At 31.2% G+C, this 57,671-nt stretch carries 56 protein-coding genes (2 of these 56 cut by a window edge); 31 read left to right on the top strand and 25 right to left on the bottom strand.

Going from position 1 to position 57,671, the window contains the following annotated elements:
* Positions 1-1,710: the 3' portion of a metallophosphoesterase gene (locus tag DU428_RS06250; RefSeq protein WP_113966130.1), read on the top strand. It extends 1,953 nt beyond the left edge of the window; 1,710 of the gene's 3,663 nt are visible here — the last part of the coding sequence; its start codon lies off the left edge, out of view; the stop codon is at positions 1,708-1,710.
* Positions 1,711-1,720: 10 nt separating this feature from the next.
* Here DU428_RS06250 and DU428_RS06255 read toward each other — a convergent pair whose 3' ends face one another.
* The 4 genes from DU428_RS06255 to DU428_RS06270 all read right to left on the bottom strand — a co-directional run bounded on the left by DU428_RS06255 (position 1,721) and on the right by DU428_RS06270 (position 5,236).
* On the bottom strand, positions 1,721-2,287 hold the full coding sequence (locus tag DU428_RS06255) for a GNAT family N-acetyltransferase (protein ID WP_072349087.1): 567 nt from the start codon (positions 2,285-2,287) through the stop codon (positions 1,721-1,723).
* A 34-nt stretch (positions 2,288-2,321) separates the two neighbouring features.
* Positions 2,322-2,789, bottom strand: coding sequence for a hypothetical protein (locus tag DU428_RS06260; protein ID WP_113966129.1), 468 nt, complete (start codon positions 2,787-2,789; stop codon positions 2,322-2,324).
* 17 nt (positions 2,790-2,806) lie between these two features.
* Positions 2,807-3,925, bottom strand: a complete 1,119-nt coding sequence (locus DU428_RS06265; protein WP_072349090.1) for a DEAD/DEAH box helicase — start codon at positions 3,923-3,925, stop codon at positions 2,807-2,809.
* A gap of 87 nt (positions 3,926-4,012) precedes the next feature.
* Positions 4,013-5,236 carry a class I SAM-dependent rRNA methyltransferase gene (locus tag DU428_RS06270; RefSeq protein ID WP_072349092.1) on the bottom strand — a complete coding sequence of 408 codons (1,224 nt, stop codon included), beginning with the start codon at positions 5,234-5,236 and terminating at the stop codon, positions 4,013-4,015.
* Between the two features lie 153 nt (positions 5,237-5,389).
* On the opposite strand from DU428_RS06270, the gene DU428_RS06275 reads away from it, so the two are divergent.
* From DU428_RS06275 to DU428_RS06295, 5 genes are all read left to right on the top strand, one after another.
* Entirely contained in the window at positions 5,390-5,692 is a 303-nt protein-coding gene (locus tag DU428_RS06275) for a hypothetical protein (protein ID WP_072349094.1), read from the top strand.
* A 135-nt stretch (positions 5,693-5,827) separates the two neighbouring features.
* Positions 5,828-6,682, top strand: coding sequence for an OmpA/MotB family protein (locus tag DU428_RS06280; protein WP_072349096.1), 855 nt, complete (start codon positions 5,828-5,830; stop codon positions 6,680-6,682).
* Between the two features lie 156 nt (positions 6,683-6,838).
* Complete coding sequence (locus DU428_RS06285; RefSeq protein ID WP_072349098.1) at positions 6,839-7,126, top strand: DUF3817 domain-containing protein; 288 nt, start codon at positions 6,839-6,841, stop codon at positions 7,124-7,126.
* Positions 7,127-7,128: 2 nt separating this feature from the next.
* Positions 7,129-7,545 carry a DUF4369 domain-containing protein gene (locus tag DU428_RS06290; protein ID WP_113966128.1) on the top strand — a complete coding sequence of 139 codons (417 nt, stop codon included), beginning with the start codon at positions 7,129-7,131 and terminating at the stop codon, positions 7,543-7,545.
* Positions 7,546-7,554: 9 nt separating this feature from the next.
* Positions 7,555-7,869: a hypothetical protein gene (locus DU428_RS06295; protein ID WP_113966127.1), complete on the top strand. Its 315-nt coding sequence runs from the start codon at positions 7,555-7,557 to the stop codon at positions 7,867-7,869.
* Positions 7,870-7,871: 2 nt separating this feature from the next.
* On the opposite strand, the gene DU428_RS06300 is transcribed toward DU428_RS06295, so the two are convergent.
* From DU428_RS06300 to DU428_RS06380, 18 genes are all read right to left on the bottom strand, one after another.
* On the bottom strand, positions 7,872-9,236 hold the full coding sequence (locus DU428_RS06300) for a T9SS type A sorting domain-containing protein (RefSeq protein ID WP_113966126.1): 1,365 nt from the start codon (positions 9,234-9,236) through the stop codon (positions 7,872-7,874).
* A 109-nt stretch (positions 9,237-9,345) separates the two neighbouring features.
* The gene (locus DU428_RS06305) at positions 9,346-9,735 is read right to left on the bottom strand and encodes an acyl-CoA thioesterase (protein WP_072349104.1); all 390 of its coding nucleotides are present in this window, start codon (positions 9,733-9,735) and stop codon (positions 9,346-9,348) included.
* 25 nt (positions 9,736-9,760) lie between these two features.
* Positions 9,761-10,438, bottom strand: coding sequence for a DUF2461 domain-containing protein (locus DU428_RS06310; RefSeq protein WP_072349106.1), 678 nt, complete (start codon positions 10,436-10,438; stop codon positions 9,761-9,763).
* Between the two features lie 82 nt (positions 10,439-10,520).
* On the bottom strand, positions 10,521-10,688 hold the full coding sequence (locus DU428_RS13375; protein WP_165839146.1) for a hypothetical protein: 168 nt from the start codon (positions 10,686-10,688) through the stop codon (positions 10,521-10,523).
* 54 nt (positions 10,689-10,742) lie between these two features.
* Complete coding sequence (locus DU428_RS06315) at positions 10,743-10,907, bottom strand: DUF1328 family protein (RefSeq protein WP_072349108.1); 165 nt, start codon at positions 10,905-10,907, stop codon at positions 10,743-10,745.
* Between the two features lie 236 nt (positions 10,908-11,143).
* Positions 11,144-12,229 (bottom strand): magnesium/cobalt transporter CorA, encoded by a 1,086-nt coding sequence (gene corA / locus DU428_RS06320; RefSeq protein WP_072349110.1) that lies wholly within the window; start codon positions 12,227-12,229, stop codon positions 11,144-11,146.
* 32 nt (positions 12,230-12,261) lie between these two features.
* Positions 12,262-13,044, bottom strand: coding sequence for a tRNA pseudouridine synthase A (locus tag DU428_RS06325; protein WP_072349112.1), 783 nt, complete (start codon positions 13,042-13,044; stop codon positions 12,262-12,264).
* A 162-nt stretch (positions 13,045-13,206) separates the two neighbouring features.
* Positions 13,207-14,022, bottom strand: a complete 816-nt coding sequence (locus tag DU428_RS06330) for a prohibitin family protein (RefSeq protein WP_072349114.1) — start codon at positions 14,020-14,022, stop codon at positions 13,207-13,209.
* A 19-nt stretch (positions 14,023-14,041) separates the two neighbouring features.
* Positions 14,042-16,069 carry a VWA domain-containing protein gene (locus DU428_RS06335; protein WP_113966125.1) on the bottom strand — a complete coding sequence of 676 codons (2,028 nt, stop codon included), beginning with the start codon at positions 16,067-16,069 and terminating at the stop codon, positions 14,042-14,044.
* A gap of 17 nt (positions 16,070-16,086) precedes the next feature.
* The gene (fabG, locus tag DU428_RS06340) at positions 16,087-16,833 is read right to left on the bottom strand and encodes a 3-oxoacyl-[acyl-carrier-protein] reductase (protein ID WP_113966124.1); all 747 of its coding nucleotides are present in this window, start codon (positions 16,831-16,833) and stop codon (positions 16,087-16,089) included.
* A 160-nt stretch (positions 16,834-16,993) separates the two neighbouring features.
* Positions 16,994-17,866: a succinate--CoA ligase subunit alpha gene (gene sucD / locus DU428_RS06345; protein ID WP_072349120.1), complete on the bottom strand. Its 873-nt coding sequence runs from the start codon at positions 17,864-17,866 to the stop codon at positions 16,994-16,996.
* A 152-nt stretch (positions 17,867-18,018) separates the two neighbouring features.
* A complete protein-coding gene (locus DU428_RS06350; RefSeq protein WP_072349122.1) occupies positions 18,019-18,411 on the bottom strand; it encodes a nuclear transport factor 2 family protein in 393 nt (130 codons plus the stop codon).
* Positions 18,412-19,347: a UDP-3-O-(3-hydroxymyristoyl)glucosamine N-acyltransferase gene (locus DU428_RS06355; protein ID WP_113966123.1), complete on the bottom strand. Its 936-nt coding sequence runs from the start codon at positions 19,345-19,347 to the stop codon at positions 18,412-18,414.
* Positions 19,348-19,414: 67 nt separating this feature from the next.
* Entirely contained in the window at positions 19,415-19,981 is a 567-nt protein-coding gene (efp, locus tag DU428_RS06360) for an elongation factor P (protein ID WP_072349126.1), read from the bottom strand.
* Between the two features lie 60 nt (positions 19,982-20,041).
* A complete protein-coding gene (lpxA, locus tag DU428_RS06365) occupies positions 20,042-20,827 on the bottom strand; it encodes an acyl-ACP--UDP-N-acetylglucosamine O-acyltransferase (protein ID WP_113966122.1) in 786 nt (261 codons plus the stop codon).
* A 3-nt stretch (positions 20,828-20,830) separates the two neighbouring features.
* Positions 20,831-22,237: a bifunctional UDP-3-O-[3-hydroxymyristoyl] N-acetylglucosamine deacetylase/3-hydroxyacyl-ACP dehydratase gene (locus tag DU428_RS06370; protein ID WP_072349130.1), complete on the bottom strand. Its 1,407-nt coding sequence runs from the start codon at positions 22,235-22,237 to the stop codon at positions 20,831-20,833.
* Positions 22,224-23,252 (bottom strand): UDP-3-O-(3-hydroxymyristoyl)glucosamine N-acyltransferase, encoded by a 1,029-nt coding sequence (gene lpxD, locus DU428_RS06375; RefSeq protein WP_072349132.1) that lies wholly within the window; start codon positions 23,250-23,252, stop codon positions 22,224-22,226. Before lpxD ends, DU428_RS06370 begins: the two co-directional genes overlap by 14 nt.
* A gap of 61 nt (positions 23,253-23,313) precedes the next feature.
* Positions 23,314-24,543, bottom strand: a complete 1,230-nt coding sequence (locus DU428_RS06380) for an HD domain-containing protein (RefSeq protein ID WP_072349133.1) — start codon at positions 24,541-24,543, stop codon at positions 23,314-23,316.
* 35 nt (positions 24,544-24,578) lie between these two features.
* On the opposite strand from DU428_RS06380, the gene porX reads away from it, so the two are divergent.
* From porX to DU428_RS06405, 6 genes are all read left to right on the top strand, one after another.
* Positions 24,579-26,132 carry a T9SS response regulator signal transducer PorX gene (gene porX / locus DU428_RS06385; RefSeq protein WP_072349135.1) on the top strand — a complete coding sequence of 518 codons (1,554 nt, stop codon included), beginning with the start codon at positions 24,579-24,581 and terminating at the stop codon, positions 26,130-26,132.
* An 89-nt stretch (positions 26,133-26,221) separates the two neighbouring features.
* Positions 26,222-26,632, top strand: coding sequence for a tRNA (adenosine(37)-N6)-threonylcarbamoyltransferase complex ATPase subunit type 1 TsaE (gene tsaE / locus DU428_RS06390; RefSeq protein ID WP_072349137.1), 411 nt, complete (start codon positions 26,222-26,224; stop codon positions 26,630-26,632).
* Positions 26,633-26,770: 138 nt separating this feature from the next.
* The gene (locus DU428_RS13380; protein ID WP_165839147.1) at positions 26,771-26,914 is read left to right on the top strand and encodes a hypothetical protein; all 144 of its coding nucleotides are present in this window, start codon (positions 26,771-26,773) and stop codon (positions 26,912-26,914) included.
* Positions 26,915-27,065: 151 nt separating this feature from the next.
* Positions 27,066-27,398 (top strand): hypothetical protein, encoded by a 333-nt coding sequence (locus tag DU428_RS13520; protein WP_243633456.1) that lies wholly within the window; start codon positions 27,066-27,068, stop codon positions 27,396-27,398.
* A 65-nt stretch (positions 27,399-27,463) separates the two neighbouring features.
* Entirely contained in the window at positions 27,464-28,663 is a 1,200-nt protein-coding gene (locus DU428_RS06400; RefSeq protein WP_072349141.1) for an alanine dehydrogenase, read from the top strand.
* A 3-nt stretch (positions 28,664-28,666) separates the two neighbouring features.
* Positions 28,667-29,035, top strand: a complete 369-nt coding sequence (locus DU428_RS06405) for a DUF4258 domain-containing protein (protein WP_113966121.1) — start codon at positions 28,667-28,669, stop codon at positions 29,033-29,035.
* 59 nt (positions 29,036-29,094) lie between these two features.
* On the opposite strand, the gene DU428_RS06410 is transcribed toward DU428_RS06405, so the two are convergent.
* Positions 29,095-30,618 carry a T9SS type A sorting domain-containing protein gene (locus DU428_RS06410; protein ID WP_072349145.1) on the bottom strand — a complete coding sequence of 508 codons (1,524 nt, stop codon included), beginning with the start codon at positions 30,616-30,618 and terminating at the stop codon, positions 29,095-29,097.
* Positions 30,619-31,054: 436 nt separating this feature from the next.
* On the opposite strand from DU428_RS06410, the gene DU428_RS06415 reads away from it, so the two are divergent.
* The 10 genes from DU428_RS06415 to asnB (DU428_RS06460) are packed head-to-tail and all read left to right on the top strand — an operon-like array spanning position 31,055 to position 43,850.
* Positions 31,055-32,149, top strand: coding sequence for a glycosyltransferase family 4 protein (locus tag DU428_RS06415; protein ID WP_113966120.1), 1,095 nt, complete (start codon positions 31,055-31,057; stop codon positions 32,147-32,149).
* Positions 32,140-33,087 carry a glycosyltransferase family 2 protein gene (locus DU428_RS06420; RefSeq protein WP_113966187.1) on the top strand — a complete coding sequence of 316 codons (948 nt, stop codon included), beginning with the start codon at positions 32,140-32,142 and terminating at the stop codon, positions 33,085-33,087. Before DU428_RS06415 ends, DU428_RS06420 begins: the two co-directional genes overlap by 10 nt.
* A gap of 4 nt (positions 33,088-33,091) precedes the next feature.
* Positions 33,092-34,429 (top strand): murein biosynthesis integral membrane protein MurJ, encoded by a 1,338-nt coding sequence (gene murJ / locus DU428_RS06425; protein WP_243633457.1) that lies wholly within the window; start codon positions 33,092-33,094, stop codon positions 34,427-34,429.
* The gene (locus DU428_RS06430) at positions 34,426-35,544 is read left to right on the top strand and encodes an O-antigen ligase family protein (RefSeq protein ID WP_072349151.1); all 1,119 of its coding nucleotides are present in this window, start codon (positions 34,426-34,428) and stop codon (positions 35,542-35,544) included. Before murJ ends, DU428_RS06430 begins: the two co-directional genes overlap by 4 nt.
* 3 nt (positions 35,545-35,547) lie before the next feature.
* Entirely contained in the window at positions 35,548-37,392 is a 1,845-nt protein-coding gene (asnB, locus tag DU428_RS06435; protein WP_072349153.1) for an asparagine synthase (glutamine-hydrolyzing), read from the top strand.
* Complete coding sequence (locus tag DU428_RS06440) at positions 37,392-38,486, top strand: glycosyltransferase (protein ID WP_072349155.1); 1,095 nt, start codon at positions 37,392-37,394, stop codon at positions 38,484-38,486. Before asnB (DU428_RS06435) ends, DU428_RS06440 begins: the two co-directional genes overlap by 1 nt.
* A complete protein-coding gene (locus DU428_RS06445; RefSeq protein WP_113966119.1) occupies positions 38,476-39,885 on the top strand; it encodes an MBOAT family O-acyltransferase in 1,410 nt (469 codons plus the stop codon). Before DU428_RS06440 ends, DU428_RS06445 begins: the two co-directional genes overlap by 11 nt.
* 5 nt (positions 39,886-39,890) lie before the next feature.
* Positions 39,891-40,835: an SGNH/GDSL hydrolase family protein gene (locus DU428_RS06450; RefSeq protein ID WP_113966118.1), complete on the top strand. Its 945-nt coding sequence runs from the start codon at positions 39,891-39,893 to the stop codon at positions 40,833-40,835.
* Positions 40,825-41,976, top strand: a complete 1,152-nt coding sequence (locus DU428_RS06455; RefSeq protein WP_072349162.1) for a glycosyltransferase — start codon at positions 40,825-40,827, stop codon at positions 41,974-41,976. The genes DU428_RS06450 and DU428_RS06455 overlap by 11 nt, the downstream gene beginning before the upstream one ends.
* Complete coding sequence (asnB, locus tag DU428_RS06460; protein ID WP_072349164.1) at positions 41,964-43,850, top strand: asparagine synthase (glutamine-hydrolyzing); 1,887 nt, start codon at positions 41,964-41,966, stop codon at positions 43,848-43,850. Before DU428_RS06455 ends, asnB (DU428_RS06460) begins: the two co-directional genes overlap by 13 nt.
* Here asnB (DU428_RS06460) and DU428_RS06465 read toward each other — a convergent pair.
* Entirely contained in the window at positions 43,845-44,777 is a 933-nt protein-coding gene (locus DU428_RS06465) for an ATP-grasp fold amidoligase family protein (RefSeq protein ID WP_113966117.1), read from the bottom strand. The two genes, asnB (DU428_RS06460) and DU428_RS06465, sit on opposite strands and share 6 nt — an antisense overlap.
* 80 nt (positions 44,778-44,857) lie before the next feature.
* Here DU428_RS06465 and DU428_RS06470 point away from each other — a divergent pair, with 80 nt between their 5' ends.
* The 8 genes from DU428_RS06470 (at position 44,858) to DU428_RS06505 (ending at position 55,368) form a co-directional block, all read left to right on the top strand.
* Positions 44,858-45,988, top strand: coding sequence for a glycosyltransferase (locus tag DU428_RS06470; protein WP_113966116.1), 1,131 nt, complete (start codon positions 44,858-44,860; stop codon positions 45,986-45,988).
* The gene (locus tag DU428_RS06475; RefSeq protein ID WP_072349170.1) at positions 45,957-47,162 is read left to right on the top strand and encodes a DegT/DnrJ/EryC1/StrS family aminotransferase; all 1,206 of its coding nucleotides are present in this window, start codon (positions 45,957-45,959) and stop codon (positions 47,160-47,162) included. The genes DU428_RS06470 and DU428_RS06475 overlap by 32 nt, the downstream gene beginning before the upstream one ends.
* Positions 47,159-47,749, top strand: a complete 591-nt coding sequence (locus DU428_RS06480) for a sugar transferase (RefSeq protein WP_072349172.1) — start codon at positions 47,159-47,161, stop codon at positions 47,747-47,749. The genes DU428_RS06475 and DU428_RS06480 overlap by 4 nt, the downstream gene beginning before the upstream one ends.
* Positions 47,746-48,738 (top strand): polysaccharide deacetylase family protein, encoded by a 993-nt coding sequence (locus tag DU428_RS06485; protein WP_072349173.1) that lies wholly within the window; start codon positions 47,746-47,748, stop codon positions 48,736-48,738. Before DU428_RS06480 ends, DU428_RS06485 begins: the two co-directional genes overlap by 4 nt.
* A 413-nt stretch (positions 48,739-49,151) precedes the next feature.
* Positions 49,152-50,294, top strand: a complete 1,143-nt coding sequence (locus DU428_RS06490) for a DegT/DnrJ/EryC1/StrS family aminotransferase (protein ID WP_072349175.1) — start codon at positions 49,152-49,154, stop codon at positions 50,292-50,294.
* Positions 50,287-52,185, top strand: coding sequence for a polysaccharide biosynthesis protein (locus DU428_RS06495; RefSeq protein WP_113966115.1), 1,899 nt, complete (start codon positions 50,287-50,289; stop codon positions 52,183-52,185). Before DU428_RS06490 ends, DU428_RS06495 begins: the two co-directional genes overlap by 8 nt.
* A gap of 20 nt (positions 52,186-52,205) precedes the next feature.
* Complete coding sequence (locus tag DU428_RS06500) at positions 52,206-52,994, top strand: polysaccharide biosynthesis/export family protein (protein WP_072349177.1); 789 nt, start codon at positions 52,206-52,208, stop codon at positions 52,992-52,994.
* Positions 52,995-53,004: 10 nt separating this feature from the next.
* A complete protein-coding gene (locus tag DU428_RS06505) occupies positions 53,005-55,368 on the top strand; it encodes a GumC family protein (protein WP_072349179.1) in 2,364 nt (787 codons plus the stop codon).
* Here the strand turns inward: DU428_RS06505 and DU428_RS06510 are convergent.
* The gene (locus tag DU428_RS06510) at positions 55,365-56,543 is read right to left on the bottom strand and encodes a proline dehydrogenase family protein (RefSeq protein WP_113966114.1); all 1,179 of its coding nucleotides are present in this window, start codon (positions 56,541-56,543) and stop codon (positions 55,365-55,367) included. The genes DU428_RS06505 and DU428_RS06510 overlap by 4 nt on opposite strands.
* Before the next feature lie 90 nt (positions 56,544-56,633).
* Here DU428_RS06510 and aroB point away from each other — a divergent pair, with 90 nt between their 5' ends.
* Positions 56,634-57,671, top strand: partial view of a 3-dehydroquinate synthase gene (gene aroB / locus DU428_RS06515; protein WP_113966113.1) — the 5' portion only. The gene runs 30 nt beyond the window's last position; only the first 1,038 of its 1,068 coding nucleotides appear in the window; its start codon is at positions 56,634-56,636; its stop codon lies beyond the right edge, outside the window.

The following is a 57,671-nucleotide window of genomic DNA, read 5'->3' on the forward strand; positions in this document are numbered from 1 at the left end:
AGAAAATACGAATCCGATTTAAAGAATGTGAATGGGTTTAATGCTTCCGGTTTTCCTTTAGATATCGCTTTTATTACAGAATCTGTTAAAGAAGATTGGGATGAGCAAGTGAAACTTATTCAAACGCAAATAACAGATGTTATTATTGATGAGGCTTTTAAAAATATGCCAAAAGAAGAAGATGCAAAAACTGTAGCAAAAATTAAAAACACATTAAAAGATCGAAGAAAGAATCTGCAACGTATTTCCGACAGGTATCTAAAATCTATTAATAAACATGCAGTTGTAACCGCTACAAATAAAGACGACTATATACTTGTAAAAGCATTAGATGAAGGAGCTGTTGAGGTTTCTTTATATAGAAAAAAAGATGATACTATAAAAGATCGTTTTCATCATAAAACATACTACCCTAAAGCAACTAAAGAAATTTGGATTTATGGTTTAGATGATGATGATAGCTTTGAAATTCAAGGGAAAATTTCAAAAATTAAAGTTCGATTAATTGGCGGACAAAACAATGATGATTATAAAGTAGAACATGGTAAAAACGTTGTTATTTACGATTATAAGTCGAAAAAGAATGATTTATCTGAAGCTAAAAACGCAAAGATTAAATTAACAGACGATTATAACACCAATGTTTATAATTACAGAAAATCTAAAAACAACACTAACCAAATTCTTCCTTTAATTGGCGGAAACCCTGATGACGGATTAAAACTAGGAGTCAGCAATACTTATACAACTTATGGTTTTGAGCGAAACCCTTTTACATCACAACATCAAATTAAAGCTGCTTATTATTTTGCAACCGATGGTTATGAGCTAAACTATAATGGTGAATTTGCAAATGTATTTGGAAACTTCAATTTTGGTTTAGAATCTCATTTTCAAAGTCCGAATTATAGCGTGAACTTTTTTGGCTATGGAAATGAAACGAAAAACTTTGATGAGGATTTAGGTAAAGATTATAACAGAGTTAAAACAAGAATTTTACGTTTTACACCAAAATTAATTTGGAATTCTAAACGTGGAAGTATCATACATGTTGGTGCAAGTTATGAAATTAACGAGATTCACAATACGGAAAATCGCTTTGTAGCGAACAATAGCATTTTACCAGAACACCTTTTTGACGAAGAGTTTTTTGTTGGTATCCATACTAAATATGAATATATTAATTACAACAACGAAGCATATCCAACTAATGGAATGAATATTTCAATTGAAGCCGGTTATAAAGACAATTTAGAAAGTAAAAGAAACTTTGGTTACCTTATTTCTGAATTAGGTGTAGTAAGAAATTTAAATCCTTCCGGGCGATTGGTATTAGCTTCCAAAGTAAAAAGTCATATAAATTTTGGTGATGGATTTGAGTTTTACCAAGCTGCTGTTATTGGTGGTCAAGATGGATTACGCGGATATAGAAACCAACGATATACAGGGAAGAAATCCTTATACCAAAACACCGATTTACGATATAGTTTCAGTAGAATGAAAACTCCAGTTATTCCTATAAAAATGGGAGTTTACGGAAGCTTTGACTATGGTCGTGTTTGGCTAGATGGTGAAGATTCAAATAAATGGCACAATACTTATGGCGGTGGATTCTTCCTTAATGCTATAGACGTTTTATCTGCTAATTTAGGTGCATTTCATTCGGATGATGGAATACGTGTTTCTTTCGGTTTAGGTTTCGGTTTTTAAGTTCCTACTATTAATTACTAGACTTTTTAAACTGAAGGTGTTCCATATCCTTTCCGGTAAGAATCATCTCATCTATAACTTCAAAACCTAACTTTAGGTAAAGTTTTTTAGCATTAGGGTTATCTTTATCAACTAACAGACCTAGAGTTAGGTTGTTCTTTTCACAGTATTCGTTAATTAAAAAACGAAATATTTTAGAGCCAACACCTTTACCCTGTTGATCGGACCTTACCCCTACACTATCAATATAAAACTCCCCTTCTGCTGTTTCATTTTCTGGAGTAAAATCTCTTTGAAACTTATTTTTTATATATGCTAAAACAGGTTTTCTTAATTCGTATAATTTAGCTCCGTCATACACATTTGCTACAGCAACAATTTCATTATCACTTTCAACTACCCAGCAATTTTCATAGGAATATTGATTTGCTTTCTCACTTATTAAATCTTCTAAAAAAAGTGTTGCATTCTTTAAAGAGTCTTCGCCAATAAACTGATAAACTATATCTTCCATAGCTAATAGCATAAGAGGAGCAATAGCTTTAGACTCTTCAGATTTTGCTTTTCTAATTGTCATGAACCTATTATATGTTGATAAACTATAAAACTATTTAAGTTTGATGCTGACTAACTTTAACTACTATTCCTTTTTCAATATAAACATCTAAAACGTCTGGATCCATACTAAAAAGTCCAGGAACAAATCCTAAGTTATAGGCGATATGATTTACGTTATAGGAATAGAAATCTTGACCTAGTAAGTCTATAACTTCTTCTTTTGTTTTTCCTATTAGCATTTTACTATCAAAAATATCTTGAGATATTTTATATCTCTCGGTAGTGTTTTCGTCCCAAATTTGTTGATTAAAATCGTTGTTAGGATAATACGATATTGAAAAGAACCATAAATAAACGACAGCTACATACAGTATCGAACTTAAAAACAACGTAGGAACCATAGCTATATATTTTCGGTTTTCTTCCTTACCTAGGTAAAGCTTATTTAATCCCCACTTTGACAAAAAATACAATGGCAGTGCTAATATTAAAATGCTAAGAGGAACTAGAATAAAACTCATTGAAATGTAATTTAAAATTATAGTGTTTTTTGCTTGATTTTAATTCCTAAAGATTTTTCAATTTCTTGAATTCTAGAAACTTCATTTGGTAATACTAATGCTATAGATTCTCCTTTTTTTCCTGCTCTGGCAGTTCTTCCTGATCTGTGGGTATAGTATTCTAAATGTTCTGGTAATTGGTGGTGAATAACAAATCCTAAATTGTTTACGTCAATTCCTCTAGCAGAAACATCTGTTGAAATCAATATTTGAAGACTTGTATTCTTAAAAGCACGCATTACTTTTTCGCGTTCTCTTTGTTGCATATCTCCCTCTAAAGCTGCTACATTAAAACCTTCTTGTTGTAATTGATGTGTTAATGCTTGAGTTCCTGCTTTGGTTCTACAGAAAATGATTCCGCGTTCATCCTCTCTTTCTTCTAAAATAGCTACTAATGCATCCATTTTATTTTGTAGGCTAGTTTCTACGAAATAATGAGAGATGTTGTCGTTTACAAGGCTGTTTTTATTGATTTCTAAGCGTACAGCATCTTCTTTTATATAACGCTTTACAATATCCTTTAAATCTGCTGGCATAGTAGCAGAAAACAACCAAGTGTTTTTGTTTCCTTTTGTTGTCTTTAAAATAGTTGTTAGGTCGGTTTTAAAACCCATACTAAGCATTTCATCTGCTTCGTCTAAAACAAGAGTTTCAATGTTTTTTAAATCTACAATTTCTCTATTAATCAAATCTACCAAACGCCCAGGAGTAGCCACAATAATATGTGTAGTTCGTTTTAAGTTTTTTATTTGAATATCAATTTTTTCCCCACCATAAACGCCTTCACAAAATATTTTGGTATCGTTGTATTTTGTAAACTTGAAAAGTTGCTTTTTAATTTGTTGTACAAGCTCTCTTGTTGGCGATAGTATTAAAGCTTGTACGACATCTTTTTTCGGATTTATATTGTGCAATATTGGCAATCCGTAAGCTGCTGTTTTACCAGTACCTGTTTGCGCTAAACCAATTAAATCGGTTTTGGAGTTAATTAAAATAGGAATTGCTTGTTGCTGAATTTCTGTAGGGGTTTTAATTCCTAATTCTTTTAATGACTTTATATAGTTTTTATGAACTCCTAATGTTGCGAATGATGACATATCTTGTGTGTTTCTATTTATTTATAAATCTACTAATTAGTAGATGAATGTGTTTTTTGTAAAGGTAAGGATTGTATTAAATACTTATTAATCTAATCGGTAATAAGCACATTTTAAATATGCTCCTTCGGCAAAACCAATTGGATGATCTGTATCGTGTTCGGTTTTTAATATAATTTGATAATTTCTATTAGATTCTCTTAAAACCTGTGCATTAATATCAAAGAATGTTTGTGCTAAAACCCTGCTTGAACAAGATGCTAGTACTAATAATCCTTTTTTAGCAGTAAGCTTCAATCCTAGTCTAGCAAGTTGGGCGTATTTCTTTTTTGCTAAATCAATTTCGCTTTGTTGTTTTGCAAAACTAGGTGGATCGATTACAACCACATCAAAAGTAATATTGTCTTTTATTAATTGTTTCATTTCAGCAAAAGCATCTCCAGCAATAGTTTTATGTTTCCCTGTGTACTTGTTTAGTTTTCCGTTAGCAACAGCCATTTCTAAAGCTTGTTTACTAATATCTAAACTTGTTACCTCTTTTGCTTGATTTGCCAAAGCATGTACCGAAAATCCGCCAGCATAGCTAAAAACGTCTAAAACGGATTTACCTTTACTCCACGCTCCTACTTGCTTTCGGTTTAATCTATGATCTAAAAAATATCCAGTTTTATGTCCGTGAATAACATTTGCCGAAAAATGTACTCCGTGTTCCACAAACTCTACGACTTCATTTTCTAAAACTCCGTAAACAACTTCTCCATCTTTTAAATCATGTGCTTGACTTTGCTGTAATCCTCTACTTAATCTAATAACAACCGTTTCACAGTTACTTACAGAAATTAAGGATTCTAAAATAGCTTGCAAATCATTTATCCATATTTCAGAATATAATTTTACTACCAAAACAGAAGCATAAACATCTGCTATTAGCCCAGGAAAGCCATCATTTTCACCAAAAATCAATCTGTAACTATTGGTGTTTGTTTTTAACAAAGAAGTTCTTTTAGCAAATGCTTCAGATATTTTATGATGGAAAAAGGTTTCATCAATAGCAATAGCGTCTCCATGATGAATCATTTTAATTCTTATAGGTGAAGCTAAATCGAAAAAACCAAAGCCAATAATTTTGTTTTTATTTTTTCCGAAGATTATTGCTAAGTCTCCAGTTTGTGGCTCCTTATTTGTTTTTATAATACTATCTGAAAACACCCAAGGATGTTTGGATAAAACAGACCTCTCTCCTTTTACATTCAGTTTTACTGCAATTCGTTGTTTTTTATTTAGTGTTGAAAAGGTTCTAGTGAAAGACATAAAAATATTTTTACAAAAGTAAGAAATAAGCCGTTAGCCTATACAGTAATTTGCATTTTGATTTAGCAAAAATAATTAATTAAAAAACAGAGACTTATAAGTCTAATTATCTTTCAAAAACGTATATTAGATATAATTCTAAATTTTAAAAATATGAAAACACTTTTTATTACCATTTTTGCTTTAGTGACTATTTCAAATTCTTTATTGCAAGACAAAACTACTATTCAAGCCACTTTTGATGGTTTTGAAAGTGATGCGTATTATTTTATAGATGATACAGATACTATTTATACATTTGATAACATTAGTAAAGAAGCAAGTAAAAAGTTTGATTTAACCGACGAAAGCAATATTGGAGAAAGCTTTGAAATCACGTTTACTACTGAAACTATTTCAGACGATATGGAAAACGAAATTGAAGTTTTAACCATAGTAGACCTGAAAAAAATCTAAATTTTATTTTTTAATTAAGTGTTTGAAACGTAAGCTATTTGGCTTGCGTTTTTTTATGCTTCAAAAAAAAATAAAGGTTTAAAAAATCTAATTTTAGTTTCTCTGCGTAAATAACATAAACAAACTTTATAAATTATGAGAAAATTTTCAATGATATTGCTAGCAGCAATAGTATTAACCTCTTGTGTATCTAAAAAGAAATATCTTGCTCTAGAGCACGAAAACGGAGAAATTAAAAGTGAATTAACAAAAACACGTGTAGAAAAAGAAGACCTTGAAAGCAAATTTGCTGCTATTCAAGAACGTGTAGATGCTTATAATAATAAAATAAATACCCTTACTTCTTTAAATAGCACATTAAACGAAGAAAACGATAGCAAAATGGAAACAGTTGCAGATGTAGCTGTAATTTCTAATAATACAAAAGCTAAAATGCGTGAAACTTTAGAAAAAGTAGATCCAACTTTAGTAAGTCAAGCAAAAACATTAAAAGATTCAATGGACTTGGCTATTTCTTACAATTTAAAAAGCAAAATGAGTTCATCTTCTTTTAATGAAGACGACGATATTGCTGTAAGTATTGATGAAACAGTTGTTATGATTTCTATTTCAGACAAAATGTTATTCAACACAGGAAGCTATAGAGTAAGTAATAAAGCTAATGGTATTTTACAAAAATTAGCAGATGTAATTAACTCAGAACCTAGCATTGATGTCATGGTTGAAGGGCATACAGATTCTAGAAGTATTAACACAGAGAAAATTCAAGACAACTGGGATTTAAGTGTATTACGTGCCACTTCTGTAGTTAGAAAATTACAAAACAAATATAACGTAGCTCCAGAAAAACTAATAGCATCAGGAAGAAGTAGCTACCAACCTTTAGCTAGTAACGATACTAGAGACGGAAGATCTAAAAACAGAAGAACGAGAATCATCATATTACCAAATATTGATAAGTTCTTTGCTTTAATGGAATCTGATAAATAATAGTCGGATTTTCTAATAAAATTAAAAAGAGCAACTAGAATAAGTTGCTCTTTTTTTATTTAAAATCATGAGCTTCTTAATTAGCCAATTAAACATAGGGAAACTTCTGTAAAACAATAAAACAATTAATATCTTTGCAGGCTTAAAATAGAACCTATGTTTTCATTAAAAAATATTTTTCGCTTAATAGCTTTTTTAGAAGGTGTATCTTATATCCTATTACTCTTTATTGCAACGCCAATAAAATACCTTCAAGGTAATCCAGAATATGTAAAAATGCTAGGAATGCCCCACGGTTTACTATTTGTAGCTTATGTTGTTTTAGCTATAGTTGTTGGTATGGAAAGAAAATGGGATACAAAAACCATGTTCATTGTATTAATAGCTTCTATTTTACCTTTCGGTACTTTTTATATAGATAAAAAGTATTTAAAAAATCTATAAAAATGAAAAATAAAGCGTTTCAAATTCTATGTATCTTTTGTATAATACTTTCTTTAAGTAATTGTTCCAAAGAGAAAAACCAGAACATAATACATGTTAATAAGAATGCTGAAACACTTTTAGAAAACGAGTTTATTATTCGCGGGACAACTTTTAGCAATAATCTAAATAACGCTTATATTTATAAAGTAGAAAGCGATACGCTAAGCTTACTAGATACTATTGTTATAAAAGAAAAAGCATTCACTTATAAAGGTATAGCTAAGCAACCAGAATTTTATGCCATTAAGGTAGATGCTAGTGATATTAATTATAAATTCTTGGTAGATGCTTCGGAAATAAATATGTTTTTAAATACTAATTTATTTCTTTCTTCTACTTCATCTAACTCTGAAGTTCAAAAAGTATATGCCAGCTAACGTACAGCAATGGATGCTTTTTATTATAAAGAGCGTGAGTTATTTTTAAAATATAAGTCACCACAAACAGCTAGTAAAAGAACTAGTATCTTTAACGTAGACTTAGAAAATTTACAGGCTGAAAAAATTGCCTTTGTAAAACAGTTTATTGAAACAAATTACGACTCTGAATTTATCCCTTTTGTTTTAAAAGAAAATTATCATAGTTTTTCTCCAGAAAGCTTAAGAAAATTACACGATACTTTAAGTAAAAACATACAGAAGCTACCTTCTGTTAAGCTTTTAAATGAACGCATTCTGAAGCAAGAAAAACAAGATTTATAGATTTATTGTATTACTAACTTCTTAGTTATATTACTATTTTCGGTAAGTATAGAAACCACATATACACCTGCACTTAAATGAGAAGTATTTACTTGGTTTTCTCCCTTTCGCAAAATAGATTCATAAACAATCTGCCCTTTTAGGGAGTATATTTTTAAGTTAGAATCTGCGGAAGTTAAATGAATAGTAACAGAAGAACTTGCTGGATTGGGGTACAAACTAAATGTTTCCAAAACAGTTTCTGTTATTGATAATGTTTGACATTCTGCTTCGTCTAAAACAAAATTACAACTACTACCTACTTCCCAATCATTTAAATAAGAAGCATACTTATCATCTACATAAATACAGGTTAGATCATCATTATCTGTTACTACAAACTCATTTAGTTTATAATTTGTAGAAGTACGTATATCCACTAAACTTAAAGCATTGTTTTCTGCTCTAAAATATTTTAGATTAGGATTATTAGAAAGATCTAAATTTTCAATATTATTATTTTGAGCATATAGTAAAAACAAATCGTCTGTTTGGCTAAGATCTAAAACAGTAAGGTTATTATTGTTACATAAAATTCTTTTTAATTCGTCATTATTACTAATATCTAAATTTGTCAAGTTATTATTGGAACAACTCAAATACGTTAAATCTTCATTTTGAGATAAATCGATAGAATTTATAGAGTTGTTATCGAAACTTAAACTCTTTAAATCGGTATTTAAATTCAATTGAAGGTGGCTTAAATTATTACTAGAAGCATATAAAAATTCTAATTCCAGATTATTACTTACATCCAAATTGGATATATTATTATCATAACATCTTAAGTCTTTTAAATTAATATTAAAGGATAAATCTAAAGCACTTAAATTATTGATATTACAAGACAGCAACTCTAAATTCGAATTATTACTTACATCTAAAGTAGTTAATAAGTTATTACTGATATAGAGTTTTTTTAATTGTGTATTTGCTTGAAGATTAATAGTTGAAATATAATTATTATCAAAATCTATAATTTCAATGTTAGGATTTGTACTTAAGTCAATAGTAGTTAAATGATTATTGATTGCATATAAATTTTTTAAATTTTGAAAAGCACTAATACCTGTTAAATCCGATATATTATAGTCATCAATATATAAAGTAGTTATAGCAATAGCATCACTATTCAATATATTTCCATTTAAACCATTAGTGTCAATATTAAGATATATTAAGGCTTGTTCAAAATTTGAATCAAGAATTGCGGTAGTTTGAGAATGTAGGTTTAGGCTATTTATAAAATTAATGGTAATAATTAATAAGTAAAACTTAAAATTGTATAAATAGTTTAACACTCCATTACAAAAGTTGATTAATAGCATAATGTCTTTTTCATTAGTGTGTTACACTATCTAATTTAAGCAATAAGCTGATTATGCTATAAATAAGGAAATACTATTCGTTAAGATGTTTCTATTATACGTTTAAAAACTAATCGTTTAATCTATCTCTTACAAACTCAATTTGTGTTTTATGGTGTGGTACGGCATTACCGTTAGCGTCAAGGTTTACCATAATTATCTTTTCTATAGTAATAATGGTTTCTCTAGTTACCATATTTCTAACCTCACAATACATAGTTAAAGAAGATCTTCCAAAACTTGTTGCTTGTATTCCTATTTCTATGATATCACCTTCCCTTGCAGAACTAACAAAGTCTATTTCTGTCATAAACTTTGTTACAACATGCTTGTTTTCTAACTGTACAACTGCGTAAAGAGCAGCTTCTTCATCTATCCATTCTAAAAGTCTTCCTCCAAACAGTGTTCCGTTAGGGTTTAAGTCTTCAGGTTTAATCCATTTTCTTGTATGAAATTTCATAGGGTATTTTATTTGTTAATAGTTTTTATATTATGGAAACACCATTTAAATCGGTTGTAAGCACGTCACTCATATAATCAAAAAATGGTCTAATAGATATAAATGCTTCATCTACATTATTTATAAAATCTGGAGAAAACACTTCTTTATCTGAAAAGTTTTTAGTGAAAATAAATTGCTTTTTTCTGATTAAATCGATAGCCTTGTGTTCCTTATCAAAATTTCTTGGAGCTGTTTTTAACTCTTCTCCGACTAAATCTCCCCAAACAGATTTAAACTTTTTGTTGTTTATAATTTCACGAATTTCTTGATCGTCTTGTTGAAACTCTCTTCGTATTCGTAATAAATCGTCTTTGTTGGGTTCCCAAAATCCAGTCGCTATAAAACTTTGATTATTTGGTTGAATTTGTAAGTAGTATCCTCCTCTTAAATAAGGTTTTGTTCTACTGAAAGATGCTCCTAAATGGGTTTTATAAGGTAATTTATTTTTGGAAAAACGAACATCTCTATATATTCTAAACACCTTCATTTTCTCAATGCTATCATGCTTATTTAATTTCTCTAAAAGCTGTCCAAAAACCTTTTTTACTTCTAGTTCAATTTCTTTAAACTCTTTCTTATTATCATTAAACCAATCTCTATTATTATTTTTCTTTAATCGGTTTAAAAAGTCAAAAGTTTCTTTGTGTATAGTTTCTAGCATTATCTAAAATTTAGTAGGTATTAAAAATACAAAAAGCCTCGATAAAATCGAGACCTTTGTTTATTTGTTGTGAATTTAAAAATTACTCTAAAGCATCTTCTAATTCATCTCCTGCATCTTCAATAGCATCTCCTGCATCATCTACAGCAGACTCAATATGTTCTCCAGGAGTTTTCTTTTCTTCTCTACAGCTTGTAAATACAGTAGAAATTGAAAACATAAATACTAAAGCATAAACTATTTTTTTCATAATATAAAATTGATTTTTAGTGGTTATTCGTTTATTAAAATTGTTGCATTTAAATTAGGACTTCTTCATTAAACTTTTTAGAAGTGAAAGTATAAATAGCACAATGAAAATAAAGAAAAATATTTTGGCTATTCCTGCTGATGCTCCTGCAATGCCACTAAATCCAAGGATTCCGGCTATAATTGCAATAATTATAAATATAATAGTCCAACGTAACATAAAGTTTGAATTTAAAGTTAATACAATTAGAAATAGGTTCCTAATTTTTAGAACCTAAACCCTAACGATTAGGGATTTTATTAAGAAAATACTTTGTAAGCTTTAAAACAAGCTAAATTGTATATAGCTAGTTTTATTTAAAGTTATTCGCTATTATTAATCTAATTGAAATTTAATTAATACTTATTATTTTAACTGTTTTTAATAGATTAAATATAAATATAAGTTAAATTTTGTTAAATCCACTTCTTTTTTCTAAAATAAATTAACATAATGATAAGTATTATTATCATTATTGCCCAAACAATGATATATCCATGCTCATAATGTAGTTCTGGCATGTTTTCAAAATTCATTCCATAGATTCCTGCTATAAAAGTAAGTGGAATGAAAATGGTTGCTATTATTGTAAGGACTTTCATGACTTCATTCATCTTATTACTAATGTTTGTCATGTATAAGTCCATCAAGCCCCAAATCATCTCTCTATATAAGTCTATACTCTCATTAACCTGTATCATGTGATCATATAGGTTTCTAAGATAATTATTAGTCCTTGGGTCTATATATTTCCATTCTGATTTTTCAAGTTTGTTTACAACTTCACGAAAAGGAAAGACGGTTCTTCTAATTTTAAGTATTTCTCGTTTTTGCTTCTGAATATCCGAAGTTATTTCGTTAGTACTTGTTTCTTGAAGAAAAAGTCGTTCTTCTAAATCTTCTATTTTATCTCCTTCGGCTTCAATTACAGTGAAATAATTATCTACAACAGCATCTAAAATAGCATACATTAAATAATCTGCTCTTGCGTTACGAATTCTACCTTTACTATTTCTAATTCTATCTCTTAAATCATCAAAAACATCTCCATCGGCTTCCTGAAAAGTAAGTAGATAATTTTCTCCTACTACCAAACTCATATGCTCATACACTATTTCTTCATCGTCCTTAAAATGCAACATTTTAAAAACAATAAATAAATAGTCTTCATATTCTTCAATCTTTGCCCTTTGGTTTGTTGTTACTATATCCTCAAGAACTAAAGGGTGTAAATTGTAATGTTTCCCAAGCTTTTCAATTTCGGTTGTATTATATAAACCGTTAATATTTATCCAGGTAACGTGCTCTTTTCCTTTAAAATCGAATGCATCTTCTACCTTATTAGAAGTATTAAAATCGCACAAATTTTTATTGTAGTTTACAATGTCTACAACCGTTTTGAGTGATTTCTTTTCACCAACATAGGTAACTGTCCCAGGAACAGAGTTTACTGTTTTATATTTTCGTTTTTGCTTAGGGGTTTTTCGATTTTTTTGCGCCATGAAGATCTTGTTATACTTAAAAGTACTAAAGTTTATTCAAATTCAATGCTATTTAGTATTAAACCTGAAGCTGGAGCAATATAATCCATTACTTCTGTGCTTTCGGGTAACAGACTTTTTTTAATGTATTCTAAAGTAATTTCGCCTTTACCTAGTTTGATAAGTGCTCCCATCATTAACCTAATTTGATTTCTACCAAAACCCTTGCCTTGAACACGTAGTAGGTAAGTTTTCTCCGGAAAGAAATTTGCACTAAAAACAGTGTTTTCTACAAGCTCACAAGTAGAAATTTCTCGAGTGTACAATCCTTCATTAGAAGCTTTATAGCAATAAGTTTTAAAGTTATGCGTCCCTTGAAACAGCTTTGCTCCCTCCTGCATTTTTTCAATATCTAAAGTATCTAAAACAGTGGTTAATATTGGAGCACAGAACGGGTGACATTTTTGTCCGTGCGTAAAAAGGTATAAATACTCTTTAGTTTTTGAATGCTGAATAATATTGAAATCTGCATCTACTTCTTTAATATCTAGGGCACGAATATCTTGAGGTAAGTTGTAATTGAAGAGCTCTAAGAAAGCTTTCATATCTTCAATTGGTTCATATAAAAAAAGTTCAAAAGCAGAAGCATTTGCCGAAACCATAGCGTCTGTTCTACCTGAAGCCAAGGTTTTAAAGCGTTTTCCTTCTAATATAAATTTGAATGTTCTATCAATCATTAGATGCACCGTTTTTACATTTGGCTGTTTTTGCCAACCATGAAAACGGTAACCTAAATATTGAATAGTAATGACATAATAGTATCTTTTTTGAAACATTTTCCTATTTGAAATTTAATAGCAGCAAGTAACTTATTTTATAACATCTAACAAAATTTTAATACATATCTTCTGTAAAGAATAGCTGCAATAATTAGTTTATAAGCATAAAAAAAGCATCTAGAAACTAGATGCTTTTTAGATATTTTTATTTCCTAATAATTACTGGTTTCCAAGTATAATAGGCATTCCTGAATCGCCAGATCCAATAACAACTACTTTGCTGTTAGGAGATTCTGATAATTTAATAGTAGCCTCAATACCTTTATCTTGTAAGATCTTATCGGTTAATGATGCACTTAAAATTCTATTTGCATCTGCTTTACCTTGTGCTTCAATAATTTGTTTTTCCGCTTCTTTTGCAGCAGTAACTAATCTAAATTCGTATTCTAAAGACTCTTGCTCTTGCTTTAATTTACGCTCAATCGCATCTTTGATTGTTGGAGGTAAAGTTACATCACGAACTAATACTTCATTTAATTGAATAAATTGATCTTCAACAATTTTCTTTGTTTCTTCAAAAATTTCTTGCTGAATAGCGTCACGTTTACTAGAATATAGTTGCTCTGGTGTATAACGACCTACAACACTTCTTGCTGCCGAACGAATTGCAGGAAGCAATACACGTTCTTTATACATTTCACTCTTTTCTTGGTGCAGTTTTCCTAACTGTTTAAAATCTGGTTGAAACCAAATAGATGCTTCCAATTTAATATCTAATCCGTTAGAAGAAAGTACATTCATTCTCTCTAAAATCTCTTGTTGTCTTACTTCGTAAACAAACACTTTGTTCCAAGGTGCAACTATATGAAAACCTTCACCCATTGGCGGTTGGTCTACAACAACTCCTTCTCCAAATGTCTTAAATAATACTCCTGCCTCCCCTGAGTTAATAGTTACGGCTGACTTTGATATAATAATAAATACAATAATAAATCCGATTAGAATCGGCAATCCAACTTTTGGTAATTTATCCATTTTTAACTTTTTTTATTTTTTAAATTAATCCTTTATATTTTCTTAAAAACCACTCTATAGCCAAGCTCAAAATAAGTAGGCCTAAAAAGAATTTGAAATCAATCAAAGGTACAATATTTTTACTGCTTTTCTGTATGGTAGCGTAGCGTTCGTCTTTCAGCAAATCATCTATCAACGTTTCTGTTTTAGCAACAAAATAGCTAGTTCCATTAGTTTTTTCTGCAACCTGCTCTAGCTTAGACACATTCGCATTTAAGAATTGCTGTTCTATATAGTATTCTAGTATTTGAAAAGCTCCAGATTCCGAAATATTTTCGCTTGTAGCTTTCACAGTGAAGCTATATTCCCCAGCAGGAAGGTGACTAATATCTACCTGATAGTGGTTTCCTTTTAGAATAAACGGAAGGGTAGTTATTTCTTCTGTAGTTTTATTTTTTAAAATAATATTTAAAGATTCTTTAGCATCAAATTCATAGTTTTTATTAAAAAACTGTGCTTTAATTACTCTGTTTGAACTTCCTTGATAAAAAGATTCGTAATCTATATTTAATCTATTTTTACGCTTATTAGATGCAAGGTACTGGACTAGTTTACCAATAAATGTATCAAAATTATTAAAGGACTTATTGTTTAAGAAACTCTGTGCTCTCCATCTCCAAATATCTTCTCCTAAAAGAAGCACCTCTCTTCTACCGTTCGTTTCAAAACTTAGCAATAAAGGATCTTCTGTTTCTATGCTACCAATCTTTTTATTTAAAATAGTTTCTACAGGAATAGAAAAAGTAGCTTTACCAAAAGCAGATTGTAGTGGTGGAAACGATTCAAAATCTAAATCGTCTATAATAAAAGTAGTATAATTGGTATTTAAACTTGCTTGATAATCTTCGGTTTGACTAGTAATATCATGCTTATAATCTGTAGTGTTTTTATTTACAAAAGAATAGTCTGTTTTAGTACCTAAGACTACTAACTTATTGGCATTGTTTTGCTGTAAATCTTCAAAAACACTTTTAAATGTATTGTTTGGCTGATACAATATTACTAATTGAAAATCATTTTTTTGCGACAGATATTCCTTTGGGCTTAATATCGAAACAGAACGTTGTTCGTTGGTTTCAATACTCTTTTTAAAAGCTCCTAAATCTGGATGTATTAGGTCTGAAACAATAGCTACATTTGTCTTTTGATCAATTACTTCAACTGCAAAATTCTTATAATTATTAATAGTATTTTTTTCACTATCTAATGGAAGAATTTGTGCTTTATACGATTGTACTCCTACTCTATTTGCTGGTAAAGTGAAATTTAAAATTTTAGAATTATCCTCTTTACTAAAGCTGATATTTTCAGAATAAACCGTTGAAACTCCCGACGTAACAACAAATTTAGAAGTAACACTACTGTTTCCGTTGTAAGCTACAATAGCTTCAACGGGAAAATTATTTTTTAAAAATGCGTATTTATTTACGTTTAGTTGCTGAAGTTTTAAATCGGTATACTTTACAGTATCTCCTAATATAATAGGATAAATAGGTTGGTTTACCTTTTCAGCGGAATAAACATAATCATTACCATAGGTTTGGTTTCCGTCTGATAATAAAATAATTGGGGAAGTCGTATTTTTATATATTTGAGAAAACTCTGAAAAAGCCTTATCTATATTGGTTTCTTGTTCTTTAAAAGAAAGAGAATCACTTGCTTGAAGGTCCTTTCCAAAGGAAAAGAAATTAAGATTAAACTTATCTAATAAGTTTTTGTTTTCCTTTAAAGTAGAAACTAGTTCAGAAACATTTTCCGTTTGTTGTAAATGCGCAATAGAACTAGAATTATCTACAGCGATAATTAAGTTAGGCTTTTCGGTGTAGAAGCTAATTTTTTCAAATTTCGGATTCACTAAAAGCAGCAATAGCGTAAAAACACTAATAAACCTTAAAAATGCAAAAAGCCAATTACTTTTATTTTTTCCTTTTACATTATACTGAAAAAGCGCTACAAGTAGCGCTATAATTCCAGATAATATAATGTATAAGAGAGTCTCTATTTGCATTTTTAGGTTTTAGAAATTTATGTTAACATTCCTCCGTCAACATTCAAGGTCTGACCGGTAACGTAAGCAGACATATCACTAGCAAGGAATACACATACATTTGCAATATCTTCTGGTGTTCCTCCTCTTTTTAAAGGAATAGCACTTCTCCACCCTTTTACTGTTTCTTCATCTAATTTTGCTGTCATTTCTGTTTCAATAAAACCAGGAGCAATTACATTACATCTAATGTTTCTAGAACCAAGTTCTAAAGCTACGGATTTAGAGAAACCAATAATTCCAGCTTTTGAAGCGGCATAATTTGTTTGTCCTGCGTTTCCTTTAACTCCAACAACAGAACTCATATTAATTATTGATCCTTTACGTTGTTTTAGCATTGTACGTTGTACCGCTTTGGTCATGTTGAAAACAGACTTAAGGTTTACTTCAATTACTTTATCGAAGTCCTCCTCTGAAATACGCATTAATAGATTGTCTTTAGTAATTCCAGCATTATTGATAAGTATATCTATGCTTCCGAATTCCTTTACCACTTCTTCTGCAAGTTTTTGAGATTCCTCAAAATCTGCAGCATTACTTTGGTATCCTTTAGCTTTTACACCATAGGCTATTAATTCTTTTTCTAAAGCGTTTGAAGCTTCTACGGAAGAGCTATATGTAAAAGCAACATTTGCACCTTGTTGTGCAAAAACTTCTGCAATTCCTTTACCAATTCCTCTACTAGCTCCTGTAATAATGGCTGTTTTTCCTTCTAATAGTTTCATTTAAATATCTTTGTGCCTAGCATTTACAAACGACTTAAAAGTTTATGTAAATATAAATGGCTGTTCATTCTTCTTTCAAATATAACAAATACAAATTGTACGATATAAAAAAAACCTCACAAAATAATGTGAGGTTTTTAATATCTATAGTTTATTGAGATTATCCTAAAACCTCTGCTACTTTTTTACCAATTTCAGCAGGTGAATCAACAACGTGGATACCACATTCTCTCATAATTTTCTTCTTTGCTTGTGCAGTGTCATCGCTTCCACCAACAATAGCTCCAGCGTGTCCCATTGTACGTCCTGCAGGTGCAGTTTCTCCAGCAATAAATCCGATTACCGGCTTTTTAGAACCACTAGCTTTATACCAGTTTGCAGCGTCTGCTTCTAACTGACCTCCAATTTCACCAATCATTACAACTGCTTCCGTTTCTGGGTCGTTAATTAATAATTCTACAGCTTCTTTTGTTGTAGTTCCAATAATAGGATCTCCACCAATTCCGATTGCTGTAGTAATTCCTAAACCTTGTTTTACAACTTGGTCTGCAGCTTCGTAAGTTAAAGTACCTGATTTAGATACAATTCCTACAGTTCCTTTTTTGAAAACAAAACCTGGCATAATACCAACTTTAGCTTCACCCGGAGTGATAACTCCTGGACAGTTAGGGCCAATTAGTCTACAGTCTTTACCTTTAATGTAATCTGCAGCTTTGATCATATCTGCTACAGGAATACCTTCTGTAATTGCAATAATTACTTTAATTCCAGCATCTGCAGCTTCCATAATAGCATCTGCAGCGAAAGCTGGCGGTACAAAAATAATAGATGTATCTGCTCCTGCTTTTTCTACAGCTTCAGAAACCGTATTAAAAACTGGTCTGTCTAAGTGAGTTTGTCCACCTTTACCTGGTGTTACACCACCAACAACATTTGTTCCATATTCAATCATTTGTCCAGCGTGAAAAGTACCTTCACTTCCTGTAAATCCTTGAACTATTATTTTTGAATCTTTATTAACTAAAACGCTCATTTATGTTAAATTTAAATTTATTTTTTATGTTTTTAAGAGTCTATCATCACAGATTTCTAGACTTTTTTAGAACCTATAAGTATTTTTTTAGATTCCTTGTGCAAAAGTAAGATTTTGCTAAGAGATTTTAAAGTGTTTTATACTTTAATTTCTTAAAAAGTGCTTAAACTAGTAGCGCTTTCGTCTGCAAGTAAACTTATTTGATATCCTTTGATAATTTTATCTCCTTCTACCTCCCAAATACTTGTAAAATGGGCTAAAGGTATTTCTTCTTCAGGGTTTTCAATAGTAGTTACATAGGATGTATAACGTATAGTTACCATGTTTCCATCTTGTAATAAGTGACTTATTTCAAAACGTAGCGTGTTATACATTTTTCTAACTTCTTCAAACACCATTTTTAATGCATCAATGTCTAGAATACTAAAGCCATCACTTGCATGCCAATTTACTTTACAGTCTTTATGAAAACACTGTTCTACAGCATCTGAATTATTTGCTAAGTCCGAATTATAAAATTTCTCAACAACTTCTTTAGGGGTCATTTACTTCTTTTTTAATTGTTCGACAATTTGAGGGATTTTTTTGATATAAGCCAATTCTTTCAGCTTTACTCTAGATTCTTCTATAGGAGTTCCAAAATATGACTTTCCTCCTTCAATAGATTTAGTTACACCTGTTTGACCAAGAATAACAGCTTTTTCGCCAATTGTAATGCCACTAGTGGTTCCTACTTGTCCCCAAATAGTAACTTCATCACCAATTATACAGCATCCTGCGATTCCTGTTTGTGAAGCTATCAAGCACTTTTTACCAATAACCGTATCATGTCCTACTTGAATTTGATTGTCAAGTTTTGAACCTTCACCAATGGTAGTGTCTCCTGTAACTCCTTTATCTATAGTACAAAGTGCACCAATATCAACATTGTCTTCAATAACTACTCTTCCTCCTGATATTAAAGGATCGAAGCCTTCTGGTCTCTTTTTATAATAAAAAGCAGAAGCTCCTAATATAGAACCTGCTTGAATTTTTACATTATTTCCAATTATTGTATCATCATAAATACTTACGTTGGAATGAATTATACAGTTATCGCCAATCACTACATTATTACCTATAAAGCAATTAGGCTGAATAATAGTGTTTTTACCAATCTTAGCAGATAGAGCAATTGCTACATTTGATGCTTGGAATGGTTTAAAGTGCTTGGTGATTTTATTGAAATCTCTAAAAGGATCATCACTAATTAATAATGCTTTTCCTTCTGGGCATTCCACTTCTTTATTAATTAAAACAATGGTTGCAGCAGACTGCAGTGCTTTATCATAATATTTAGGATGATCTACAAATACTACATCACCGGCTTCCACCACATGAATTTCATTTATACCAAGAACTGGAAAATCTGCATCTCCTATAAATTTACAATCTATAAGTTCTGCAATTTGTTTAAGTGTATGTGGTTTTGGGAATTTCATAAATTTGAATTTTAGCTTCAGTCAGTTTGTAAAGCTTTACAGCTGAACAAGGGCTATGAACTAAATATTATTCTTTTACACGCTCTTTATAAGTACCTTTTTCTGTTTCGATTTTAATCTTATCTCCTTCATTTATAAATAAAGGAACATTCACTGTTGCACCAGTTTCAACTGTTGCTGGCTTAGTAGCATTAGTTGCAGTATTTCCTTTAACACCAGGCTCAGTAGCTGTTACTTCTAAAATAACATTTGCAGGCATCTCTACGGAAAGTGGCATATTATCTTCTGTGTTAATAATTACTGTAACCACTTCTCCTTCTTTCATTAATTCTGGAGTGTCTAAAGCTGCTTCTAACAAACGAATTTGCGTATAATCTTCTTGGTTCATGAAGTGATAGAACTCACCATCATGATATAAAAATTGAAATTTATGTGTTTCTACTCTTACGTCATCTAATTTATGACCTGCAGAAAAAGTGTTTTCTAAAATTTTACCTGTAGATAAACTTCTTAGTTTCGTTCTTACAAACGCAGGTCCTTTACCAGGTTTTACGTGTAAAAATTCAATGATTTTAAAAATATCATTGTTGTGTCTTATACAAAGTCCGTTTCTAATATCTGAAGTTGTTGCCATATTATTTATTGTAAGTCTTTATTTTTTGTTATTTCCTTCTGATTGTATGTTGAAGGATGTTTAATTTGATTTAAAGTAACCTTTCATTATTCCTCGATGTGAATTCTTTATGAATTGAAGAATTTCATCACGTTCTGTAGTTGCTTCCATTTCAGCTTCAATAAGATCTGATGCTTGTGAAGTATTGTTGTTTTTCTGATATAAAATACGATAGATATCTTGAATCTCTCTGATTTTCTCTGTGGTGAAACCTCTTCTTCTCAACCCTACAGAATTGATTCCAACATAAGAAAGTGGTTCACGTGCTGCTTTTACAAACGGCGGAACGTCTTTTCTTACTAGAGACCCTCCGGTTACAAAGGCATGGTTTCCAATAGAACAGAATTGATGTACAGCAGTCATTCCTGCTAATACTACATAGTCTCCTACTGTAATATGTCCTGCCAAAGTACTATTATTTGAAAAGATACAGTTATTACCAACCACACAGTCATGTGCAATATGACAATAAGCCATAATCAAGCAATTGTCTCCAATTACTGTTTTCATTTTATCTGTAGTACCACGATTAATGGTTACACATTCTCTTATAGTAACATTATCACCAATGATGGTTAATGTATCTTCGTCGTTATATTTTAGGTCTTGAGGTACACCAGAAATTACTGCTCCAGGAAAAATATTACAATTTTTCCCTATTCTTGCTCCTTCCATGATAGTAACATTACTACCAATCCATGTTCCTTCTCCAATCACCACATTATTATGTATAGTTGTAAAAGGATCTATAACTACATTTTTAGCAATTTTTGCTCCAGGATGTACGTAAGCTAAAGGTTGGTTCATTTATTATTTTATTTTAGAAATTTGTGCCATTAATTCTGCTTCTGCACATAGTTTACCATTAGCATATGCATATCCTTGCATATGACAAATACCTCTACGAATTGGCGTAATTAAATCGCATTTAAATATTACTGTATCTCCAGGTACAATTTTTTGTTTGAATTTTACTTTATCTATTTTCATAAAGAAAGTTAGATAATTTTCAGGATCTGGAACGGTACTTAAAACTAGTATCCCTCCTGTTTGCGCCATAGCTTCTACTATTAAAACTCCTGGCATTACAGGTGCTCCTGGGAAGTGTCCTTTAAAAAACTCTTCATTCATAGTAACATTTTTCATGCCAATAACATGTTTGTCACTTAATTCGAAGATTTTGTCAATTAATAAGAACGGTTGTCTATGCGGCAACATATCCATTATTTTATTGACATCCATTAAAGGTTCTGAGTTTAAATCTACTTGAGGAACGTAGTTTCTTCTTTCATTTCTTATAATTTTTGAAAGCTTTTTAGCAAATTGTGTGTTCACATAGTGTCCAGGTTTATTTGCTATTACTCTACCTCTAATCCTTGTTCCAATTAAAGCTAAATCACCAATGACATCTAACAATTTGTGTCTTGCTGCTTCGTTTGGATGATGTAAAGTTAAATTATCTAAAATTCCGTTAGATTTTACAGCTATAGAATCTTTATTAAAAGCAACTTTTAATTTTTCCATTGTTTGAGAAGACAGTTCTTTATCTACATAAACAATAGCATTATTTAAATCGCCACCTTTAATTAATCCGTGCTCTAAAAGTGTTTCAATTTCATGTAAAAAACTAAAAGTTCTAGAGTTTGCTATTTGATCTTTAAATTCTGACATAGAGTTTAAAGATGCATTTTGCGTTCCTAAAACTTTAGTACCAAAGTCTACCATAGTAGTTACTTGGTATTCTTTAGCTGGCATTAAAATAATTTCACTTCCAGTTTCTTCATCTGTATAAGAAACCACACTATTTACAACATATTCTTCTCTTGTAGCTTCTTGCTCTACAATTTCAGCTTTTTCAAGTGCATCTATAAAATACTGTGAAGAACCATCCATGATTGGAGGTTCAGATGCATTTAGTTCAATTAATATATTGTCAATATCTAAACCAACTAATGCTGCAAGTACATGCTCGCAAGTTTGAATAGTTACTCCGTTTTTTTCTAAACAAGTACCACGCTGTGTGCTAGTTACATAGTTTGCATCTGCTTCAATAATTGGCTCTCCTTCTAAATCTATTCTTTTAAATCTAAAGCCAAAATTTTCATCTGCAGGTTTAAAGGTTAAATCTACTGTTTGACCTGTGTGCAAACCAACACCATTTAAAGACACTTCGTTCTTAATGGTCTTTTGTCTAATTTCAGTATTAACTATTGCCATCTATTTTTTTTTCTATTTCACTTATATTTTTAACAATCTTAGGTAAATTTTTAAAGTATACATAAGACTTGTTCCAATCTCCGTAATTAAAAGAAGGGGATCCTTGTAAAGTTTCGTTATCCTTTACATTTTTTCCAATTCCCGACTGTGCTTGTACACGAACTCCGTTTCCTATTATTAAGTGTCCTGCAATACCAACTTGCCCTCCAATTATACAGTTTTCACCAATTTTGGTTGAACCAGCAACTCCTGTTTGTGCTGCAATCACGGTGTTTTTACCAATATCTACATTGTGAGCAATTTGTATCTGGTTGTCTAACTTCACTCCTCTTCTTATTATAGTAGAACCTAAAGTAGCACGATCAATGGTAGTAGCAGCTCCAATATCCACAAAATCTTCTAAAACAACATTTCCTGTTTGTGGAACTTTAATATACTCGCCGTTTTCGTTTGGAGTAAATCCAAAACCATCGGCACCTAAAACTACTCCTGAGTTAATTACACAACTTTTTCCTATAATAGTATCTGAATAAACTTTTGCACCTGCAAAAATCACCGTACCATCATCAATAGTTACGTTGTCTCCTATATAAACGTTAGGATATATTTTTACATTTTCGCCAATTTTAACATTAGCTCCTATATATGTAAATGCACCTATATATATATTGTCTTTGTATGTAGCAGATTCTGCAATAAAAGAAGGTTGTTCTATTCCAACTTTATTGTTTTTTACAGAATTATAGTATTCTAATAATTGTGAGAAAGATTTATATGCATCCTCTACCTTGATTAAAGTAGTTTCAATATCATTTTTTGGTTCAAAGGATTTATTAACAATAGTAATAGATGCCTTTGTAGTATAGATATAGGATGTGTATTTAGGATTGGCAAGAAAGGTTAAAGAACCTTCTGTACCTTCTTCTATTTTTGAAAGTTTAGACACTTCAACATCGGGGTTTCCTACGATATCTCCTTCTAAAATTCCTGCAATTTGTTGCGCTGTGAATTTCACACTTTTTTGTTTAGTTTTTCGTAATTCTAGCAAAAATAAGAAAAAATGTGTTAAACCAACATTATAGTTTTTGTTTTGGGTAACATATATAATATTTCGTCACTGGTTTTGATAGTGCTTTTAGGTTTAATTGATCGGAAGCTTTAACAATATCCTCTGTTTTTCCGTTCTTATGAAGAATGTTAATTTTCTCTGTTTTATTCTCGTATGCCTGATTGGAAATCTGACCAGTAAACACAAAATAAGCTGCTTCAGCTTCGGAAATATGGTATTTAGAAATTAACGCATCAGTGTATTTCTGAAGACTTTCTTGTTTTATTTTCTTCTTTTTCAGCTTTACCTTTAACAAATCGCGATTTATAATCATTTCACACAAATTACGAAGGACAAAATCTTCATGAAATTGCCATGACTTCATTGCCGAAACCAAATCATAATCATCTAACATAGAGAAAGTATCTAGGACTTCTTTATTAAATTCATCTAAAGAAATTTCGTTCTTTAAAAAATACTGTAAAGGTTCGCTAGCTTCTAATACAATTCCTTTTGAAGTTAATTCTTTTGCGCGTTTTAAAACACGAATAAGTAACTGTTCTGCAGCCAAGCTAGTTTTATGTAAATATACTTGCCAATACATTAATCGTCTAGCTACTAAAAACTTCTCAACACTATAAATACCTTTGTTTTCAACTACTAGCTCATCATTTACCACATGAAGCATGGTAATTAATCTTTCAGAATTTATATTTCCTTCTGCTACTCCGGTATAAAAACTATCGCGTTTTAAGTAGTCTGCCCTATCCATATCTATCTGACTGGATATAAGCTGACACATAAATTTTCTAGGGTATTCTCCTTTAAAAATTTTAATTGCTAAAGTTAAACTTCCGTTAAATTCTGCATTTAGCGTTTCCATAAAAAGCAATGAAATTTCTTCATGCGAAACGTTATTTACAATACTATGCTCCATTGCATGAGAAAATGGTCCGTGACCAATATCATGCAAAAGAATAGCAACAAGCAGAGCTGTCTCTTCTTCTTCAGAAATTGAAACTCCCTTAAAGCGAAGCACCTGCACAGCTTTCTGCATTAAATGCATACAACCTAAAGCATGATGAAAACGTGTGTGGTGAGCTCCAGGATATACCAAATAAGACATTCCCATTTGGGTAATTCTTCTTAGTCTTTGGAAGTATTTATGCTCAATTAAATTAAAGATTAACGGATTGGGTATGGTAATAAATCCGTAAATTGGGTCGTTTAATATCTTAAGTTTGTTAATAGTCTGCAAGCTTTTAAAATTTTCAATATTATAAACAAATATACATGAACAATATAAATATTCTTTGGGTTGATGACGAAATAGATTTATTAAAGCCACATATCCTCTTTTTAGAAAAGAAAAACTATAAGGTTACACCCTGCAATAGTGGTTCTGAAGCTTTAGATATATTAGATGAGAAAAATTTTGATATTGTTTTTTTAGACGAAAACATGCCTGGACTTTCAGGATTAGAAACGCTAAACGAAATTAAAGAGAAACGCGACAACCTTCCCGTGGTAATGATTACCAAAAGTGAAGAAGAGTATATTATGGAAGAAGCTATTGGTAATAAAATAGCTGACTACCTTATAAAACCTGTAAATCCTAATCAAATTTTACTTAGTTTAAAGAAGAATTTAGATCACTCTAGGTTAATTTCTGAAAAAACCACGTCCAACTACCAGCAAGAGTTTAGAAAAATTGCCATGGAACTATCTATGGTTAACACTCACGAAGAATGGGCTACTTTATACCAAAAACTTATTTATTGGGAACTTCAACTGGAAAGCATTGAAGATATTGGGATGTTTGAAATATTAGAATCTCAAAAAAACGAAGCAAATACACAGTTTGGAAAGTTTATAGACAAGAATTATGTATCTTGGTTTGAAGCAAATACCGATGCTCCTACCTTATCTCATAACTTATTCAAAGAAAAAATTGTTCCAGAGTTAAGTTCAGAACAACCTACGCTTTTAGTTGTAATAGATAATTTGCGCTACGACCAATGGAAAGCCTTTGAGCCAATTGTAATAAACTACTATAAAAAAGAAAAAGAGTTTCCGTTTTACAGCATTTTACCTACTGCAACACAGTATGCTAGAAATGCTATATTCTCTGGCTTAATGCCAAGCGACATGGAAAAACTCCACCCTAATTATTGGAAAAATGATACCGATGAAGGTGGCAAAAATTTACATGAAGCAGAATTTCTTGAAGCACAAATGAAACGCTTGAGACTAACTCATTTAAAACATGAGTACTATAAAATCACGAGTCTTAAAGGCGGAAAGAAACTTGTAGACAACTTTAAATCCCTAAAAGAAAATGACTTAACCGTTATTGTTTACAACTTTGTAGACATGCTTTCTCACTCTAAAACAGAAATGGATGTTGTTAAAGAACTTGCTTCAAACGATAAAGCATACAGATCACTTACACAAAGTTGGTTTAAAAACTCTCCTTTATTAGAAATGATACAGCAAGCGCAACAATTAGGATTTAAATTAATTCTAACTACAGATCACGGAACCATTAATGTTAAAAATCCATCGAAAGTTATAGGTGACAGAGATACGAGTTTAAATCTTCGATACAAAACTGGTAGAAGCTTAACCTATGAAGAAAAAGATGTTTTGGTAGCTAAAGACCCAAAGTCAATACATTTACCATCTCTTAGCATGAGTAGTTCCTTTATTTTCGCTAAAAACGATTTGTTTTTTGCATACCCAAACAACTACAATCATTATGTAAGTTACTTCAGAAACACCTATCAACATGGGGGAGTTTCTTTAGAAGAAATGATTATTCCATTTGTGGTACTAAACCCCAAATAAAATACTAAGAACCTATCAAATTTTAACATATAACAACAAGGAAATCATTATATAAATAAGTATAATTGTAATCTCATAATTAAGTTGGTTTGGATATAAAATATACTATTAATGATTTAGATGAAATTGCTGATTTACTATTAGAAAAAAGCAATAGTAGAATTTTGTTATTTCACGGAGAAATGGGGGTTGGCAAAACAACGCTTATCAAAACATTAGTAAGTAAATTAGGAAGTTCAGATGAGGTACAAAGCCCAACCTACTCTTTAGTAAATGAGTATAAAACAAAGGATGCTAGTATCTATCATTTTGATTTATACAGAGTAAATGATTCCGAAGAGCTATATAATTTTGGTTTTGAAGAATATCTATTTGAAAATCATTGGGTATTTATAGAATGGCCAGAAATTGCTTCAGAATTTTTAACTGATGGTGTAACAGAAATTCATTTAGAATTAGAGGAAAATAACAGTAGAAAAATAAATATCATAAATACATAAAATCATTAATAGACCAAGATCTATTACAAAGTTTGAAATATTTATAATTTTTTTAACAAAACTTTAACATTTTAAAATTCCAAGAGAGCTATACATTATATATTTTCATCGTGTTAATTAATTTAATCCCTAAAAATTATGAAAGCGAAGAAGTATTTGATTGCAATGGTTCTATTTGGAGGAATGGTTTTTACAATACAAACGTCCCAAATTATTGATTTAAATGAGCAACCAACAACAGAAATTGAAAAATCAAAAATTAGAGTACCAAAACACGGATAAAAAAATAATAATCTTGGGAAGTGTAATTGCTACATTAATAGCATTATCTCCATTTTTATTTTATTTATATGAAAGTGTTCCCAATAAGAATATTTGGAGCACTTTTTTATTTGAATACGAGAGTAAAGGCTACAAAGACGTTAATACGGTCATGTGGCTTCTTACAGGTAAATTAGTACCATTAATACTACTTGTTATTTGGTTTTTTACTTGTAGACATTGGTGGTACCATACCTTATTGGTGCCTATAGTAATGTATACTTATCAAATCATAGGATTATTTAATGAAGACTTATCTTATATTGATGAGCTTCAATTTTTCTATATGCTTCCTGTAATGGCTATCATTATACCTTCAATATATCTAATTAAAGCTAAAATGTTTGATAAATTGAATACCGCCAATAAGACTATAACAGAACTGGAAGAAGAATTTACTGTACGTCCAAAAACAATTTGGGGAAAAATAAGACAGTATTTTTAATAAATAGCTTCAAAACTTTCAAAAAAATATTCGTAATTTGACTATCCAATTAACATAGTCAAAATATGTCTAAATCTATATCACCCTTTACCAAGCAACAATTACTTCCACAAGAAGAAACATTAGAGATTTTCAAGAAAAAAGGAAATCTATTTATTGGTATCCCTAAAGAAACCGCTTTTCAAGAAAAACGAATTTGCCTTACTCCAGATGCTGTTTCAGCATTGGTAGGAAACGGACATAGAGTTTTAATGGAAGCAGGAGCTGGAAAAGGAGCGAAATTTAGTGATAAAAATTATAGCGAAGCTGGTGCAGAAATCACTAATGATACTGCAAAAGTGTATGCATGCCCTATTGTTTTAAAAATTGAACCCCCTACCCTAGATCAGATTAAATTAATCAACCCACAAACCATACTAATTTCTGCGCTTCAGATTAAAACGCAAAACAAAAAGTATTTCGAAACCCTAGCAAATAAACGTATTACAGCTCTTGCTTTTGAATTTATACGCGATGAAGACGGAGCATATCCTGCTGTACGTTCTTTAAGCGAAATTGCTGGAACTTCTGCTATATTAGTAGCTGCGGAATTACTAAGTAATGTGAATGAAGGAAACGGATTGATGTTTGGAAACATTAGTGGGGTTCCTCCAATTGAAGTTGTAATTATAGGTGCTGGTACAGTCGGCGAATTTGCAGCTAGAAGCGCAATCGGACTTGGAGCAAACGTAAAAGTTTTTGACAATTCTATTTCAAAATTACGAAGAATTCAAACCAACTTAGGAAGAACCCTATTCACTTCTACTCTACAACCAAAAAACCTTAGTAAAGCATTAAAAAGATGTGATGTTGTGGTTGGCGCAGTAAGAGGGAAAAACAGAGCCCCAATTATTGTAACCGACTCCATGGTTGCCAATATGAAAGCAGGATCTGTAATTATAGATGTTAGCATAGACATGGGGGGGTGTGTTGAAACCAGCGAAGTTACTTCACATAAATCTCCTACCTTTATAAAACACGGTGTTGTACATTATTGTGTACCCAATATTCCTGCTAGATTCGCTAGAACCGCCTCTATATCAATCAGCAACATGTTCACCCCTTACCTATTAAAAATTGCTGAAGACGGTGGATTAGAAAATTCCCTTAGATTTGATAGAGGTTTAAAAAATGGTTTGTACTTTTACCATGGAATTTTAACCAATAAATCAGTTGGTGAATGGTTCGATTTAAAACACAGTGATATTAACTTACTTATCTTTTAACTTGTGCAACTAATAAGAAGAATTGGATATTATCTTGGAGGATTCGCTTTAGGATTAATTATTCTCGCATTTATTTTTAACGGAAAAAGAACATCTTGTGCTTACGGGCCAGAAGCAAGAGTCTTAAAAAACATAAACTCAAAAACACTTATTTATAGTGAAAGCACAAAAACTCTAATTTCTGAAAAGAAAGTAGATAGTGCCTCTATCAAGCAAGCTTTAATGAGAGGAGATGTTGTTTTTAGTAAAAGTAATACTAGACAAAAACCTTGTGGAATCTATGCTATTGAAAGCAAAATAGAAGATAGTGAAGTACTACTTACTATTGAAAACTGCGACAGCATAGCTACCTTACAAACTATAAAATGGTAACAAAAAAAAGCTTCATAAATTAATATGAAGCTTTTTTAAACCGTTATAATTGAAGTAAATTATTCTTTAATAATCTTTTTAGTCACTTTTTTACCGTTTACATCCATCGTTAATAAATATACTCCTGTTGGATAAGACGAAATATTCAAGCTAGCAGAACTTTCATTTTCTATCTTTTTATTCACTAACATTCTACCAAGTATATCGTGTAATTGTAAAGTTGCTAAAGTAGTATTCTGTCCAGAAAGCTTAATATTAACAACATCTGTTACAGGATTAGGATATACTTTTACTGTATTTTCTGTAGTAACTTCATTCTCTGTTACACTTAATGATTCTTGAGGATATTCTAAAATCCAAGCTGGAGGATTAGGATCTGATTTTATACTACTATCATCCCAGTTACTAGCAAAAAGTATTTTAGTTCCATCTCTATTTGGTACAGCCATAGTTGAATGTCCGTTTCCTGGAGATACATCATTATGATGTTTTGTATAACGCTCTATAATACCTGAACCATCTAGTTTTATTGCAAATATCTCTCTGGATGCAACATCATGATCGGTACAACATTGCTCACTAATATAAGCCCATCCTGGTCTGTCTGTATTTCTACAACTAATATGACCTCCCCAAATTCCTCCTGGGTATTCAAATAAGTTAGTTACTCCACCACCATCTAATCTTGCAGAATATATATAAGAACCTTGATCCCATCCACTAGCTCCTTGGTAAGAAACTAAAACATCGTTACCGTTAGTGTCTATTCCTAAGTCAGCGTGTTCCGTAACATTATGTATATGTCTTTCATTCTGCATATTAATATCATATGATTTAACACCTTGCGTAGGTCCTGAACCTTCAGCTCTCCACATTGCAACTGCAAAATTTCCTGATTGCGAAACTGAAAACCAATCTAAATCTCCACTAGAACCTATGTCTTTTGTTCCTTCAATAACATCATCATGAATATTATAAACTACTAGAGTTCTGTTACTTCCATTTTTCCCGATGATTCCAACATATTTATCATCATTCGACTGATTTCCTTCTCCAAAACCAAAATCAATACTGTCGTATTCATCAAAACTTCTTAAGGTTACTTTCGTGTTAGTAAGCACATTAAACTTAACAAAGTTGTTACCTGGCGTTCCATACATATAATTAGGCTCTGTATTTGCCCATCTTCCGTAAGAAGGAATATCTCTCCAATATAAAAATTCGAAAGTTTCACCATCTAAAATTGCTGCAGGATATCCAGCTAACTTAATTAAAGTTCCATCAGAGTTCCATGTTTGATCTTTAGCATAATTATGTCTAATCTTTTGAGAAGTAGTACCAAAAACATCTTTATCACTAATACGTGTAATTGTACTTCCTGATAAGTTTTCAGTAAAAGGCTCTAAATAACCTGGTAATGAACCAGACGGTGATTGATAAGGTTGATAATTTACTGTAGAAAGTAAAATTTGTTCCGGATAGTTTTGGGCTTTTACATTTAGACTAAATGTTAAAAATGTAAATAAAAATGCTCTTGTTAAGCTTCTGTTGTTCAGAAACTTATTTGTAATGTTTTTCTTCATTTTAATGGTTTTGCTATTAATCTGGCGCTAAATTATAATTTCAACTTCTTAAAAAGATAAACTGCGTATTTTTTCGATGAAATACACTATTTATGTAATTTTAATCTTACATATCGTGTGTTTTGTAGGCATTTATCTACCGTTAATCGATAGATTATCAAACAGATACAAGGTTTTAAAATATGCAAATAGAACTTATATACGCACAGAAAGAAGTAATGGATTATAACTTGTTTTAAAAAATACATCAAACACTTAATAATCTGATTATCTGCATATTTTAAATAATCAACTTGCACTTAAAATATAGAAAGAAGCATTTCATCTAATATCTGTAGTACAACACTTGTTAAATCCAAAAATTGACTATTTTTAAAGAGCTATTAATCATTATTAGCTATTGAATATCAGCAGCTAATAGAATCCCAAGAGTTTCTTGAAAAGAAAAAAACTTGCTTTTATTATACCTAGCCTTAAAGCTGGTGGTGCAGAACGTGTTGTTTCTACTTTAACAAATCAATTGATTTCAGATTTCGATATTGTTATTGTAGTACTTTATAAGTGTATTCCCTTTTATAGTCTAAACCCCAAAATAAAAGTTGTTTTCACTAAAGACATATATAATAGCACTCCTAATTTTTTTCAATCCATTTTTAATCACTACAAACTAATAAGTATTACCAAGAAGTATATACAAAAGGAAAATGCAGATATTATTATAGGTTTCACCACGATAGCAAATATTTACAGTGTTTTAATTTCTAAAAAACTTAAAATACCTTCTATAATAAGTGAACGTATTCATCCTACTTTTGGTGATGTAAGTAATTTTTGGGTTAAAGTGAGAAAACTGGTTTATCCTAAAACAGATGCTTTAGTAATTCAAACCAATGAAATAAAAAACTGTTTTATAGATATTGTTAAAGAAGAAAAACTTGAAATCATAAATAATCCCTTAGCCGAAGAATTAGTAGCACAAAGGAACTTTCAAACTGAAAAAGAAAACCACATAATTTGTGTCGCAAGATTAGAGGAGCAAAAAAACCAGGAGTTATTGATTCGAGCATTTTCTAAAATTGAAAGAAAAGATTGGAAACTCCTTTTCATAGGAAATGGAAGCAATAAAGAAGCTTATGAAGCACTAGTAAACACATTAAATATGAATGATAGTGTTGAATTTATTGGAGCTGTAAAAGATGTTTCCTTCTATTATAATCGTGCTAAAATATTTGTTTTACCCTCCAGTTTTGAAGGATTCCCAAATGCCTTAATTGAAGCAATGTACTACGGATTACCTTGTATTGCCACAAATTGTCCTTCAGGACCTTCAGAAATTATTATAGATGGAGAGAACGGTTTTTTAATTCCAGTGAACGATCAAGTTAGTTTAGAAAACAGACTAACACAATTAATAAACAATCCTAGTTTGCAAGTTCAGTTTAAAGATAAAGCTATAGAAAGTACTAAAATTTTTGAAGCTGAATACATTGCGAACAAATGGAGAGAATTAATAATAAAGGTATGCAGTTAACAAATTTAATTCCGAAATACAAGAAACAAGAACCAAGTGATTACGCGTATACGTTTACAGTATTTACTCCTATTTATAATAGAGCTGATACCTTAGAACGAGTTTTTAAATCTTTAAATGCGCAAACTTTTACAGATTTTGAGCTGCTTTTAATAAATGATGGGTCTAAAGATAATTCACATGAAGTTGCATTAGAGCTTATTAAAACAGCCAAGTTCCCTGTAAACTATATAAATAACACCGAAAACAAACACAAAATGGCTTGTATCATGCAAGCAATACCATTAGCAAAAGGAAAATTCTTTTTGCCTTTTGATTCGGATGATGAATCTACTGCAGATGCTTTAGATGTTTTTAAAAGAGAATATGATTCTATCCCAAACGAAAAAAAGAATAATACAAGTGGGGTAACTTGTTTATGTAATGATCAACATGGGAATTTAGTTGGTGAACCCTTTATAAACTCCCCACATTATAGTAACACTTTCAGACAACAGATGGAACAACCAAAAGCTTTAGAGAAATGGGGATTCATTAAGACTGATGTCATGAAAGGGCTTCTAGTAAATCCTGCAATTTTTTCAAAAGGATATATTCCAGAGGGCGTACTTTGGGAACTCATTGCAAGACAAGGTTATGAAACAAAATATATAAATATAGCTCTTAGAACCTATTATTTAGATACAGCAAATGCTATTTCCATTCAAAACCATGAAAAGGATGCATTCGGAATGGCCATTTACTCTCTAAGCATACTGAATTGGTTTTATAAAGATTATTTAATCAAATACCCGAAGCTTTTTATAAAACGAGTTTACACCCTATTAAGAGCTTCCCAATATTTAGAATTTCGTTTATCAGATTATCAACAAGCAATACAGAGTAAAAGACTAAAAACACTTTTCACTCTAGGATGGCCTTTTAAAAAACTACTGTAACATATTGAAAAATCTAAATATCATAGCGTCTATTAAAAAACTATTAAGAAACCCAACTGTTATCAATGTCTTAACAGTTGCAATCATTAGTGTTTTTGTAAAAGGGCTTGGTTTTTACAAAGAAATTGTTGTTGCCGGTGCTTTTGGTTTATCTGAAATCTTAGACACCTTTTTTATTGCAGCTTTATTACCCGGATTTGTTAGCGAAGTATTTTTAAACGCATTTAACACAGTTTTTATCCCTAATTATATTGCTGAAAAAGAGTCTACAAATAAAATAGGCGCTTTTCAATCTGCTAGCTTTCTTGTTACACTAACAGTTGCTTTATTTTTTATAGTTATCTCCTATTTATTTACAGATGTTTTTTTAGAAACATTTTTTAACGGACACACAGAAAGCTATTATACACTAGTAAAAGTTCAGTTTTACTACCTTTTACCATGTATACTATTTTGGGGTTTAACCTCTTTATTAAGTGGCTTATTAAACATATATGATGAGTTTAGGTATTCTTCTATTTATCCGGTTTTAACATCTATAAGCATGCTAGTATGCCTTTTATTTTTCAAAGAACAACTACAAGAAAGAGTGCTTGCTGTTGGTATGCTTACTGGGAGTATCGCTCAGTTTCTATTTCTACTTTTTATTGCAATTAAAAAGAACATTATACAAATAGATAAGCCAGATTTTTTTGGATTACACACACAAACTATGTTTAAACAGGTACCGGCAAAAGTCTCTTCTGGATTTTTAACAGGTTTAATTTCTGTAACCGATCAATTTTTTGCTGCACAACTCGTAATTGGCTCTATTACTGCATTAAATTATGGCTTGCGAATACCTGCTTTTTTTACAACCATAATAGTTATGGCATTAGGAAATGTACTCCTTCCCTATTTTTCAAAACTTTCTATCAATAATAAAGACGAAGCCTTTAAAACCTTATACAATATATTAAAACGATTGTTTATAGGTTTACTCGTAGTTTCTGTTGTTCTAATTTTACTTTCAGATTTTATTGTTGAATTGTTTTTTGAACGAAATGCTTTTACTTCAGACGATACGGTAAAGGTTGCAAATATCCAACGTATGTTTTTAATAGGATTACCATTTACTATATGTGGAAACATCATCGTAAGATTTTTAACTAGTATAAATAAGAATGCATTTATGGCTTATGTTTCTTTTGCTACAGTAATCTTAAACATTGTTTTAGATATTATTTTAATGAAATATTTTGGTGTTTTCGGAATAGCTCTCTGTACAGCTTTACTGCAGATATTTAGAAGTTTAGTCTTTTTAAATTATACTAAAAAACAAGAAAATGTTTTAGCTATATGAAAGAATTACTAAAACATATCATTCTTGCGTTAACGATTTTAAACGTACCAACCTTCGGATTAGCATCCTTTAATCCATCTGTTGGTTCTCTTTCTGCAGCAATGTTAGTGGTTGCTTTAGCGCTTTACTACTTTTTCATAAAAAAAAGTAAACCATTAATCGCTTTATTAGTACTTGGGATACTTTACTATTCTATCTCCGGGTTTAATTTTTCTGGTCCGCCAAATGTATTTATAAAAGACATTTTTAGATATTTTCTATTTATCATTTCTGTTACAGAAGTTGCAAAAAACACTACAAATGCAGAGGCTTGCTTCTATTTACTTATAGGTGCTGGAAGTGTTATTGTAAATGCACTTATTTTTTCGGATGATTACGGAAGATATGCCGGTTTTTACCTTAACCCTAATCGAGCAGGATTAATTTGTATTTTGGGCTTTGCTTTCACTTATAGGCTAACCAATAAAAAGTATAGAATAATTGCGCAGTTACTTTTTACTCTAGCAGGAATTGCTACTTTATCGCGTTACTTCCTACTACTATTAGTTCTTATAAATATCACTTCATTATTTGCAAATAGAAAAAATATTGCCGGATTATTTATTGGCGCAATTGGACTTGTTATTATTATAAACACTCCTGCTTTCGAACTTAATAAAGAAAGATTTGATGCTTTAGACAGCTTTTTTAGTGAAGGAGAAGTTAAAACCACCACTGTAACAAGAGAGTCTAGACAAGAAACCTGGGCTCTATATACAGATGTTATTGTTAATAATGTTTTAATTGGGAATGGCTACGGATCTATGCAAGGCCAACAAGCAGATACTGTAGGAATTAAAGTTGGAGTTCATAATTCCTACTTAATGGTAGTTGGCGAAGCCGGGATTCTTCCATTTTTAATGATGATACTATTTTATGCAAGTTTAGCCATAAAAAGCCTTCTTAAATTCCGTACTAATCCGGAATATTTATACTTATCCCTCATAATAACCAGCTACTTATTGGTTTCTCATAACTATTTCTATAATTATATCATCTTATTTTTTTCGATATGGTTATTTGCGAAAGTTACTATGGATACAGAAGAAAAAGTAGATAACCTTGAAAATGAATAAAATATGTGTGGAATTTACGGATCAACAATAGCGTATTCAAAAGAGCAAGTGCAACAGAAACTTATGCGAACTTCCTTTAGAGGTCCAGATAAATTAGACTGGAAATATTTAGGGAAAAATAAGAACATCGTTTTTGGTCATAACAGACTTGCTATTATTGATTTAGACCCTAGGTCAAATCAGCCATTGACATACCAAAACATTCATATTGTTTTTAATGGGGAAATATATAACTTCTTAGATCTTAAAAAAGAACTTATAAATAAAGGACACGAGTTTAAGACTACCAGCGATACGGAGGTTATGTGCGCTGCTTATTTAGAATATGGCGACGAATTTGTAAGTAAGCTTAATGGCATGTTTGCGTTTGTTATTTATGACGAAAACAAAGAACGCCTTTTTGGTGCAAGAGATAGACTTGGACAAAAGCCTTTTTATTATTCTTTTAATGGAGAAGATTTTGAATTTTCAAGTCAGATTTCTTCCATTCAATTATTCAGGGATGATTTAAGCATCTCAAGTAAAGCCATATCCTATTACTTAGCATGGGGAGCTATACCAGAACCGTATTCCATATTTAATGAAATTAATAAGCTGAAGCCTGGTTTTAGCTTATCATTGGATTTAAAAAGTAAAAAGTTTGAACAAAAACAATATTGGGATATTGATTATAAAGGTATCCATCAATACTTAGGAACTTACGAAGAAGCAAAAGCTACCTTAAATAATTTACTAAAAGATGCTGTAAAAATTAGACTTTTTGCAGATGTTCCTGTGGGTGTTTTTTTATCTGGAGGAGTAGATTCTTCGGCAATTGCTGCATTAGCAACACAAACAACAACAAGTAAAATCAAAACCTTTTCTGTTAAGTTTGACGAAAAAGGATTTGATGAAAGTAAGTATGCACAACAGGTTGCAGACCATCTAAAAACAGACCACCATGTTATTGATTGCAATTATAACGAAGGGCTAGATTTAATAGAAAACTTTAGCCACTTCTATGACGAACCTTTTGCCGATTCATCTGCAATTCCATCCATGTTATTAGCTAAACACACAAGAAAGCACGTAACCGTTGCCCTATCTGGCGATGCTGGTGATGAAATATTTATTGGTTACCATCGCTACAATTGGATGCGCCAGGTGGGAATCATGTATAAAATACCTGAATTCATAAGAAATCTATCTGCTAATGCTCTAGGCTTAATGCCGCATTACAAGCTTAAAATGATTTCTCAAGGATTAAAATATGACAATTTAGACGATGTATACCTAGCTGCAAGAACAGGGGTTAATACCTCTTGGCTAGATAATAAATACGACTATTTAGATGTTGAAGAAATTAAATACTTAAAACATCAACATAAAAATCAGCAAGAAAGAATTTCAGATTTTGACTTAAAAACATATCTAAATTGGGATATCAACACAAAAGTAGATAGAGCAACAATGGCTTATTCTTTAGAAGCTAGATCACCTTTAATGGACTATAGAATTGTTGAATTTGCTAGATCGCTTCCCACTAGTTTTAAATTTCAAGGAAGCAACCAAAAACGAATCTTAAAAGATGTGCTTTATCAGCATGTACCTAAGGAAATATTCAACAGACCAAAAGCAGGTTTTACTATGCCTTTTTCGGAATGGTTTAAAAAGGAATTAAAAGATTATGTGCTTTCAGAATTAAATGAAGAAAGCTTAAAGCTAATCCCAGGAATAAATGCAAAAGAAGTGACTTTCAGAATCCAACAACACATGGACGGCTCATGGAATAGATACCCTATGATTTGGAAACTACTTGTATTAAAACAATGGTTAAATACGAACGGAAAAAAATATAGTATACAATAATGAACAAGCAAAAGATAAAAATAACATTTATAATTCCATCACTTGTTGCAGGTGGTGCAGAACGCATTTTATCTTTTGTAGCACAAAACGTAGATAAAAACAAGTTTCAACCAGTCCTTTTAGTTTTAGGCTTTAAAAAGGACACCGTTTACGATGTAAAGGATGTAGATATCATATACCTAAACAAAGAGCGAACAATAAAAGCTGTTTTTGGAATTATAAAACATTTTAAATACAAAAAACCAGATATTGTAGTTAGCTGTATCTACCATTTAAATACACTTATAGCTTTCTTGTCTATTGGTTTTCCTAAAATAAAATTTGTAGCCCGTGAAGCTAATGTTTTAAGTGTTTTGGCCGAACACGACAAAGAAAGTAGATTGAAATTAATGAAAAAGCTCATCATAAAAGGATATAAACTTGTGGATTGTGTTATCTGTCAATCTAGAGATATGCAAGAAGATATGGTTACAAATTATGGAGTTGACATTTATAAAACGGAATTAATTAATAACCCAATCACAAATAATTATTCACCTAAAACCGAAGCAAGAAACATCAACAAACCACTACAAATCATTACAGTGGGCAGATTAAGTAAAGAAAAAGGTCATGAAAGAATCATAGAAACTTTATCAAAACTCCAGTTCCCCTTCCATTATTTTATGATTGGAGATGGAAATGAAAAAGAAAAGATCTTGAAACTAATTCATAACAAAGGTATTGAAAAGCATATTACCCAAATAGATTATACAAAGGATGTAGAAACATATTTAAGAAAAAGCGAAGTATTCTTGCTTGGCTCCTATTCGGAAGGATTTCCTAATGTATTAATAGAAAGCTGTGTTGTAGGTACACCTGTCATTGCTTTTAATGCTCCTGGAGGAATTAATGAAATTATTGAAGCTGGTAAAAACGGATTTATAGTCGATACTATTGAAGAGTGTGTTAATAGTATCACGAAACTAAATGAAAACTTCACTTTTTCACCTAATGAAGTAAATGAAGTTGTGTTAAGAAAATATAATAGTAAAAAAATTATAGATCAATACGAAAACCTATTTATAAAACTAACTAGAAAAAATGCTATTTAACTCCATAGAATATTTGATCTTTTTACCAACAGTATTTATTCTGTATTGGTTGCTTAAAAACGACTATAAAAAACAGAATTTACTATTGTTGCTATCAAGCTTTGTGTTTTATGGTTTCTGGGATTGGCGATTCTTATCCCTAATCATTTATAGTTCGTTTATAGACTATTATATCGGAATTAAAATTCATGAAACCGAAGACAAAAAAACTAGAAAAAACTGGCTAATTCTCAGCTTAGTTTCCAACCTTGGCTTGTTGGCTGCTTTTAAATATTACAATTTCTTTGCAGAATCATTTGCTGCTTTAATGTCTGGTTTTGGTTGGGAAGTAGATAACGTAACCTTAAACATCATCCTACCAATAGGAATTAGCTTTTACACTTTTCAAACACTAAGTTATACTATTGATATTTATAGAAAAGATTTTAAACCAACTTATGATATTGTTGCCTTTTTCACCTTTGTTAGTTTATTCCCTCAGCTTGTAGCTGGACCTATAGAAAGAGCTTCAAACCTATTACCTCAAATAGAACGCAAGCGTATTTTTAATAAGAAATGGTTTAAAGATGGTCTTTTTCAAATAACTGTCGGACTTTTTAGAAAAATTGTAATAGCAGATAATCTAGCACATTATGTTAATTCTGTTTATGCAGATCCAGAAATACATAATTCATCCACCCTAGTAGTAGCAACGGTTTTCTTTGCATATCAAATTTACTTTGATTTTGCAGGATACTCCGATATTGCTATTGGTAGTGCAAAATTACTTGGAATAGAATTTAAACGAAACTTCAACCTTCCATATTTTTCCAAATCATTGTCTGAGGTTTGGACTCGTTGGCATATCTCACTATCCACATGGTTAAGAGATTATTTATACAAATCTTTAGGTAGTAATAAAGGGAGCAAATGGTTTACCTATAGAAATGTTTTAATCACTATGGTCCTTGGTGGTTTATGGCACGGAAATACCTGGAACTTTGTTATTTGGGGCTTCATGCAAGGAATTCTCTTGGGAATTGAAAAAGCTATTTTCACAAAACTTAGTATCAGACACGCAGGTACAATAGGCTATATTATAACCTTTACAATTATCTTATCTACTTGGGCTTTCTTTAGAGCAGAAACCTTTCAAAGTGCAAAATATATAATCAAAAAGTTTATATTCTTTGATTTTAAAATTCCTTATATAGGTGAAGTAAATATTATTACCACCAGTGTTTGTGTCTTTATTTTAGGAATGCTTTTCGATTTATACCTGTACAAGTCGAATAAATCATTAGAAACGCTCGGTAGCAAAATTAGCACATACCAATTAAGCTTTATAATAGCTCTTGTTTTAGTTTTTATGGCATTATTTTATTCAACTTCTAACAACTTCATCTATTTCCAATTTTAAGCATCATGACAAAAGCAAACCTCTTACATATCATAAAAATACTTGGCTTGATTGTTTTATTATCCTTTGTAATCGACAAGATTGTTTATTTCACAATTACTAAAATAAGTGAGAATGTTTATTCGGGTCAAGCAATTGGAAAACTCAATCAATATCTACAAATAAAAGATACAACAAAAACTATTGTATTTGGTAACTCAAGAGCTAATCACCATATAGATATTAGAAAACTAACAAGGTCTAGTTACAATATGGGTATGGACGGTAAATTTATAGCACATAGCGCCATACTAATCAAACTGCTTCCTAAAAACACAGCTCAAAATGTGCTTTTACATGTAGAACCAAATGTAGCTTTTAGGCCAACATATAGAATTGATGAAATTAAATCGTTAATGGTAAAATACCATACTAACGATATTATTAAAGAAGAATTAACTAAAATGAACCAAAACAATGTTTTTCAAAAATTCTTTTGGTGTATAGACTACAACGGCTCTGTATTAGGTATTCTAAAAAACGCAGTATTTCCTAAATACAATCCTAAAGGATATTACGGCTACGACCCTATGCCCTTAAGTAAAACGGATGCAGAAATGTTTAAGAAGATTTTAGCTAGAAATGATATGGATTCTTCTTGTCGAGACGACCTGAAAATCAACGAAATTTATCTTAGATATTTAAAAGAAATCATTGCCTTTTGTAAAGAAAACAATAAAAACTTAATAGCTATTACATCTCCCCTTTATACGGATGAATGCTTAGACGACAATGCTATTATAGCTGAAATTTTAAAAGAAAACAATATAAAATATTATGATTACACACACTTTTTTGAAAATAATAATGAGCTAAAATACTGGATTGATTATGCACATTTAACAGATGTTGGCGCAGAGAAGTTTTCAGAAGCTTTATTAAGTAAAGAAATTATCCTTCATGAAGAATAAAAAAAACATAGCATTATTTGCTGCTTTTATTAGCTATAGCGGTACAGAACGTGTTGTCTGTAGACTTGCGAATGAGCTAGTGAAATATTACAATGTTACACTAGTACTTATGTTTAACACTGTGGACTTAGCTATTCATAAAGATGTTCAAATTATCCCTATTTCAAAAATGAAACACCATTATAACCATGCAGCTTCTACAAAACTGAAAACATTTCTTTATAGCGCGATTATATATTCTAAAATCCTAAAAGAAAACAACATAGACATTAGCATTTCCTTTTTAGTGAAACAAAACATCATAAATAGTATTACTAAAATGAGAAATCCGAAATTAAAAACCATCATTAGCGAACGTTGCTTTCCTTCTAAAACTTATGATTCTACAGGAAAAAAACTAGTAAAGTACTTCTATAATAAAAACGATGCTTTGTTTTCCAATTCTATACATATCAATAAGGATTTAAGTGAAAACTTTGATCTTAACATTCCTTCCTATGTGCTATATAATCCAATTTACACATTAGAACAACAGCCGGATTTTGTTAAAAACCCTAAAGAAAAAAATCCTTTTAAAATAATTGCAGTTGGAAGATTAAATCCGGTTAAAAACTATAAAAGTTTAATTGAAACCATCCCTCTTTTAGAAGAAAAAGTAGAACTAAATATTTACGGTGCAGGTATTTTAGAAGAAGATTTAAAAAATCTTACAAACTCTTTAAAACTAAATGAGCTTATTATATTTAAAGGAAACAGTAATAGCATAGATCAAGAAATTCAAAAACACCATTGTCTTGTTTTAACTTCACTTTCAGAAGGATTTCCAAATGTTATACTAGAAGCCATGTCGCTAGGAGTACCTGTTATTGCAACCAATTGCATGTCTGGCCCTTTAGAATTATTAAACGACAACGAAGAAGTGGAAATTGAAATCGGAAACTTCTATAAAGCAAAATATGGTTTACTTGTTAATGTAGATGATAAGCAAGGACTAGCAAAGGCCATTTCTTATTATAAAAACCAAGAAGATGTTCGTAAAAACTATAGTAACTTAAGTTTTCAAAAAGCGAAACAATATGATATTTCTGAAATTGGAAAACAAACAAAAAACCTAATAGACAAGTATTTATGTGTGGAATAAACGGACTTATAAGCAGAAATACCACGGAAGAAAGGGCTAGAAATTCATTACAAAAAATGAATCAGCTTATCTTTCATCGTGGACCAGATGAAGATGGTTTTTTCATACAAAACCACCATCAGTCTACTATAGGAATGGCCATGCGAAGACTTTCTATTATTGATTTAAGCACTGGTAAACAACCTATTTACAGCGAAGACAAAAAGATAGTGATAGTCTTCAATGGAGAAATATACAATTATCAAATACTAAAAAAGAAACTAGAAAAAGAAGGAGTTAACTTCCAAACAAAAAGTGATACCGAAGTTATTTTAAAACTATACGAAGCTAAGGGCGAAAATAGTTTTTCGGAATTAGATGGTATGTTTGCCTTCAGTATTTATGACAAAAAAAGAAGTAAGGTTTTTATAGCTCGTGATTTTTTCGGCGAAAAACCTTTGTATTATTATCAAAACGAAAATGATTTTTATTGGGCTTCCGAGCTAAAATCAATTATTAGCAATTTGAATGAGAAGCCTAAAATTTCAAAAAAAGGATTAAACTTATATTTCAGACTAACCTACACTCCTGCTCCGTTTACTATTTATGAAAATATTCACAAGTTAGAAGCAAATAATTATATAGCATTCGATATAACAAGCAACAACTTTGAAATACACGCAATAAGTAAAGTTAAAAAAGAAAAACAAGAAATCTCCTTTCAAGATGCTAAAAGCAAATTGAATGATCTCATGATGCAGAGCATTGAAAGTCGCTCTATAAGTGATGTACCAATAGGAACATTCCTTTCTGGCGGAGTAGATTCTTCCATTGTAAGTTTCGGTTTAGCAAAACTAAGCAGTCAAAAAATTGATACTTTTTCTATAGGTTTTGAAAAAACATCCTTTAATGAAACAGACAAATCACAACTAGTAGCCAAACTTATTGGAAGTAAGCATCATGAATTTATAATCTCAGAAAAAGATTTAGAAAAAAACATTCATGAAATTCTTTTAAATTTTGATGAGCCTTTCGCAGATTCTTCTGCTTTACCAAGTTATATAGTAGCAAACAAAACAAGAGATTATTTAAAGGTAGCCTTAACAGGTGATGGTGGCGACGAAGTTTTTGGTGGCTATAATAAGTACTATATAGGAAAACTAAATAGCAAATACACTAGTATTATTCCGGAGTTTCTACACAATACATCAAAGAGTGTTTTAAATAAGCTACTCTCTACAAAAGATGACAATAGAGGTAAACGCTTTAAGGTTAAGAAGTTTATAAATGCTATTAACTACAACAATGAACATTATTGGAATATTATTTCTCAAGGCTTTGGTAACGAAATAGAAAATTTTATAAAATCAGATTTCATTGAAAATAATCTGTTTGACTATTATAAAGAAAAAACAGCAATTGAAAAGCCAAAAACCGTACATGACTATCGTGAAATAGACAGGTTAATAAGTCTTGAAGGAGACATGCTCCCAAAAGTAGATAGAACTAGTATGTTGAATTCCTTAGAATGTAGAGCGCCCTTTTTAAACAAAACGCTTTGGGAGTTTGCCAATAGTCTTCCTGAAGATTTTCTACTAAAAGGCTTCAATAAAAAATATATTTTAAAAGAAGCTTTTAAACATGAATTCCCTGAAGGTTTTCTAGACAAATCGAAAAAAGGTTTTTTAGTTCCCGTTGGTGATTGGCTACGTTCAGGGTTAAAAAAAGAATTAGAAAGCTATACAGAAACCAAGTTTTTAGAAGAACAGAACTTGTTTCATATAAATTACACTAAGGAATTAGTAAATAATCATTTATCAGGAAAAGAAGATAATAGTTATAAGGTTTGGACATTTTACACCTTTCAGAAATGGTACAAACACACCTGTTTATAAGTTAATTTTTGCTCCTAATGTATAATCCCACGCTTCAGGGTAAATGGTCTCTAAACCACTACCGTGATGAAAAGTTATTTCACCAAAATAAACCTTATCTTCAAAATCATATAAATCTATTCTTGCATACCTAAATGTTTCAGAAAGTTTTTCTGCAACCTGCAACATTTCATCTAAATTCTTCGGTTTTTCAATATCTCTACCATTATTCCAAAGAGGCTCTCCATCTTTCCATAAAGACCATGTGAAAGGCAACAAATTCCATGCAGTATCATATAAATTTCTTTTATGATTCGTGTACCTGTCAATATCTACTTGTATCACTTCTACTTTTCCGTGAAAACAATGTAATTTATAATCAAAAGGTATTTCACCAGCTTCATTAACTAATAGTTTTTCAGCAATAACACAAGGTTTTATGTTTTTATACTGCCATTCTTTACTAGAATAATAATAATTTTTTTTAAGTAAATTCTTAAAATGCTTTTGAGTTTTTTTCCAATCTACAGCAGTGACATCTTTAACAATTATACCACCTGAACTATCGTGGTTTGCTTTTATAATAAACGGAAAGTCTGGGAAATTAGATGGAATAACATCCTTAGGATTATAACTCTGAAAAACTAATGGAATTAAATACTGATCTCCAATGGTCTCTTTAACAAAATCACGAACCTCAAACTTATCTGCACATTTAGTATGCAAACTCGTTCTATCGTGAAGCATTAACCAATTTATTTTTTCATTTAAGGTTTTAGGATTGTCTAAATCTAAAGTTCTACCAAAGCGTTTTTTGAAATTTTGCTTTAAAAAAGTGGCATCATCCAGAAAACGCGACCTATAAAAATGATGCAAATCAAAAATAGCGTCTACTACTTTCTTTCCAACCCATGTATTGTGGTATAAATACCTGGCAAACTTTAACATAAACAGCGTTTTATGCTATCTAATTTAGAACAATTTTCAAGAAACTAAAAACTTATCTTATTTTAGTTGTATATTTAATTATGAGTAAAAGAATTTGTCTTGTTGGTGGTGAAGACGTGCATAAACGTATAGCCTTATCAAGCTACCTTGAAAAAGAAGGTTTTCAAGTAACTATTCTTGGTACCAGTACAGTAAAGTTTCCTGACTCTATAGAGTATGTGCCCTATAATTTAGTTAGACACTTCTCTCCTATTTCCGATTTAAAAACCATTGATTTCTTTAAAAAATATTTTGCAAAAAATTCCTTTGATGTCATTCATACCTTCGATACAAAACCCGCATTTTTAGTTCCTTTAGCGTTAAAAAACACAAATACCCCAATAACAAGAACCATTACAGGGCTAGGAACAATATTTATGGCATCTAGTATTTACTATACTATTCTTAGAAAATCCTATTACCTATTACATAAATCTGTTAAAAACCGAGTTTATAAAACCATTTTTCAGAACTATGATGATAGAGATATTTATAAAAGTCACGACTTAATTTCCGATGAAAATCACGAACTTATCTTTAGCAGCGGAATAGAATTAAAGTATTATCCTGAGATTGCTAAACGAAATAATAAAATATTCACTTTTATCTGTGTAGCCCGTTTAGTTTATGAAAAAGGAATAATCAATCTTTTAGAAGCTGCTAGAATTTGTGAAAAGGAAGGTCATCATTTTAAAATTCTTTTAGTTGGCCCTTTGGAAGAAAACAGTAAGCGTTTAAATCAAGGAATACTAGATCAATACAAGGATATTGTAGATATACTTGGAAGCAGAAGAGATGTTTACGAATTACTTCTTGCTTCTGATGCCTTTGTACTCCCAACTTTTAGAGAAGGTTTTGCAAGGGTTTTAATGGAAGCTGCAGCTGTTGGGCTCCCAATTATTGCAACAGACACAACAGGAGTTAAAGAGTTTTGTAGGCATGAAAAAGAAGCCTTATTGGTTCCTTTAAAAAACTCGCTAGAATTAGCAAAAGCAATGATTCGTTTAGCTGAAAATAGAGATTTAGCTAATGAATTAGCTGAAAATGCATTAAAACACGTTGAAAGGTTCAGTTTAGAAAATGTTTCTAAACAATATATTAATATCTTTAACAAAGCTATTAATCATAAAACCTTAGAAGATGAAAATTCCATTTTCACCTCCCTTCATTAACCATGCTGTTATTCAAGGAGTAACCGAAACACTTCAATCTGGATGGATTACCACAGGTCCAAAAGTTAAAAAATTAGAAGAGCTTATCTGCTTCTATACAAAATCACCTAATGCACTAGGAGTTAATTCTGCTACATCAGGTCTTATGCTTGCCTTAAAATGGTATGGCATTGGCGAGGGCGATGAGGTTATTGTACCTTCTTATACTTATGCTGCAACTGCCCTTGCTGTAGTTCACGTTGGTGCAACACCTATTTTGGTAGACGTTGAAGATGACTTCAATATTTCCGTAAAGGCTATTAGAAACGCCATAACGGAAGATACAAAAGCTATAATTCCTGTAGATATTGCAGGTTGGCCCTGCGACTATGACGCTATAAACAATTTAGTAGACAATACAAGAGATATTTTTCACCCTACACATGAAAACCAAAAAAAACTCGGTAGAATTTTGATCATTTCAGATGCTGCTCATGCTATTGGAGCGCAGTACAAAAACAAATTTATTGGAGCAACCACAGATATAACAGTGTTTTCATTTCATGCTGTTAAAAACATCACAACCGCCGAAGGTGGTGCTGTATGCTTAAACCTGCCGCAACCTTTTGACAACCAAGAGGAATATAATTTTTTAAGATGTTTCTCATTAAACGGACAAACCAAAGATGCTTTTACAAAGTCTAAAGCTGGAGGTTGGCGATATGATATTATTTATCCGGGATTAAAAATGAATCTCCCAGATTTACTTGCTGCCGTTGGTGTTGCGCAACTACCTGAATATTTTGATACCATATTAAATAAACGAAAAGAAATATTTCAGTTTTATCAAGATTACTTTTCTTCAAAGGAATGGGCAATCTTACCCCCTTTTCGAGATGATGAAAAAATATCCTCCTGTCATTTATATGCTTTGAGAATAAATGGAGCTTCCGAATATCGTAGAGATGCTATTATTGATAAAATTGCTCAAAATGATGTTGCTGTAAATGTTCACTTTCAGCCTTTACCTCTATTAAGCCTGTTTAAATCCTACGGATATGAAATTAAAGACTTCCCGGTTGCATACAATAATTATAAATCTGAAATATCTTTACCAATATATCCGCAGTTAAATAAAGAACAATTACACTATATTGTAAACACAATTACAAATGCTGTAGAAACCACTTTATGACCAAAAGATTATTTGACATATGTTTTTCATTACTAGGTTTAATCGCTACTTCTCCTATTTTGTTACTAATTTCTATTCTAATAGAAATAGAATCGAAAGGCCCTGTTTTTTATATGCAAACAAGAGTAGGAAAGAATAATCAAGATTTTAAGATTTTTAAATTTAGAACCATGTATGTTGGTTCTGACAAAAAAGGCTTGCTAACCCTTGGAGATAAAGACTCTAGAGTAACTAAAATTGGTTATTATTTACGCAAGTATAAACTTGACGAACTTCCACAACTCATCAATGTTTTAAACGGAAGCATGAGCTTTGTTGGTCCGCGACCTGAAGTTAGAAAATATGTAGATTATTATACGAAAGAATATTTACAAATTTTACAAGTAAAACCTGGTATTACCGACTATGCCTCTATTGCTTTTAGAGATGAAGCCGAACTACTTAAAGAAACAAAAGACCCTGAAAAACTATATATTGAAGAAATCATGCCGAAGAAAATAGCTTTAAATAAAAAGTATATTTCAAAGCCTTCTGTATTTACGGATGTCAAAATTATTCTGAAAACCATTCTAACCATTATAAAATGAAACTCTCACAAGGACATTTGGTAATTTCATTAGACTTCGAATTATACTGGGGTGTTTTTGATGTTCGTTCCTTAGAAGATTACAAATCTAATATTGAAAAAGTTTCGGAAATTATTCCGAGGTTATTAAAGCTTAGCGACAGATATAATATCAAGCTAACCTTTGCTACTGTAGGTTTCTTATTAGCAAAAAATAAAGAAGAATTAATTGCATATAGTCCAAATTCTAAACCTAGTTATTCTAAAAAAAACTTCAGCTCTTATAGGCTAATTGAACACATTGGAAATAACGAAAAAGAAGATCCTTATCATTATGCGACGTCATTGGTTTCATTAATTAAACAAAACCCAAATCACGAAATAGGAAGCCATACATTTTCTCATTATTATTGTAATGAAGTAGGACAAACTCCAGAACAGTTTGAAGCTGATTTATTAGCAAACATCGCAATTGCCAAGCAGCAGCACGGCTTAAGTATTAAAAGTATAGCATTTCCAAGAAATCAAATTAACGATGATTGTTTGAAGATTTGTTATAAACATGGATTAACAAGCTATAGAGGTATCGAAAAACACTGGATGTACGATACCCATAATACAGAAAAACTTGAAAACCTAAAGCATAGAGTTTACAGGCTATTAGATGCTTATATGAATATTTCTGGACACAATACAAACGATTTACAAACACATCACGGATTAGTAAACATTGCCTCTAGTAGATTTTTAAGATCTTACAGCAAAAAGTTAAGCTTTTTAGAGGCCACAAAAATCCTGAGAATAAAAAAAGGAATGACACATGCTGCCAAAAAGAAACAAGTATATCATTTATGGTGGCATCCACATAATTTTGGAGAAAATACGGAAGAGAATTTCAAATCTTTAGAAGAGATATTTTTGCATTATAGTATGCTAAGTCACACGTATAACTTCACAAGCAAGACCATGACAAACTTAGCAGAATTATTTTCTAAAGAAGGGAATGATTAAAATCGTAACAACAACATTCAAATAGATTTAACACAAACACTTAAAGTTTTACTTTAACTAAATTACACATACTTAAACAAAAGGTTTAACTAAGTTCTAATCCGCACATTGCTAACTCCTTAAAGAAAAAGCCTGCTAGCATTTCTTTATTTAATAAAGATAAAAAAATGTAGCTACTTTCTTATAATTTCGTATATTTAAAGTATTGCAATAGCAAAATTTATCACCTCCCTAAATAAAACGAATTTAGCAAACTTGAGTATAGTCATCATACTGTTGTAGTATATTTTAAAATATTGAATCGTTTTTATACATATTTAAACAACATACTTTTTATTTTTAAAACAAAAATCGTTGATATTAGTTATTCATCGTTTATTTTTGATTTATAGTGTAAAAACAACAATATTTATATGACTATTAATGAATCGAATACGAATTCAAGAATCTGGTTATCGCCACCTCACATGAGTGGAAACGAACAAGAATTCATTGAAGAAGCATTTAAACATAATTGGATTGCTCCCTTAGGACCAAACGTAAATGGTTTTGAAAACGATATAAAAACGTATCTAGGTCAAAATATACAAGTAACCGTTTTAAGTTCTGGAACAGCAGCAATACATCTAGCCCTAATTTTATTAGGTGTAAAACAAGATGATGAGGTTATATGCCAAACAAAAACATTTGTGGCATCTGTAAACCCAGTAAAGTATTTAGGTGCAAAGCCAATTTTAGTAGATAGTGAAGAGGAAACATGGAATTTATGCCCTATTCTACTAGAAAAAGCAATAAAGGACAGAATAAATAAAGGTAAAAAACCAAAAGCTATTATAGCAATAAATTTATACGGAATGCCATACAAAGTACAGCAAATACAAGAAATCTCTAATCGATATAATATCGCTGTTATAGAGGATAGCGCTGAAGCTTTTGGTAGTCAAGTGAATAATCAAAAATGCGGAACTTTTGGAGATTTCTCCATTCTTTCTTTTAACGGAAACAAAATAATCACAACATCAGGTGGTGGCGCACTAATAAGCAAAAATCAAACACTTAAAAAGAAAGCTGTTTTTTTAGCCTCACAAGCTAAAGAAGATGGCATAGAGTATAGCCATCAAACTCTTGGGTACAACTATAGAATGTCTAATATATCTGCTGGAATTGGCAGAGGACAAATGAAAGTGTTAGACAAACATGTTGCTCTAAGACGAAGAAACTATGAATACTACCAAAAACATTTAAGAGCAATTAAAACTATTCAATTTACACAAGAACCTGAAGGCTTTTATTCCAATAGATGGCTGAGTTGTGTATTAGTGGATAGCAAGGAAACAAGAGACAAGCTAATGAACCTTTTAGCGAAAAACAATATTGAAGCAAGACCTTCTTGGAAACCAATGCATTTACAAACGCTTTACAAAGATGCTCCTTCCTATTTAAACGGCGTGAGCAACAAACTATACGAAAGAGGTTTATGCCTTCCAAGCGGCTCCAACCTTAGCGAAACTGATTTAAAACGAATAACAGACTTAATCATATCGTATTTTGAGTAAATACAACAACATATTAAGAAAATACACCGAAAGATACGCTTCCAAATGGTTAGTGCTTTTGTTTGATTCTGTTATTGTAATATGCTCCTTCTTTATTGCCTATGTAATCAGCCATAATTTTGAGCTAGATTTCAATATACAAACATTTTTACTGCAACTTCCTTTTGTTTTTACCGCCACAGTAATTAGCTTTCTAGTAGTTAAATCCCATAAAGGAGTTGTCAGATTTACAGGCATAAAAGACATCATCAACGTAATAATTGGTTTAAATATATTAGCTACCATTTTAATAGTTGCAACCTACCTAAGTAGAAACTACCATTTCGATAGTGTATTCGACATTCCTGGTTCTATAATTTACACACATTTACTATTAAACATATTCTTTATAATAGGGGCGAAATTCTCTATAAAAGAGCTATATAGAAGTTTATTTTTAGAAGTAGAAAACCAAAAGAATGTACTAATTTACGGAGCTGGAACTTCTGGAATGGTAACTTATGATGCCATTTCAAACGATCCGAAAAGTAATATTAAAGTATTTGGATTTTTAGATGATAACGAAGGAAAAATAGGGAAAAACATTAATATGATTAATGTTTATGATCCACAAAAAATCACCAAAGAATTTATTAAAAAAAATAATATTGAAGAAGTAATAATTTCAATTCAAAACATTGATTCTAATAAACTTTTAGAGATTTCTGGAAACCTATTTTCTCTAAACCTAAAAGTAAAAATTGTACCAGATGTAAATCACTGGATCGATGGCGACTTAAGCATCGGGCAAATAAAAGATATCAAAATTGAAGACCTTCTTGGAAGAGAACCTATTAAAATAAACAACCCGCTACTTGTTGACGAATACAACAACAAAGTGCTTCTTGTTACCGGAGCTGCCGGATCTATAGGAAGCGAATTAGTCAGAAAATTAAGCGCTTATCAATACAAAAAACTAATTCTTATTGATAATTCAGAATCCGCTTTATACGACTTACAACAAGAGTTAATCCAAAACAAAATCAATAATATCGAAGCAATTGTTGCAGACGTTAGAAACAAAGCACGATTAGATAAAATTTTCAATAATTATAGACCTGAAATTATTTTTCACGCTGCAGCATATAAACATGTTCCGTTGATGGAACAAAATCCTTATGAAGCCGTAAGTGTTAATGTTCAAGGGACTTGCAATACTGCAGAATTAGCTTTAAAACACGGAGCAGATAAGTTTATTTTAATCTCCACAGACAAAGCGGTTAACCCAACAAACGTAATGGGTGCCACCAAACGAATTGCAGAGATTTGCCTATTCTTTCATAAGAAATTTGAAAAAGGAAAAACAAAATTCATCATTACTAGATTCGGAAACGTTTTAGGATCTAACGGCTCAGTAATCCCTTTATTTAAAAAACAGATTGAAGCCGGAGGCCCTATAACAGTAACACATAAAGACATTATCAGATACTTCATGACAATACCCGAAGCTAGTCAGTTAGTTCTAGAAGCTGCCGCAATGGGTCTAGGAGAAGAAATTTTTGTGTTCGACATGGGTAAACCTATAAAAATTATAGACTTAGCTAAAAACATGATATCCCTTTCTGGACTAAAATACCCAGAAGATATTGACATTAAAATTGTAGGATTAAGGCCTGGAGAAAAGATTTACGAAGAACTCTTGGTAGACGGAGAGAACAGCAAGCCAACCTATAACGAAAAAATTATGATTGCTAAATGTAGAAACGTACATGAAATGCAATTTGAAAAAATAAAATCTCTTTTACATATAGATTCTACTTCGTCTAATATCGAAATAGTCTCTATAATCAAAGATATAGTCCCTGAATATAAACCCAACAATTCCAAATATGACGTATTAAATATAAATTAAACCATTAAAGCTATTAATCCATGAAATCAATTTTCAATCACCTAAGCGCAAGTATTGCTGTTTTACTTTTTAGCATTTTACTTTTCGCATCCTGTGCAACCACACAGGAAATCACCTACTTTCAAGACCAACCACTTGAAGGTTTTGAAGAAATAGACTTCAATACAGATATTGTTTACAAAACCAACGACAAGCTCTCTATTATTGTTTCTTCTATCGATCCGCAAGCGGCTAGACCTTTTAATCTGCCAACTACTTACGAAGGACAATCTGAAATTATCACTCAAGGATCCACAAAAATGCAAACCTATTTAGTAGACCAAAACGGATTCATTGAGTTCCCTGTTTTAGGTCAAATTAAACTAGGGGGTTTAAGTAGAACAGAAGCAACAGAACTTTTAAAAACCATGTTAAAGGAATACTTAAAAGATCCTATCGTAAACATAAGACTAATAAACTTTACGGTAACTATTTTAGGCGAAGTACGTAATCCAGGAACCTTTATTTTAGAAGATGAAAAAATCTCCCTTCCTGAAGCTTTAGGACACGCAGGTGACTTAACCATTCAAGGTAAAAGAGACAACATTTTGCTAATTAGAGAGAATAATGGTAAAAAGAAATATGCCGTTTTAGACTTAACATCAATCGATGTAATAAATAATCCTAATTATTATTTAACACAAGATGATGTTATTTATGTTGCACCTAACAAAGCAAAAATACGCTCCTCTACATACAACCAAAATACCGCTGTAGTAGTTTCTGCTCTAGCTGTTTTAGTTTCACTTACTGCTATTATAGTAAAATAAAAAACTAGCCATGAACAAGAAATCACCAAAACAGAACGAGCATTTTAGGGATATTGTAGATCCTTATTTAAGCAAATGGAAAATGATACTGCTTTGCATTGTTTTCGCTTTAGCGCTAGCATTCGTTTTCTTAAGATACGCCACGTATCAATACAAGGCAACGGCAACTATTCAAATAAAAGACGATAGACAAACCACAAAATTGCCAGAGCTCTCTTCTTTACAAAACTATGGTTTGTTTAAAAAAGATTTGAATAATGTTCTAGATGAAACAGAGATTATTGGATCTAGAACTCTAGTTGAAGAAGCGGTTAAAAGTCTAAAATTCAATATTCAATACTTTGTAGAAGGTAGAATTCAAAAATATGAAGTGTATAACAATCCGCCATTAATCCTAAACTTCAGTGCCACCGATTCTGTACTCTTCCTTACAGACACTATTATGAATGTAAAAATTCAGTCTGAAACACAATTCCTTTTAAAAGGAATCACAGAAAAAGAAAAGTTCTATAAGTCTAAAGTCAAAAATATTGAAGATCAAGGAACACTTCACAGCTTCGGTAAACCAATTAAAACAGGCTTTGGCGACGTAATTATTACTCCGGGAGATAATCCCGAAGGAAAAAGAATTGGAGCAAACATCACCATAAAAATCACTCCAATAAATAAAGTTACTAGCCACTATAAAAAGAACCTAGAAATTGAAACTAAAGAATATTCTACCATTATTAATCTTGCTATAAAAGATAATTCTTTAGAAAAAGCCACCTTGTTTTTAAACAAACTTATAGAGGTTTATAATCAAGATGTTGTAAATGACAAAGAAAAAGTAGTAGAAGTAACTTCAGATTTTATTAATAGTAGATTAGAAATTGTTTCCAAAGAACTTGGAGAAGTAGATTTAACAGCCGAAACTATTCAAAAAAGAAATAGACTTTCAGATTTAGCGACCCAATCGAATATTTTTCTTCAAAACGAAAGAGATAACGAGTCGCAAATAATCAAAACTACCAATCAAATTCAGCTTATTGATTATATGAAGGAGTTTGTTGACGAAAACAATGACACTTCCGACTTATTACCCTCAAATATCGGTATTGAAGAAACTTCTATAAGCGAAATTACTAGAAGACACAACGATTTAGTTATTGAAAGAAACAGGCTTCTGAAGCATTCTAGCGAAAAGAACCCTACGGTAGTAAATCTAACAAATCAAATTAATGAGCTAAAAGGAAATTTAAATCAAAACCTAAATAACATAAAGTCCTCAAACAAGATAACCCTTTCAACTTTAAGCGAAAAGGCTAACAAAATTAGCGGACAAATTTACACCACACCAACTAAAGAAAGACAGTTTAGAGATACACAACGACAACAAAGTATTAAAGAATCTCTATACTTATATTTATTACAAAAACGAGAAGAGGCCGCTATTTCTCACGGTATCTCCTCTCCTAACGCAAAGCTAGTTGATAGCGGGTTTGCAAGTTCTAAACCTGTTACGCCAGTTCCTATAATCGTCTATCTTTCTGCATTTATTTTAGGGGCCAGCTTTCCTATAGGATTAATTTATTTAGCTAACTTATTAGATTCTAAGGTTCATACGATTAAAGACATTAAAATGAATATCGATGTCCCTTATCTTGGCGACATCCCAAGGTCTAATAACAGAAAAAAATTAATAGAGAAAGTAGATTATTCTGCAAAAGCAGAAGCTTTTAGAATTGCAAGAACCAATATTGATTTCATGCTTCAAGGTATTACAGATAGAGCAAAAACTATTTTTGTTACCTCTACAACTAGCAAGGAAGGTAAATCGCACACATCAATAAACCTGGCATTATCCCTTTCATTTTCAGAAAAAAAAGTGCTTTTAATAGAAACAGATATTAGAGTTCCAAAAGCAACCAACTATTTAAAAATAAAAAATGAAATAGGCATTACCAACTATATTGGTAATCCGCAATTAAAAGTGGAAGATGTAATAACGGCTCATCCTGATAATGAGTTTTTAGATGTTATTCCTTCTGGAGTAATTCCCCCTAACCCTTCTGAGCTTTTGATGAGCAAAAGAGTTGGTGAATTATTTGAAGCCGTTAAACCGAAATATGATTATATTATTGTAGATACTGCAGCAGTAGGATTGGTAACAGATACACTTTTAATTAGTCAGTATGCAGATATGTTTGTTTACGTAGTTAGAGCAAATTATATTGATAAACGTCAATTACATATTGCGCAAACCATGTACACAGAAAAACGTTTACCAAATATGGCTATACTTTTAAATGCTGTTAATCAGAAAAAAAGCGGTAGCTACACCTACGGCTACGGAAATAACCCAAAAGATAAAAAATGGTGGAAATTTGCTTAAGCCTTAGCTTTCCTCCTCTTTCTTTCTTGCTGTAGCAACGCAAGCTCCCTACCTGTTTGTCCTGCTACAGATGTGTTTTCCTCTGCCCTTCTAATAAGGTATGGCATCACATCTTTAACAGGACCAAACGGTATGTATTTTGCCACATTATAGCCATGATGAGCTAGATTAAAACTAATATGATCACTCATACCGTAAAGCTGCCCTAACCAAACTCTAGGGTCATTACTTTCCAAATTCATATCCTTTATCTGTTCCATTACCAAATAACTACTTAATTCGTTATGGGTTCCAACAAATAAAGACATCCTCTCAATATTATCTAACATGTATTTTACAGCCTCATTGAAGTTATCATCTGTTGCCTGCTTACTTTCGCATATAGGAGTTGGATAACCATGCTTCTCTGCTCTTTCATTTTCCTTTTCCATATAAGCTCCACGAACAACTTTATAACCTAGGAAATAATTATTCGCCTTAGCTAAAGCTTCTTCTTTTTTCAAGAAAACCAATCTATCGTGTCTATACATCTGTAATGTATTGTAAACAATAGGTTTTTCAGTATTATATCGTTGCATCATTTTAGTTACTAAAGCATCGGCAGCATCTTGCATCCAACTTTCTTCAGCGTCTATTAAAACAATAACATCTTTTTCTTTTGCTATTTTACAAACTTTATCAAATCGCGCCTCTACTCTATACCACTCCTCTTGTTCTTGAGGAGTTAGTGTTTTTCCAGCACTTAGAGTTTCGTATAAATAAAATCTTCCAAAGCCTGTTGGTTTAAAAACAGCAATAGGCATACTTTCTTTTTCTTTAGCAAAATCAATGATTTTTAAAACCTTCTCCATTGCCGAGTCAAATTCTGCTTCATTCGCTTTTCCTTCCACCGAGTAGTCCAAAACAGAACTCACCCCTTTAGTATACATGCTTTCTATTACTGGCAAACAATCATCTTCATTTACTCCACCACAAAAATGATCAAAAACAGTAGAACGTATAATTCCTTCCACAGGTAAATTGGCCTTTAAAGCAAAATTAGCTAAAGCCGTTCCAATACGTACCAATGGTGCATTTGCTATCATTTTAAACAATAAATATGCTCTTTGTAATTGTGCATCATTTTTTAAAGCGAAAGCTATCTCTGTATTTTCAAAGATTTTACCTGTTTTCATGAGTCTATAATTTAACGCGACAAATATAATTCAAGTCTATCATATTATATTTAAAATCTCCTTATTTTTACACAAAAAATTAAAGCATTAATGACCACTCTTAAAACGCAAGATTATAGCATTTTTTTTAACGAAAAAGCCTACGAATCTTTAAACAAACACCTATCGGAAGCTAATTATTCTAAAATTTTCATCATTGCAGACGAAAATACGAATGCACAATGTGTTCCACATATTCTAGCAAATATAGATTCTGATATTGTTTATGATATTTTAGAGATAGAATCTGGCGAAGTGAGCAAAAATATTGAAATATGTGTAGGTCTTTGGGAAGCACTTTCTGATTATGGAGCAGACAGAAAAAGCTTGATTTTAAATATTGGTGGCGGAGTAATTACAGATTTAGGCGGATTTATTGCCTCTACTTTTAAACGCGGCATACATTTTATAAATATTCCAACTTCAATACTTGCTATGGTTGACGCTTCTATTGGCGGAAAGACAGGAATCGACCTTGGTCATCTAAAAAACCAAATTGGTGTTATAAATACTCCCAAAATGGTTTTAATCGACACCTATTTCCTTAATACATTACCAGAAAACCAGATGCGTTCGGGTTTTGCTGAAATGCTAAAGCATGGGCTTATTGCTAACGAAGCCTATTGGAACAAATTTAAAGACCTTTCTAAACTTACAACGGATGACGTTGACGAGTTAATTTACGAATCTATCAAAATCAAAAAAGATATTGTAGAACAGGACCCTTTAGAAGAAAACCTACGTAAAACACTGAATTTTGGCCACACACTTGGTCACGCTATTGAATCTTACTTTTTAAGTAACCCAAAAAAGGAACCATTACTACACGGCGAAGCTATTGCTGTAGGAATGATTCTAGCTAGCTATATTTCAACAAAAACCTGCAACTTAGCAACACCTACCAATCAAGAGATTAAAGACACCATCTTAAGTATATTTGGAAAAGTAAAATTCGAACAAGAAGACTACAACCCTATAATAGAGTTACTTATTTACGATAAGAAAAATGAGCATGGCAACATTAACTTTGTACTTTTAGAAACAATCGGAAAACCTAAAATCAACTGCACCGTATCAAACGAAACCATA

Source organism: Oceanihabitans sediminis, from assembly GCF_003337215.1.
Classification (GTDB): Bacteria; Bacteroidota; Bacteroidia; order Flavobacteriales; family Flavobacteriaceae; genus Oceanihabitans; species Oceanihabitans sediminis.

Excerpts from the sequence above, each read along its gene's own strand:
- DU428_RS06485 (WP_072349173.1), top strand. The coding sequence starts at position 47,746 with ATGAAACTCTCACAAGGACATTTGGTAATTTCATTAGACTTCGAATTA.
- DU428_RS06400 (WP_072349141.1), top strand. The coding sequence starts at position 27,464 with ATGTCTAAATCTATATCACCCTTTACCAAGCAACAATTACTTCCACAA.
- sucD (WP_072349120.1), bottom strand. The coding sequence starts at position 17,866 with ATGAGCGTTTTAGTTAATAAAGATTCAAAAATAATAGTTCAAGGATTT.
- DU428_RS06315 (WP_072349108.1), bottom strand. The coding sequence starts at position 10,907 with ATGTTACGTTGGACTATTATATTTATAATTATTGCAATTATAGCCGGA.
- DU428_RS06450 (WP_113966118.1), top strand. The coding sequence starts at position 39,891 with ATGACAAAAGCAAACCTCTTACATATCATAAAAATACTTGGCTTGATT.
- DU428_RS06310 (WP_072349106.1), bottom strand. The coding sequence starts at position 10,438 with ATGCTAGAAACTATACACAAAGAAACTTTTGACTTTTTAAACCGATTA.
- asnB (WP_072349164.1), top strand. The coding sequence starts at position 41,964 with ATGTGTGGAATAAACGGACTTATAAGCAGAAATACCACGGAAGAAAGG.
- DU428_RS06290 (WP_113966128.1), top strand. The coding sequence starts at position 7,129 with ATGAAAAATAAAGCGTTTCAAATTCTATGTATCTTTTGTATAATACTT.
- DU428_RS06455 (WP_072349162.1), top strand. The coding sequence starts at position 40,825 with ATGAAGAATAAAAAAAACATAGCATTATTTGCTGCTTTTATTAGCTAT.
- corA (WP_072349110.1), bottom strand. The coding sequence starts at position 12,229 with ATGGCGCAAAAAAATCGAAAAACCCCTAAGCAAAAACGAAAATATAAA.
- DU428_RS06300 (WP_113966126.1), bottom strand. The coding sequence starts at position 9,236 with ATGCTATTAATCAACTTTTGTAATGGAGTGTTAAACTATTTATACAAT.
- DU428_RS13375 (WP_165839146.1), bottom strand. The coding sequence starts at position 10,688 with ATGAAAAAAATAGTTTATGCTTTAGTATTTATGTTTTCAATTTCTACT.
- DU428_RS06275 (WP_072349094.1), top strand. The coding sequence starts at position 5,390 with ATGAAAACACTTTTTATTACCATTTTTGCTTTAGTGACTATTTCAAAT.
- DU428_RS06480 (WP_072349172.1), top strand. The coding sequence starts at position 47,159 with ATGACCAAAAGATTATTTGACATATGTTTTTCATTACTAGGTTTAATC.
- porX (WP_072349135.1), top strand. The coding sequence starts at position 24,579 with ATGAACAATATAAATATTCTTTGGGTTGATGACGAAATAGATTTATTA.
- DU428_RS06335 (WP_113966125.1), bottom strand. The coding sequence starts at position 16,069 with ATGCAAATAGAGACTCTCTTATACATTATATTATCTGGAATTATAGCG.
- DU428_RS06260 (WP_113966129.1), bottom strand. The coding sequence starts at position 2,789 with ATGAGTTTTATTCTAGTTCCTCTTAGCATTTTAATATTAGCACTGCCA.
- DU428_RS06465 (WP_113966117.1), bottom strand. The coding sequence starts at position 44,777 with ATGTTAAAGTTTGCCAGGTATTTATACCACAATACATGGGTTGGAAAG.
- DU428_RS06305 (WP_072349104.1), bottom strand. The coding sequence starts at position 9,735 with ATGAAATTTCATACAAGAAAATGGATTAAACCTGAAGACTTAAACCCT.
- DU428_RS06325 (WP_072349112.1), bottom strand. The coding sequence starts at position 13,044 with ATGTTTCAAAAAAGATACTATTATGTCATTACTATTCAATATTTAGGT.
- DU428_RS06280 (WP_072349096.1), top strand. The coding sequence starts at position 5,828 with ATGAGAAAATTTTCAATGATATTGCTAGCAGCAATAGTATTAACCTCT.
- DU428_RS06475 (WP_072349170.1), top strand. The coding sequence starts at position 45,957 with ATGAAAATTCCATTTTCACCTCCCTTCATTAACCATGCTGTTATTCAA.
- DU428_RS06265 (WP_072349090.1), bottom strand. The coding sequence starts at position 3,925 with ATGTCATCATTCGCAACATTAGGAGTTCATAAAAACTATATAAAGTCA.
- DU428_RS06510 (WP_113966114.1), bottom strand. The coding sequence starts at position 56,543 with ATGAAAACAGGTAAAATCTTTGAAAATACAGAGATAGCTTTCGCTTTA.
- DU428_RS06470 (WP_113966116.1), top strand. The coding sequence starts at position 44,858 with ATGAGTAAAAGAATTTGTCTTGTTGGTGGTGAAGACGTGCATAAACGT.
- DU428_RS06285 (WP_072349098.1), top strand. The coding sequence starts at position 6,839 with ATGTTTTCATTAAAAAATATTTTTCGCTTAATAGCTTTTTTAGAAGGT.
- DU428_RS06255 (WP_072349087.1), bottom strand. The coding sequence starts at position 2,287 with ATGACAATTAGAAAAGCAAAATCTGAAGAGTCTAAAGCTATTGCTCCT.
- DU428_RS06500 (WP_072349177.1), top strand. The coding sequence starts at position 52,206 with ATGAAATCAATTTTCAATCACCTAAGCGCAAGTATTGCTGTTTTACTT.
- DU428_RS06490 (WP_072349175.1), top strand. The coding sequence starts at position 49,152 with ATGACTATTAATGAATCGAATACGAATTCAAGAATCTGGTTATCGCCA.
- DU428_RS06430 (WP_072349151.1), top strand. The coding sequence starts at position 34,426 with ATGAAAGAATTACTAAAACATATCATTCTTGCGTTAACGATTTTAAAC.
- DU428_RS13520 (WP_243633456.1), top strand. The coding sequence starts at position 27,066 with ATGTGGCTTCTTACAGGTAAATTAGTACCATTAATACTACTTGTTATT.
- asnB (WP_072349153.1), top strand. The coding sequence starts at position 35,548 with ATGTGTGGAATTTACGGATCAACAATAGCGTATTCAAAAGAGCAAGTG.
- DU428_RS06270 (WP_072349092.1), bottom strand. The coding sequence starts at position 5,236 with ATGTCTTTCACTAGAACCTTTTCAACACTAAATAAAAAACAACGAATT.
- efp (WP_072349126.1), bottom strand. The coding sequence starts at position 19,981 with ATGGCAACAACTTCAGATATTAGAAACGGACTTTGTATAAGACACAAC.
- DU428_RS06330 (WP_072349114.1), bottom strand. The coding sequence starts at position 14,022 with ATGGATAAATTACCAAAAGTTGGATTGCCGATTCTAATCGGATTTATT.
- DU428_RS13380 (WP_165839147.1), top strand. The coding sequence starts at position 26,771 with ATGAAAGCGAAGAAGTATTTGATTGCAATGGTTCTATTTGGAGGAATG.
- DU428_RS06505 (WP_072349179.1), top strand. The coding sequence starts at position 53,005 with ATGAACAAGAAATCACCAAAACAGAACGAGCATTTTAGGGATATTGTA.
- lpxA (WP_113966122.1), bottom strand. The coding sequence starts at position 20,827 with ATGAACCAACCTTTAGCTTACGTACATCCTGGAGCAAAAATTGCTAAA.
- DU428_RS06445 (WP_113966119.1), top strand. The coding sequence starts at position 38,476 with ATGCTATTTAACTCCATAGAATATTTGATCTTTTTACCAACAGTATTT.
- DU428_RS06350 (WP_072349122.1), bottom strand. The coding sequence starts at position 18,411 with ATGACCCCTAAAGAAGTTGTTGAGAAATTTTATAATTCGGACTTAGCA.
- DU428_RS06295 (WP_113966127.1), top strand. The coding sequence starts at position 7,555 with ATGGATGCTTTTTATTATAAAGAGCGTGAGTTATTTTTAAAATATAAG.
- DU428_RS06440 (WP_072349155.1), top strand. The coding sequence starts at position 37,392 with ATGAACAAGCAAAAGATAAAAATAACATTTATAATTCCATCACTTGTT.
- DU428_RS06370 (WP_072349130.1), bottom strand. The coding sequence starts at position 22,237 with ATGGCAATAGTTAATACTGAAATTAGACAAAAGACCATTAAGAACGAA.
- DU428_RS06355 (WP_113966123.1), bottom strand. The coding sequence starts at position 19,347 with ATGAAATTCCCAAAACCACATACACTTAAACAAATTGCAGAACTTATA.
- DU428_RS06410 (WP_072349145.1), bottom strand. The coding sequence starts at position 30,618 with ATGAAGAAAAACATTACAAATAAGTTTCTGAACAACAGAAGCTTAACA.
- DU428_RS06420 (WP_113966187.1), top strand. The coding sequence starts at position 32,140 with ATGCAGTTAACAAATTTAATTCCGAAATACAAGAAACAAGAACCAAGT.
- fabG (WP_113966124.1), bottom strand. The coding sequence starts at position 16,833 with ATGAAACTATTAGAAGGAAAAACAGCCATTATTACAGGAGCTAGTAGA.